This is a genomic window from Tessaracoccus luoxuelianae, assembly GCF_054483915.1.
On the sequence record NZ_CM137013.1, the window covers coordinates 2,620,489 to 2,678,159 of the forward strand.

Below are 57,671 nucleotides of genomic sequence, written 5' to 3' on the forward strand. Positions count from 1 at the left end.
ACGCCGGGCTGCGCAACGACTCGTCGAAGCGCGCCGCCCTGGCCGCCGCAGCGGCCGACGAGGTGGGCGCGTTCGACGCCTTCCACCGCGTGGTCTACGCCAACCATCCTGCCCAGGAGGGCACCGGCTTCACCGATCAGCAGCTGCGGGTGGACTTCCCGGCCTTGGCCGGCATCGAGGGCGAGGACCTCACCCGGTACCAGGAGCTCTACGACACCCGGGCCTTCAACGACTTCACCGACGCCGCCAACCAGAAGTTCAACGACGACCAGATCGGCGCCACGCCCACCTTCCTCGTGAGCGGTCAGGCCCTGGAGTTCTACGACCAGGAGTCCCAGACCGTCCTGATCCAGCCCACCGCGGAGAGCCTGCTCGGGGCCATCACCGAGGCGTTCGAGTCGGGCGGCCAGCAGCTCGAGAGCTGACCGGGCGACGGTTCGGGCGGGCGCGCGCTGCCTATTAAGATCGGGTCCCATGACCCATTCGAACGCGTCTGCGCGCGCCCTCCCCGACAAGCCCGTCCTCGAAGGCCTGGAGGCCAAGTGGGGGCAGGTATGGGCCGAGGAGGGCACCTACGCGTTCGTGAGGCCCTCAAGCCGCGAGGACGTGTTCAGCATCGACACGCCCCCGCCGACGGTGTCGGGCTCGCTGCACGTGGGCCACGTGTTCAGCTACACCCACACGGACACCGTGGCCCGCTACCAGCGGATGCGCGGCAAGCACGTGTTCTACCCGATGGGTTGGGATGACAACGGCCTGCCCACCGAGCGCCGGGTCCAGAACTTCTACGGCGTGCGCTGCGACCCGTCGATCCCCTACGACGCGGGCTTCGAGGCTCCCGCCAAGCCGGACCCCAAGCGGCAGGTGCCGATCAGCCGCGCCAACTTCATCGAGCTGTGCCACGAGCTGACCGCCGTCGACGAGCAGGCGTTCGAGGCCCTCTGGAAGCAGCTCGGCCTCTCGGTGGACTGGTCCACGCTCTACACCACCATCTCCGCGAGCTCGCAGGCCGTGGCCCAGAAGGCCTTCCTGCGCAACCACGCCCGCGGAGAGGCCTACCTCAGCTACGCCCCGACCCTGTGGGACGTCACGTTCCACACCGCCGTGGCGCAGGCCGAGCTTGAGGCGCGCGAATACCCGGGCGCCTACCACCGCGTGGCGTTCCACCGGCCCGACGGCACCCCGGTGCACATCGAGACCACCCGCCCGGAGCTGCTGGCTTCCGTCTGCGCGCTCATCGCGCACCCGGACGACGAGCGGTACCAGCCGCTTTTCGGCAGCACCGTCACCTCTCCCCTCTTCGGCGTGGAGATCCCGGTCCTGGCGCACGAGGCGGCGGAGCCGGACAAGGGCGCCGGCATTGCCATGTGCTGCACCTTCGGCGACCTCACGGACGTCACGTGGTGGCGCGAGCTCAACCTCCCCACCCGCACGGTGATCGGCCGCGACGGCCGCATCCAGGGGGAGACGCCCGAGTGGATCGTCAACGCCGGCGCCTACGAAGCCATCGCCGGCAAGACCGCGTTCTCCGCACGGGAGGCCACCGTCGCGATGCTGCGCGAGACCGGCGACCTCGACGGCGACCCCAAGCCCACCACGCGCATGACCAACTTCTACGAGAAGGGCGACAAGCCGCTCGAGATCGTGGCCACCCGCCAGTGGTACATCAGCAACGGCGGACGCGACGAGGACATCAAGCAGGAGATGCTCGCGCGAGGCCACGAATTGCAGTGGACCCCCGAGCACATGGCACACCGCTACGAGAACTGGGTGGGCGGGCTCAACGGTGACTGGCTGATCTCCCGCCAGCGTTTCTTCGGGGTGCCGTTCCCAGTCTGGTACCGCCTGGATGCCGACGGCGAACCCGACTACGAGTCCCCCATCGTGGCCGACGAGGCCTCGCTGCCGATCGATCCGGTCACCGACTGCCCGCCGGGGTTCACCGACGAGCAGCGCGACCAGCCTGGCGGGTTCATGGCGGACCCGGACGTGATGGACACCTGGGCCACGTCGTCGCTCACCCCCCACCTGGCCACCGGCTGGGAGCGCGATGAGGAACTGTTCGCGCTCACGTTCCCGATGGACGTGGCGCCGCAGGCCCACGACATCATCCGGACCTGGCTGTTCAGTCGGGTGGTGCGGGCCCACTTCGAGAACGGCTCCCTGCCGTGGAAGCGCGCCACCATCTCAGGCTTCGTGGTGGACCCGGACCGCAAGAAGATGAGCAAGTCCAAGGGCAACGTCGTGGTGCCCACAGACATCCTGGACAAGTACGGCTCGGATGCCGTGCGCTGGCGCGCCGCGATGGCGCGCCCCGGGATGGACTCGCCCTTCGACGAGACCCAGATGAAGGTGGGTCGTCGCCTCGCCATGAAGATCCTCAACGCCGGCAAGTTCGTGCTCACGATGGCCGAGAATCCGGGCGGGCTCCAGGCCGTGACTAGCCCCGTCGATCTTGCGATGCTGGCTGGCCTGCGTGGAGTTGTGGCCACCGCGACGAAGGCGTTCGACGACTTCGACTACACCGGGGCGCTCGAGGCCACGGAGTCGTTCTTCTGGTCCTTCTGCGACGACTACCTGGAGCTGGTCAAGGAACGCGCATACGGCGCCCAAGGGCCCGAGGCGCAGGCCTCCGCGCAGGCCGCGCTGGCGCTGGCGCTCGACGTGCAGCTGCGGCTGTTCGCCCCCATCCTCCCGTTCGTCACCGAGGAGGTGTGGCGCTGGACGCACGGCGCCTCGGTGCACCTGGCGGGGTGGCCAACCGTCGACGAGCTTCCCACCGGCGACCCCGCCCTTCTGGCGGACGTGGCCACGGCGCTCATCGCCATCCGGGGCGCCAAGTCGACGGCGAAGGTCTCGATGAAGGCGGAAGTGTCGCGGGCGGCGTTCGCCGGCCCCGCGGGCGTCGTCGCGAGGCTGCGCACCATCGAGGCGGACCTCCGCGCGGTGGGTCGGCTCGTCGGCGAGGTGACGTGGGCCGAGGTCGACGCCCCGCTCGGCGTCGAGGTGGAGCTGGCTCCCACGGCCGACCAGTAACGGCGCGCCGGTCCCGTCCGTCGGTCGTGAGCTACAGGCCGAGCCTGGTCAGGTAGGGGTTGGCGAACCGGCGGGCCGGGTCCATCCGGCCGCGCAGCTCCGCGAAGTCCGACCACCGCGGGTAGCGGGCGGCCACCTCGTCGCCGGGCATCGTGAAGACCTTGCCCCAGTGGGGGCGCGCCGTGCCCGGCAGGGCCGCCTCCAGCTCGGGCAGGAGCGCGCGCACCGCCGCCTCGTCCGGCTTCCAGGTGAAGTGGAGCCCCACCGTGTCCGCCCCGAAGGCCGGGGAGAGCCACAGCTGGTCCGGGGCCATGGTGCGGATCTCGCACACGAACAGCAGCGGCGCGATCCTCGGTGCCAGCCCGGCCACCGCCTCGATCGCCGCGACAGCATCAGTCCGCGGCACTAGGTACTCCGACTGCAGCTCCGCCCCCACCGACGGGGTGGACTCCAGCCTGAAGTGCGGCAACCTGTCGTACCACGGCCCGAACTCGCCCATCTGCGGGGTGCAGGGGGTGGGGTCGATGCCCGCGATCGGGTGCCGCGGCCCGCCTGCCGGGCGCCCGCCCGCGGCGAGAATCCCGCCAACGGACGGCTCACCCGCGGACTTCACCCACACCTGCTCGATGACTGCCGGGTCCTGCCAGGTCGTGAACATGCTGACGCTGTCCCCGGCCCCCGTCACGGCCGACAGATCACCCAGGACGGCGTCGAGGCGCACCCCCTCGAAGACCCTCTGCGCCACCGGGCGCGCCGGCGCCACGTCGAGCTCCACGTGCGTGAGCACTCCCAGGGCACCGAGTCCGACGACGGCGCCGTCGAAGTCCGCGCCGCCGCGCTCCATCCGCACCAGCTCTCCGCGACCGTCGACGACCTCCAGCGCGGAGACCTGCTTGGCGAGCGAGCCGATGCGGTCCCCGGAACCATGCGTGCCGGTCTGGACGGCCCCCGCCACGGAGATGTGGGGCAGGGAGGCCAGGTTGGCCAGGGCCACGCCCTCGTCGCGCAGCGCGGGCACCAGGTCGCCGTAGCGCCACCACGCCGGGACCCTGACCGTGGCCTCGCCCACCCGCACGGGACCCTCATCGCTCAGCTCCCCCAACGAGATCTGGACCCCGGCGGTGTCCGCGATGTCGTTGAAACAGTGCCGCGACCCCACCACCCGGATCTGCTCCTCGGCCGCGACGAGCTCCTGCAGCTCATCGACGGACGTCGGCTCGGCCAGGCGTCGCGCGGAGTAGGTGACGTTGCCCGCCCAGTTGGTCCCTGTCATGCTCAGCTCTCTCTGCGTGCGAATCGAGGTGCCTCGAACGACGGCGGGCTCGCCGCCGGTCGATCGGCCAGCCGGGACAGCGCCTCGTCGATGGCGCGGTCCAGCTGCACGTCGTCCTCGGACTCCCACTCGGCCGGCCCCGTCTCGACCACGATGTCCGGGTCCACGCCGTGGTTCTCCAGGCCGAAGCCGTACTTGTCGAACGCGATCCAGTAGCGCGGCTGCGTGACCTCGGTGCCGTCGACCAGCGAGAACCGGCCGTCGATGCCGACGACGCCTCCCCAGCTCCGCTCCCCCACCACCGGGCCGAGGCCCAGCTCCTGGGCGGCTGCGGTGACGATGTCGCCGTCGGATCCGGCGTAGGCGTTGGTGAGGAACACCACCGGGCCGCGGGCGGCCTGGCTGGGGTAGGTGGTGACGTCGTCGTGATGCCGCGCCCCGTTCCAGCCCACGGCCCGCCGCGACAACCGCTCGATGACCAGCTCGGAGGTGTGACCGCCGGCGTTGAAGCGGACGTCCACCACCACGGCCTCGCACCGCATGGCCGCGTCGATGAGGCGGTGGAACTCCGCCCACCCCCGCGCCACCATGTCCGGCACGTGCACGTACCCGACGCGCCCCTGGGACCGGGCGCGGGTGTGGGCCACGCGGCCGGCCACCCACTCGTGGTAGCGCATGGGCGCCTCACTGGGCGTGGGCACCACGGCGACGCGCCTGCGCTGCCGCCCCTGCACGAGGGTGAGCTCCACCACCTTGTCAGCGGCGCCCTGGAGGAGCGCACCGATGTCTGGCACCTCTGCCGTGGAGCGCCCGTCGACTGCGGCGATGACGTCACCTGGCGCCGCCGCGACCCCTGCGGCCCGAAGCGGGGACCGGGCGGACGGGTCCGAGGTCTCCCCCGGCAGGATCCGCGAGATCACCACCTCGCCCTTGGAGTTGCGGGTGAACTCCGCACCGAGGAACGCCACGTGTGCGCCGTCGTGATGATGCGACGGCGGATCGACGTAGGCGTGGGAGGTGTTGAGCTCCCCCACCGTCTCCCAGAGCACGTCGACGAGGTCGTCGTGGCTGGCGATCCGGTTGAGCAGTGGCCGGTAGCGGGCGACGGCGGCCGCCCAGTCCGTGCCGTCGAAGTCGTCGCGCCAGTAGTGGTCCCGCATGAGCCGGGCGTTCTCCTCGAACATCTGCCGCCACTCCGCCCGCGGGTCCACCTCGCGGCGGAGGCGGCTGAGGTCCACGGGGATCTTGGCGTCGTCGCCGTCGGGCTCGTGGTCTGCCTGCTGAACCCAGATGTCCTCGCCGCTGCGCACGACGAGGCGCTCGCCGTCGCCGCTGATCGCGGCGCCGTCGCAGCCCTCGACCACCACCGTCAGCTTGCGGGTCTTGAACGAGAAGTGCTCGACGTGGTCCTTGACCTCGCCCTCGACCCCGGCCCGGGCAGCGCCCAGCTCACCGGTGGAGCGCAGCGCCACCCACACCAGGCCGTCCTTGGCGGCCTGCAGCGAGGCATACCGCGACGACGCCACCGGCAGCGGCACCATCCGGTCCTCCACGCCGTCCAGGTCGAAGACCACGACGGGGGCCGCCTCCTCCTGCGCCGGCTCACCGTCCTTGGCGCCGTCGGACTTCTTGTCCTCGTCCTTGTCGTCCGGCTCGCTGATGGGCCATCCGTCCGCCGATGGCCCGAACGGGGCCGGCTCGGTGGCGCTGAGCGGCACCAACCAGGGACGGGTGGAGTTGGTGAACGCCAGATCGAACCCGAGCTCGTCGTAGGTGGGATCGATGGTGCGGCTGGAGAGGAAGCACAGGTACTTCCCATCCGCGGTGAAGGTGGGCGAGTAGTCGTTGAACTGCCCGCGGGTGAGCGTGAATCCTGCCTCGGCCGTCATGTCGTGGCCGACGAGCTGGCCCAGCATGCCCTCGTTCGCCACGGCGTTGCGCCACACCAGGTAACGGCCGTCCGGGGACCAGGTCAGGCCGGTCGCCTCACCTACCGGGGATCGGCCCACCTTCCTGGCGGAGCCGCGGGCCACGTCGAGGATGTAGACCGTGCCGTCGTGGCTGCCCACCGCGACCTTGCTGCCCTCCGCGTTGGGCTCCAACGTCATCACGCGACCCAGGCGCCCGGCGCCGAGGCGGCGGGCCGGGCCGTAGCCGTCTAGTTGCCGGATCTCCAGCGCGTCCTCGCCCCCCTCGTCTGTCACCCACACCCCGCGTCCTGTCTGCGCGAGGAAACGCGGCTCGCGGATGCGCACGCCCGGCGACTCGGCGACGGCGCGGGCCGGGCCTCCGCGGTGGGTGAGCAGGTAGGCGGCGCCGCGCCACTCCACGAGTGAGGCGTCCCCACCGCGGTCCGGTGCGATCGACTCGAGCCGGTCCGTGGGCGCGACCGGCACCGGCTGGGGGCGCCCCAGTGGAACGGTGATGTCCAGGGCCTGGGGTTCGGCCTTCAACGTGGCCATGTAGTGCAGGCGCCCACGGGCGTGATAGATGACGGCCTGGCCGTCTGTGGTGGCGTCGCGCACGTAGCCCTGCTCGGCGCTGTGCCGGGTGTGCTGACGCAGGTCCTTGCCTGCGGAGTTCACGGACCAGACCTGCCCCTGCACGTCCGGCCCCTCCCCCAGATCCGAGGTGAACATCAGCCGCTCCCCCACCCAGGAGGGCCAGAAGAGGCCGGCGGTCACGTCCGGCAGGAGCCGCTTCCAGTCGCCCTTGCCCTCCGCAGAGAGGTACAGGCGGGCGGCCATGCCACCCCGGTACCGCTTCCATCCCGAGGGGTCGCGGAAGTTCGCCGACGCGATGGCCACGCGCCCCTTCCTGTGCACGGCCGCCGAGGTGGCCAGCCCCCACGGAAGCCGGGTGAGCCGGCCGTCGAGCGACAACGAATACATGGACGAGTCCACGCGGTGGAAGCCCTCGTGCTGGGAGCAGACCAGGATGTGCTCGGCATCCAGCCACCCGGACACCAGCATGGGCCGCCCACTCAGCCAGGTCAGCCGCCTCGTGCCGCCGTCGAGGTCCACGACGTAGGCGTCCCACCCGCCGTTGGTGGTGGCCGTGAACGCAACCCGGGAGCCGTCAGGCGAGATTCGGGGGTTGCGGGGCGTCTCCTCCCCCAATGTGATCCGCGAGGCGCGTCCGCCTCCGAGCGACCCGAGCCAGAGGTCGTCGTCGGCGACGAAGACGACAGTGTCGCGGTGAAGGTGCGGGAAGCGCAGGTAGCCATCAGTCACCGCCCCACGATACCGCCTAGGCGAGAGCCCGAACCGACTCCAGGGTGTCGGCCTCGGCGGCGGTCTTGTCGTCGCGGTAGCGCAGAACCCGGGCGAATCGGAGGGCCACTGCGCCGGGGTAGCGGCTGGAACGCTGGACCCCGTCGAAGGCAACTTCGACCACCTGCTCGGGGCGCAGGTGAACGACGTGGCCCTCCCGTCGCGCCTCCAACCCGAGGAAGCGCTCGGTCTGCCAGACCAGCATTTCGTCCGTCATGCCCTTGAATGTCTTTCCGAGCATGGTGAAGCCGTCGCCGTCGCGGGCCCCGAGGTGGATGTTCGAGAGCAGGCCCCGACGGCGGCCGCTGCCCCACTCGACCGCCAGCACCACCAGGTCCAGCGTGTGTCGCGGCTTGACCTTCACCCAGCCGGAGCCCCGCCTCCCCGCGTCGTAGGGGGCCGCAAGGTCCTTCACCACCACCCCCTAGTGCCCGAGCGCGAGCATCTGGGCAAAGAACTCGTGCGCGACGGCGGGCTCAGAGGTGATCACGCGGGGGGCCCTCGCGGCCTCCGGGACGACGGCGGCCAGCGCCTCGAATCGCGTCCAGGCCGGCTCGTCGATCAGGTCGCGGCCATCGAGATGCAGAACGTCGAAGAACAGTGGGGTGAGCGGGACCGCCTCGCGGAGGGTGTCGTCCCTGCTCATCGCCCGGGCGCCGGTCTCCTGGAACGGCCGTGGCCGGCCGTGCGGGCCGAGCGCAAGGGCCTCCCCGTCGAGCACCACGGCCTTGACATCCAGCCCCAGCACCATCGCCACCACCTCCGGCAGCCGATCAGTGATGTCGTCCAGCGAGCGGGTGAACACCGCCACGTCCTGGCCCGCCCGGTGGACCTGGATGCGGATCCCGTCGATCTTCCCGTCGACCGCGACCTCGCCGCCGAGGCCCACCAGGGCCGCGTCCACATCGGGGGCGGAAGCGGCAAGCATCGGCCGCACCGGCCGACCCACCGCGAGCCGGAAGTCGGCCAGCGCCTGGCGGCCCCCCGTCAGGGCCGCGGCGGCGACGGGGCCGGTGGGGGCGGAGAACATCGCGGCGCGTCGGACGAGCGCGAGAGGCAGCGCGGCGGCCTCGGCGATGGCCTCGAGGAGCAACGAGTCGAGCGCGCCTTGGCGCAACTCACCGGAGATGAGTCCCCTGATCCACTCCTGCTCGGCCGCGGTGGCCGCGCCGAACAGTGCGCGCACTGCGCGTGTGCGCTCCTCCTGGGACCCCGGCCCGGCCAGGTCAGCGAGCCGGGCCAGCGCGTCGTCCAGGGCGGCGGCGGTCAGCGTGGGTTCAAGGGCGGGCGCCGGCAGGCTGGCGAGGGTGCGCCATCCCACCCCTGTGCGTCGCTGTCTGATGCCGCCGGCGAGGAAGGTGGCCACCACTTCCACGTCTGCAGGGTCCGCCGCGTTCAGCGCCTCGGCGAGGAGGCGTCGCTTCTCCAGGCGTGATCGGGTGGCGGCGACGGCCGCCGACGTGGCGACCAGTCGGTGAAGCTCCATGCCTGCCTCTGTGGCGGGTGAGGGATCAGGCCGAGAGGTCGCGGCGGCGGGCGAGCTTGGCGCGCGGCACCATCGTGGGCGCCGCGACACCGTCGACGGCGTCCTTGGTGACGAGCACCTGGGCCACGTCGTCCTCGGAGGGGACGTCGAACATGACGTCCAGGAGGAGCTCTTCAAGGATGCCGCGTAGCCCGCGCGCACCAGTGCCCCTCAGGAGCGCCAGGTCCGCGATGGCGACGATGGCCTCGTCGGTGAACTCCAACTGCACCCCGTCTAGCTCGAAGAGCTTCTGGAACTGGCGCACGAGCGCGTTGCGCGGCTCGATGAGGATGCGCACCAGGGCGTCTCGGTCAAGCTGGGAGACCGAGGTGATCATGGGCAGCCGGCCGATGAACTCGGGGATGAGGCCGAACTTGTGCAGATCCTCGGAGCGCACCGCCGTGAACGGGTCCACGTCCGGCTTCCGCGCGTCCGCCGAGTTGTTGAACCCGAGCGGGCGCTTGCCGATGCGCTGGTTGATGATGTCCTCCAGGCCGGAGAACGCACCTCCGACGATGAACAGCACCTTGGTGGTGTCGATCTGGAGGAAGTCCTGATGGGGGTGTTTGCGGCCACCCTGCGGGGGGACGGAGGCGACAGTGCCCTCAAGAATCTTCAGCAGGGCCTGCTGCACTCCCTCGCCTGAGACGTCCCGGGTGATGGACGGATTCTCGGACTTGCGCGCCACCTTGTCGATCTCGTCGATGTAGATGATGCCGGTCTCGGCCTTGGCGATGTCGAAATCAGCGGACTGGATGAGCTTGAGCAGGATGTTCTCCACGTCCTCGCCGACATAGCCCGCCTCGGTGAGGGCAGTGGCGTCGGCCATCGCGAACGGAACTTTGAGCATCCTGGCCAGCGTCTGGGCCAGGTAGGTCTTGCCGCAGCCGGTGGGGCCGATGAGGAGGATGTTCGACTTGCCGACCTCGACGTCGTCGTGCTCGGCGCGCCGGCCGTGCGCCTCCTGCTGGGACTGGATGCGCTTGTAGTGGTTGTACACCGCCACGGAGAGGGCTTTCTTGGCGCCGTCCTGGCCGATGACGTAGGTGTCCAGGAAGTCCCGGATCTCGCGCGGCTTCGGCAGCTCAGTGACGAGGCCGGCGTCCACCGGAGCCGGGAACTCCTCCTCGATGATCTCGTTGCACAGCCCGATGCACTCGTCACAGATGTAGACGCCGGGACCGGCGATCAGCTTCTTGACCTGCTTCTGGCTCTTGCCACAGAAGTTGCACTTGAACAGGTCGCTTGACTCGCCGATGCGTGCCACGTCTCCACCTCCTTGGCTCGAGTGCCTTGCGTTGATCTCCGATTTCCCACCCTACCCGGGACACCCGGGCTGGGGACTGCGAAACGCCTTCCCGAGCCCGGAGTGTTCCGGGGTCTTCAGTCGAGTCCCTTGAGCGAGGGGAGGATGTCGTCGACGATGCCGTACTCGACCGCCTGCTGGGCGGTGAGGTACTTGTCGCGCTCGATGTCCTTGCTCACCTTGTCGAGGTCCTGGCCCGTGTCCGCGGCCAGCATGGTCTCCATCAGCGCGCGGATCCGCAGGATCTCCCTGGCCTGGATCTCGAGGTCCGAGGACTGGCCGTAGCCGCCCTCGGTGGCGGGCTGGTGGATGAGGATGCGCGAGTTGGGCAGCGCGAGCCGCTTGCCTTTCGTGCCGGCGGCCAGCAGCACTGCGGCGGCGGAGGCCGCCTGGCCGAGGCAGACGGTCTGGATGTCCGGCTTGATGTAGCGCATCGTGTCGTAGATGGCGGTCAACGCGGTGAAGGAGCCGCCGGGCGAGTTGATGTAGATCGAGATCTGGCGCTCGGGGTCCATCGACTGCAGACAGAGGAGCTGCGCCATGACGGCGTTGGCCACGTCGTCGTTGATGGGGGTGCCGAGGAAGATGATCCGGTCCTCGAACAGCTTGGTGTAGGGGTCCACCCGGCGCATGCCGTAGCTGGTGCGCTCTTCCCACTGGGGGATGTAGTAGCTCATGTCCATTCCGGTGGGTGCGGAGCCCTGGGGCAGGTTGGTGATCACTGGTTCGGGGCCTCCGTCTTGATCTGGGATGCGCGCTCGTAGACGTGGTCGATGAACCCGTACTCGAGCGCCTGCTCGGCGGTGAACCACCGGTCACGGTCTGAGTCGGCCTCGATCTGGTCCACCGTCTGGCCGGTGTGCTTGGCGATGAGGGCGGCCATGGTGCGCTTGATGTGCAGCGACTGCTCCGCCTGGATCCGGATGTCGGAGGCGGTGCCGCCGAGCCCGCCGGAGGGCTGGTGCATCATGATCCGGCTGTGCGGCAGCGCGAAGCGCTTGCCGGGCGTGCCGGCCGAGAGCAGGAACTGCCCCATCGATGCCGCCAGGCCCATGGCGACGGTGGCGACGTCGTTGCTGATCCACTGCATGGTGTCGAAGATGGCCATGCCGGAGTCCACCGAGCCGCCGGGCGAGTTGATGTAGAGGTAGATGTCCTGGTGCGGGTCCTCCGCATTCAGCAGCAGCATCTGTGCACAGATCGCGTTGGCGTTCTCGTCGCGCACCTCCGACCCGAGGAAGATGATCCGGTTGGCCAGGAGGGACGAATACACGTTGTCTGTCATGCCGAGGCCGGCGCCCGAGGGCCCGGCCATCCGGATGTCGTTTCGAGTCTCAGTCACCCCACTAACCTACCGGCATTCGCCAAGGACCCAAGAGCGCGGGGCCGTGTTCGCCCGAGGCGTCACCGGAGACGACAGGATCGCCGCGGGAACGGGTCCCGCGGCGATCCTGTGCTGGGTGTTACTTGGCGTCGACCTCGGCCTCTTCGGCCTCCTCCTCGGCGATGACTTCCTCGGCGGCCTCGATGGCGTCGACCGCCAGCGTGGTCTCGACGGGGTTGCCGTCCTCATCGGTGACCTTCGCGTCTGCGCAGATGGCCGCGAGCGCCTTGCCGCGACGGATCTCCTGCATCCACTCGGGCATGTGGTTGTGCTCCATCATGTGGTTGATCTCGTCCTGCGGGCTGGAGCCGTTCTGCTGCGCCTTGCGGAAGATGAGCTCGGTCAGGTCCTGCTGGGAGACGTCGACGGTGTTGGTGTCGGCGTACACGTCCAGCACCACCTGCGCCTTGAGAGCCTGCTCAGAGCGCTTGTCGATCATGGCCCAGAACTCGTCGGCATCCTTGGCCTCCTCGTCCTCGGAGTTGGCGAGGTAGTCCTCGACCGTCATGCCGCCGCCGGCCAGCTGACGCTGGACCTCAGCCCGGCGAGCCTCAAGCTCACGGGCCAACACGGACTCGGGCAGCTCGAACTCGGTGGCCTCCAGAACGGCCTCCAGCACCTTGTCACGGGCATCTGCCAGCTGATCGGCCTTCACCTGCTGCTCGGCGCCCTTGCGCAGGTCTTCCTTCATCTCCTCGACGGTGTCGAACTCAGAGATGAGCTGCGCGAACTCGTCGTCCACGTCGGGCAGGTCCTGCTGGGAGACCTTGATCACGGCCACCTCGATCTCCGCGTCCTGGCCGCGGAACTGGCCGCCCACCAGGGTGGAGGTGAAGGTCTTCGACTCGCCGGCCTTGAGCCCGGTCACGGCCTCGTCCAGGCCGTCGAGCATGTTGGCTTCCTGGCCCACCTTGTAGGTGAGCCCCTCGGCGGTGGCCTCGGGAAGCGGCTCGCCGTTCTGCGAGGCGACGAGATCCAGGGTGAGCACGTCGCCCTCAGCCGCAGCCCTGTCAACCTCTGTGGTGGTGGCAAAGCGCTCGCGCAGGAGGCCGATGCGCTCCTCGACGAGCGCGTCGATGCTGGCGGCGTTGTCCACGGTGGCCTCGACCTTGGTGAAGTCAGGCAGGGTCACGTCCGGGCGTATGTCCACCTCGGCCGTGAACTCGACGAGTTCCTTGTCCTCCAGCTTGGTGACCTCAACCTCAGGCTGCGCCATGGGCACAACCTTGTGCTCCTCGATGGCTGCGTTGTACGCCGAGGGGATGGCCTCGTTGATGGCCTCCTGCAGCACGACGCCGCGGCCGTAGCGCTGATCGATGACGGTGGCAGGCACCTTCCCCTTGCGGAAGCCGGGAATGTTGATCTGCTCGGCAATCCCCTTGTAGGCGTCATCGAGGTAGGGCTTGAGATCGGCGAAGGGGATCTCGACGGTGAGCTTCACCCGCGTCGGGCTCAGCTTCTGGGAGGTGCTAGGCACGAATGGACTCCTGAAGTTGGAATGATCGGGATCGAGTCTATCGGTCAATGCCCAGCCCACCAATCGGCAGCGCGCCCCTCCGCGCCGCTCTGGCCCGGGACCGCTCTAGAGTGGGTGCCCGTGATGACCAGCACCGTGACCGACACCGCACTCGTCTTCGAGGGCGGCGGCATGCGGGCCGCCTTCTCCTCCGGTGTGCTCGCCGCCCTCCTGGATGCGGGCATCCACCTCGACTGGGTGGGCGGCATCTCGGCCGGGTCCAGCTGCACCGTCAACTACGTCTCCCGGGACCCCGGGCGCGCGGAGCGGTCGTTCGTCGACGTCGCGGCCGAACCCCAGTTCGGCGACTGGCGCACCTGGGTGGCCGGCAAGGGCATGTTCAACGCCGAGTGGATCTACGAGCAGACCTCGCTCCCCCACCAGGTCCTCCCCCTGGATCTCGACACCTTCCGGGTGAACCCCGCCCAGGTCCGCATCGGAGCGGTCCGCTGCGCAGACGGCGAGATGATCTACTGGGGCCGCGAAGACCTGCAGGACGTGATGTCCCTGGCGAAGCGGGTGAGGGCGTCGTCGACGATGCCGCTGCTCATGCCGCTGACCACCATCGACGGCGTGGACTACTGCGACGGGGCGCTCGGCCCCACTGGCGGATTCGCCTTCGATGCGGCGAGGAATGACGGCTACGGGCGGTTCCTCGTCGTGATGACACGCCCGCGTGGCTACCGCAAGGCCCCCGTCCGTTCGACGGCCGCCATGCGGACGCTGTTCCGGCGCTACCCCGCCGTCGCCCAGGGGCTGATCGAGCGGCCCGCCAATTACAACCGCTCCGTCGGCGAGCTGCTCGAGCTGGAGCGGGAGGGCCGCGCCTACCTCGTGTTCCCGGACTCGATGCCGATCCGCAACTCGGAGCGCCGGGTACCCGTGTTGCGGTCGGTGTTCCAGTCAGGACGCGCCCAGGCCGGGCGCGAGCTCGACGCCATGCGCGCCTTCCTGGGGCTCTGACCCCATCAACCAGATCGCGCTGACGACCGGCACAAACGTGCCGATCATCTCCTCGACGCCTTGAGGGAGGGCTGTCGCGGTCAAGATTCGGCACGAACGCACCGAATAGCCTTGACCGCGCCGCGCCGCAGGGGCAGAATGACGGGAACCGGCACGTTCACGCCGATTGGAGCAGCATGGATCTCGCCACCACCGTGGTCAACAGGCGCCGAGCGCTGGGCCTGACGCAACTCGACGCCGCAGACCTCGCCGGGGTGTCTGAGCGTTTCGTCCGCGCCGTCGAGGCGGGCAAGGTCTCCGTGCAGTTCGACAAACTCCGCGCCCTTCTTGACACCCTTGGGTTGGAGCTCACAGTCAGGATCAAGCCGTGAACGTCGCCGACGTCTACAAGGACGGGCTCCTCGCCGCGACACTCGAGGCCGACGGGGTGGACACCACGTTCGCCTACGTGGATCACTACTCAGGCCCCCCCGTAGCCCACTCGCTTCCCCTGGGTTCACGGTTCGTGCGCCCCGGGCGGACGTTGCCGCCCTTCTTCACCAATCTGCTGCCCGAGGGGCGCCGCCTCGCGGCACTCCAGCGGGCGGTCAAGACCTCAGGAGACGACGAGCTCACCCTGCTGCTCGCGACAGGTACCGACACCATCGGGGACGTCCAGGTGTTACCGCAGGGCAGGCCTCCAGTACCCGCCCGCCCGCTGGTGGAACCGGAGGAGCCGCTGGACTTCGCGGCGTTGCTCGCTGACTACGGCATCGATCCCGTCGGCATGCCAGGCGTTCAGGACAAGCTGTCCGCCGGGATGATCACACTCCCCGGTCACTCCGGATCAGGGGCATCAACGATCATCAAACTGTCGCCGCCCGACTACCCTTTCGCCGTCGAGAACGAGGCGTACTTCCTCCGCGTGGCCAGGCGCCTCGGCCTCTCCGTCGTGGAAGCGGCGATCATTACCGACACGAGGGGCAGATCGGGGCTTGTGGTGCACCGCTTCGACCGGGCGGATGGTCGCCGCGCGGTCGAGGACGCATGCCAGCTCCTCGGTCGCTATCCCAGCGACAAGTACCTCCTGTCCGCGGAAGAGGCAGCGACCGCGGTGGCGGACGCATGCGCGGCACGACCCGTCGCGATGCGCAACGTCTTCATCCAGCTCATCTTCGCCTGGCTCATCGGCAACGGCGATGTGCACGCCAAGAACGTGTCCGTGCTGCAGAACCCGGGCGGCGAGTGGCGAGTGGCACCCATGTACGACGTTCTGAGCACCCTCCCCTACGGTGACCACACGCTCGCGCTCAGCGTCGGCGGCCGCACCGACGGCCTCATCCGGCGGCACCTCGTGGACTTCGGGCGGGGGCTCGGCCTGCCGACCGGCGTGGTCGAGCGGGCATTGAACACCGCGCTGCGCGCCACCTCGTCCCTCGACGACGACCTTGCGGGCGGCGCGTTGCCGTTCAACTCCGCGGTCACCAGGGATGTCCGTCGTCAGTTGGCGCGGCGCCGACGCGATGCGATCGGGTGAGTTGGAATCGCGCTCTCCAGCAGTCGGCTGGTAGAGTCATCGACGGTTCTGCGGATGTAGCTCAATGGTAGAGCCCTAGTCTTCCAAACTAACTACGCGGGTTCGATTCCCGTCATCCGCTCGAGTCGTCGAAGCCCCTTGTCAGGCTCCACTGACAGGGGTTTCGACGGCCACCGGGGCGTAGCGTAGTGGCTAGCGCGCCTGCTTTGGGAGCAGGAGACCGCAGGTTCGAGTCCTGTCGCCCCGACCAGCAATGACTATAACCAGAGCAGGTTTCGCCCCCGGGGGGGCTCACGGCGTGCCAGATTCCTACCCGGTGATCATCTCAACGACAAGCGCCCAGTGGTGGAGGCGGCCTATGAATGCAGCAGCGGCCGCTTGATCAGCACACGTCGCCGGAGCAGGCCAGCGAGGTCGCCGGACGACGTAACACAAGTGCTACTGCGGAGGTCATGAAGACCATGGGAGTCAGAGAGCTCCGCAAAGACGCCTCCGAACTGCTCCGCCGCATCCAGACCGGCGAGGAGATCACCATCACCCTGTCTGGCCGACCCACCGCACGACTCGTCCCAACCCACCCCGACCTGGAACGGGACCGGCAACTCCTCGACGAGGGTTTGCGCACCCCGTGGGCGACCGCCCACGCTCACGACGCACGCCTCTGCACCCGCAACATCGACGACTTCGCAGGCCAGGCCTGGAGGATCTGATCGACATCGCGTCCGTCTGATCACCCACCCTCACACACGACGACACAAGAGCGTGCAGCGCATGGGCTTCTCCTGGCCATTTCCCATCGGCACTTAAGGAAGGGCCTGAGCGGCGGTGTCGGCGGGCAATGGCGTGCCCATGGACCGGCTACTTCGAGACAGTCGTCCGATGCGCCCATTGCAAGCCTAGCCACGCTCCTAATGCCGCACCCGCCACCATTGAGACTCCCCACTCAAAACCACCCAAGAACCCACCGAAGAGGATGCCGATCGCAGCGCCGAGGATGGGCCCCATGATCAGTCCGCCCATCATGATCCCCACGAACACCGGAACGAGAACGCGAGGCACTCTTACTCTCCTTGCGTGTATGTCGCATTGCCTGCCCCGGTCACCTTGAGCTTCACCCATGGGTATGTGTGGCCGACTATTCCTCCGACAACGGGAATAATGTGGTTCACGCGACCCTGTCGGAAGACGTACGCCGTGGGCGTTCCCACACCGGACTTCCAACTGTTGTGATTCGTTGTCACAATGTCCACGCTGAAGTCCACGTTCGTGAAGTAGGCCGAGGTCGTCGCGGCCGACGTGACCGCTCCTCCCAACCAGCAGAATTGAACCTTGTGGGTGTACTTGTACAGGACAACCGCCCCGGTAATCGAGCGCTTCGTCCGGGTGCCCCAGACCTCCTTGCAGCTCGCTCGGCTCAACTCGTCCTGCGTCAGAGCCAGTTCCGTGATGTCGTCCTCGACGTCAGGTGCAGGCGTTCGATCAGCCACCGTCGGATGCTTCGCTATGAGCCAAGCGATCTGCGCCTTTGTTGCGTTCCCTGCCATAGCGGCAACAACTACGTGCTCGAGATCGAACTCGACTGGATCGCTCCTGTCACCGGATGCCCGGGCTGGGGTGCTCGCGAGCAGGAGTACGGCCGCAACGAGCACGGAGAGCGCTACCCGGAGAAGCTGACCGACGCGCCGTTCTGCGGATTGACGATCATTCATCATCCCCTCTTTTCTGACTGACCGATTGAGAGCCTATGGTATGCGGTGGTTCATACTGCCCCTTGGGGAGGGTTAACTTTCGGCCAGCGTGCGGATACAGGTACTTTCGTACCCGCATCGACATGGCCCGAGGAACGATCGTGCCGAGGAGCTCCAACCCCATCCCGGTTTGATGCCGGTTCTTTTCCAGATTGAAAAGAAGAGGGACCGTACGATCTCCGGTGTAAATTCCGACGAAGAGAATTGCCCCACCGATGCTCCAAGTTGACCTGCGAAGTCTCATACCTTCGTAGACGGTGCTGTCTCAGTGCTTCGTTGACAGATGTGTCTCAACCTTCGTGGACGGTGGGTGTTGACGGTTCTGTCTCACGCCTTCGTGGACGATCGCCCTGGCGCGGTGGTCGGCGGCGAGGGTCATCGGCATGGCTGCCCGTATCGACGTTCGTGTTCGTCACCTGATCATCAATTTCCCTGACCAGCCTCGTCGGGGTGAGGTCACTCGGTTCTGTCGTGAGCACGGGATTTCGAGGGCCGAGTTCTACAAGGTGAGGTCGCGGGCGCAGACCGAGGGCAAGCTTGCCGCGGTCACTGCCCGGCAGCCGGTGGCCAGGTCGGTGACGCGACGCACCAGCGACGAGCTGGAAGTGCTGGCTTTGCAGGTCCGGGCCGATCTGAAGCGGGCTGGCTGGGATCATGGACCGTTGTCGGTGGCGGCAGTGATGCGCCGGCAAGGTGTGACGCCGCCGTCACGGGCCACGCTGGCGAGGATCTTCACCCGTCACGGGGTGGTCACGCCCGAGCCGGCGAAACGCCCCAGGGCGTCCTACCGCCGGTTCCGGTACCCCGATCCCAATGGCTGCTGGCAACTCGACGGGTTCGAGTACCGCCTCGATGACGAGGCCGGGTCGAAGCGGTGCGTGCTGCAGGTCGAGGACGACCACTCGCGGTTCATCCTGGCCTCCCTCGTGGCGCGGTCGGAGACCAGCGAGGCGGCGATCACCGTGGTCGCCGCCGCCATCGGCCGTCATGGCGCACCCGCGAGGTTCCTGACCGACAACGGCACGGCGTTCAACCAGGCCCGACGCGGCGGAACCTCACAGCTGGAGGTCTACCTGCGCCATCAAGGCGTCGCACCGATCACCGGCCGTCCCGGCAAACCCACCACCCAGGGCAAGAATGAGCGGCTGCACCGAACCATCCAGAAGTTCCTCGACGCCCACCGCCCGATCCGCACCGCGCAGCGGCTCGCTGAGCTCGTTGACGAGTTCGACGAGTACTACAACACCCAGCGGGCGCATCAGGCACTCGACCCGGATCAGACCCCAGCCGAGGCCTACCAGGCCAAAGCGAAAGCCGTGCCCGGCCCACCCACGCCGGAGGTGGCGCCGCCGGTCGTGGCCCCGACCCGCGACCCCGGCCGGAGAACTGTCCGTTCCGGTGCCGCTCGCCGCATGATGGGCGAACGCACCCCCACCGACCCCTCCGACACGGCCCGATGGGCCGACCGGCGCGTCGCAACCGACGGCCGTATCCACATCTGTCGCGCCAAGATCTACGTCAGCAAACGGCTCGCCGGCCAAACCCTGCACGTCATGTTCGACGCCACCACCATCGAGATCTTCGACCCCGACGGCGTGTTCCTCGGTCACGTGTCCCACCCCGGCACCGTCCCCCCCGGCACCGTTAAACTGCTCACAATCCGACCCTGGCGACCCGACACCAGTGAGACATAACCGTCAACGACCCGGTGAGACAGGACTGTCTACGAAGGCCTGAGACATGACATGCTCCAAGTTGACCAATTCAAGACTGCAAAAATGTAACACACCTTGCAAAAACCTAGTGGCGTGTCAGTGAGACATGTTTACGTTTCCGGTCGATTCGGTCGAGAATCTGGTCGGGGGTTTTGGTCCACATGAATGGGTGTTTGCGCCGGTTCCATCCGTTGATGAAGGCGCGGATCTTGCCCGTCAGATCGCGGACCGAGGTGAAGGTCCCGCGCCGGATGGCTTGTCTTTCGATGATCCCGAACCAGACCTCGACCAGGTTCAGCCACGAGCCGGAGGTCGGGGTGAAGTGCACCGTGATCCGAGGGTTCGCGTCGAGCCAGTCACGGACCTCGGCCTACTTGTGGGTGGCGCAGTTGTCCATCACCAAATGCAGCTCCTGGGTCGGGTAGGCGCCCGCCACATGCTTGAGGAACCCAGGAACTCCTGATGCCGATGCCGGTCCTTACACAGGCCGGTGACCTTCCCTGTGGCGATCTCCAACGCCGCGAACAGGGTGGTGGTGCCGTGGCGGACGTAGTCGTGGGTGCGCTGTTCGGCATGGCCGGGTGCCATCGGCAGCACCTTCTGGGTCCGATTCAACGCCTGGATCTGCGACTTCTCATCCACACACAACACGATCTCGTTGTCCGGCGGTGCCAGGTACAGGTCAACCACGTCGGTGACCTTGGCCACCAGCTCCGGATCGGTGGAGAACTTGAACGTCTCCGCCTTCCCCGGGCGGACCCCGAACTCCTTCCACACCGCGGCGACGGTGGCATGGTCGACCCCCAGCCGAGGCGCCAGCAACCGCGAGGACCAATGCGTCACCGCCAGGCTGGCCGGCCGCGGGTCCAAAGTGGCGGCGAGGATCGCCCACGGCACCTACATCGCCAAGCCCGACACCGGCGCCCCCAGCGAACCCTGGAAACCGCCGTTCGAAGAAGCCGCCATGGCCTACGCCACCGCCTCCTACAGCGACCGCATCCCCGTGCTCGCCGGCATCGGCGCCGCCCGCCACTGGCACGCCATCCCCCGCGCCATCGGCGCCACCGTGATCGCCCAACCCGAGCACCACCGACCCGTCAACCTCACAACCGGAGGCCGGATCGTGTTCACCCTCCGCGACACCACAACCATCGACGCGCTCCCCGTCGACACCACCCTCGGCACCATGCGCGTCACACGCCTCGCACACCTCACCGCAGCCCTCTCCAAAGCCCCCGCCGCCAAGGTGCTGAGGTGGGCGGCCGCGAGGCCAAAGATGCCTGACCCGACCACGGCCGCCACTACCCCAACTGGCCCCCCCACAGCACTCCACCATCGAGCGGCGCTACCGAGGCATCCCGAGGTCACCCTGCGGACCGCTCCGCGGAGCGCCGTCACCGCCCGCCGTGACCTCACAGAGCGAAGAGCAACCTCGCCGATGCCGCCCCAAGATACCTCCCCACGGCGGAGGAGCGGTGAGGCGTGGACGACCGTGGCCTCGTCGGTCGGTCCCAGCACCTGGCCGGTGAACGGTGCCTACGCAGCAGGGTTCGACTTCGTGCTACGCCTCCCCATCTGCAAGGGCGTAGACCGGGGTGCCGTAGCAGAGCTTGTCCTCGGCGCCCGATGACGTCGGCTTCAATCGTGTGGGTGCGGCCCTCAGGGCCGCAGCCAGGTCATCATCTTCGTTGCGCGGCTCCTCGGAAACCACCCAGTGCCATCACGTGTCGGCCGGTCTTCAGGATCGCGTCCGAAAAAACCTGGCCCCAGGTGCATCCAAGGGCGGCACTTCATGCGAATCCATCTGTGAGAGCGAGTTGCACACGGCAGCTTCATCCCACCCCAAGGAGACACCATGAACATCAAGATCGCAGCTGCCGGAAGCGTCGCAGCACTTCTGTTCCTGTCCGGATGCGCGGGAGCCAGTGACGAGATGACCCCGGAGGCCACCACCGCTGAGACGACCAGCGCCGCGGCCTCGCCGTCGGAGTCCATGAGCGAGTCGATGTCTGAGGCCCCCATGGAGGAGGCCGGCACCATTGTGGACGTGGCTGCTGGCAACCCCGACTTCGAGACCCTCGTCGCGGCGGTGACCGCGGCCGACCTGGTCGAGACACTGTCCGGCGATGGGCCCTTCACAGTCTTCGCGCCCACCGATGACGCATTCGACGCGCTCCCCGAGGGCCTGCTCGACGCCCTCCTGCTCCCGGAGAACAAGGACGCCCTCACCAGCATCCTGACCTACCACGTCGTGTCCGGCGAGGTGATGGCCGCTGACGTCACGGCCGGCGATGTCGAGACCGTCGAGGGCTCCACCATCGCGATCACCACCGACGGCGGCGTCATGGTCAACGACGCCAATGTCGTGACCACTGACGTCGATGCCTCCAACGGCGTCATCCACGTCATCGACAAGGTCATCGTGCCGCCGACGGTCGACGCCGCCGCGCTGCTCGGCTGACATCTGGCACACGCCACGGCAATCAGAGGGACCCGCACGCCGTGCGGGTCCCTCTGCCGCGTCCTGCGTCGCCCGGCTCCCTTGACATGAGTGGAAGCCCGTGATTCGATCGTTTCAATTCGGTCGCATCCCAGGAGGACGCCCCATGACCACCCGTCGCCGCTACTGCTTCGAACTCCACGTCCGCCCCGACCGGTTGGATGAGTACAAGGCCCGCCACGCCGCCGTCTGGCCGGACATGCTGCAGGCGCTCAAGGCGTCGGGCTGGCACAACTACTCGCTGTTCATGCGCGCAGACGGGCTGCTGATCGGCTACGTGGAATCCGACGACCTGGCGGCTGCCCAGGAGGCGATGGGCAACACCGAGGTCAACGCCCGCTGGCAGGCCGAGATGGGCGAGTTCTTCGCCGACCTCGCCGTGGCCCCCGACGAGGGCATGGTGCTGCTGGAGGAGGTCTTCAACCTCGAGGACCAACTCGGCCGCATCAGCTGACCCGGGCCAGAGGAAGTCTCGGTTACCTCAGGGAGCCTCCTATAGAGGGACGGCCAAACTCGGGCCCTGAGGGTCCCCGCTTGAGTCCCGAAGGGTCGAAAACCCGCACCCGACAGTAAAGGTGGGGGACGGCAGGGCGGCACTGCGCAGCGGTGCCCAACCCGACCACAACCCAGCTGGCATCCCGCCCCAGCAGGCCCGACCCCAACGCCGCCCTGTCGGCCCACACCCGGACCAGACCACGCCACAAGCAGGACGAGTGCGGGGAGATCGCGTGAAGGTGGCAGTCACAACCCTTCGAGACGGCACCCGCGCCTTCGGCGGCGCGCCTCCTCAGGGAACGAAAATGGACCCACGGCGTTACGCGGGCGACCCTCCTCAGAGCGGGGAGGCCGCTAGATCGACAACCAGGCCACGTCGGAGACCGACGGTTGAGTGGAGAGTTGACACAGGAGTCGGTTCTCCGCCGCCTGCGCGTAGGCGGCGAGCCGGATTCCTCGTTCGGTCTCCCCGAGCCCGGCCGCGTAGAGCTTCGCCAACGCCACATCGGCCCCGCGGAGCGGCCTCGGATCCGTGCTGATCCGCCCGAACCCGATGGCCGCGAACGCCTGCGCCCCCAGCACGTCGAAGTCCCCCACCGGCCATGTCCCGGACCCCAGCTCGATGGGAACCAGCCCGTGCAGTGCTAGCAGCACCCCGTCGCGGCGCGACGCCCGCGCCAGCACCTCGGTGGCCGACGCCGCAGCCTCGCTCGCCACGGGAAGCCCGAGCTGCCCCGCCAGAGCGGCCGCACACGCGATCCAGGCCGTGGGTCTGTCCTGGTGCTCGCCGATCACCCTGTCGACGGCGTCGAGCAGGTCATCGGAGGCCCACGCGTCCAGCATGTGCCGCACCGCGACGTAGGCCCAGGCGTCGCTCCTCGGGCCGGAGGCCATCAGCTCGCCTCGCAGCACCGCAAGGTCCCGGAAGGCGCCCACCTCCACCGAGGTCCGCCCCCCGGGCCCCCACACCCCCACCTGCACCAGACCGGGCGGGGTGACGAGCGAGAACTCGCCCTCACTCTCCTCCATCTGGACCCCGTCAGGGACGGTGACCGTGCCGTCGGGCGCGCTGAACTCGACCGGCTGCCCGAGGGGGACGTGCCGTGCCCACGGCAACCATGACGGCTCGGCAGGGACCTCGAGTTCGTCCCCATGGTGCGCTTCGTAGGTCCATGCTGCCGACACCATCTGCCGGGGACGCACGAGCACAGATTCTTCGAGCGGGTAGGACACCCCTACCTCGTCCGACGGGGCGGACAACCCGCGCCGCTGGGTGAGCAGCCCGGGCCCGGCCGCGGAGCGCAGTGCGATCTCCCCTGACGCGCCCGCCAACCAGGAGATTGGCTCGAGGAGTCCCTCGACGCGCAGGAGGGGGCCGGGCACCGTCACCACGTCCTGGGACTGGGACTCCAGCGAGACCTCGAGGCGCATCCGCTGCCCGGAACGCACCCGCACAGTGGCGGCCACGCCGGCCTCATGCTCGACGTCGACTCCCACCGCGTCCGCGGCGGGGCGCGGGTGGCCCCAACCATCCTGGAATTCGACGGCGAGGCGGGTCAGCCTGCCCTCGCCGAGCAGTTCGAATCCGCGGGCGGTGGTGCGCGACTCGAACGCCTCGCGCACAGCGCCGGTCACTTCAGCAGTCATCAGTCAGAACTCGTCACTTCCTGGGGATGCGACTCGGGCACAATCGCGCGGACCACAGACCCGTCCTCGCGGTTCTCTCCGAGGACGAGGGGGCTGCCCTCCATAGAGGGTAGCCGCGTACCCTGATCCTCCAGCACGACGGTGACCGGCGAACCGGGCTGCACCGTCACGGCCGCCCCGCGGACGGTGAGATCGACCGCGCCGCCCTCCTCCACCTCGAATGAGATCGCCTGCGCACTCAAGCGGACCCGGAGCCGGGAGCCGCGGATCCTCAGTGGGAACGTGAGGGCCGCCCACCCCGCCGGGAGCCGTGGGTCGAACGAGATCCGGCCGTGGTGGTCACGCAGCCCCCCGAACCCGTAGACCAGCGCGTTCCACACCCCGCCGGTGGAGGCGATGTGCGCCCCGTCCCGGGCGTTGGAGTGAAGGTCCGCCAGGTCCACGTACAGGCCCGAGAGGAAGTACTGCATGGCCATGTCCTGGTATCCCACCTCGGCCGCCATCACGGACTGCACCACCCCCGAGAGTGTGGAGTCTCCCGTGGTGATGGGGTCGTAGTACTCGAAGTCCGCACGCTTCTCCTCCGAGGTGAACTCGTCGCCCTGAAGGAAGAGCGCGAGCACCACGTCGGCCTGCTTGAGGACCTGGAAGCGGTAGATGACCAGCGGGTGGTAGTTGAGCAGCAGCGGTCGCTTGTCCTCGGGTGTGTTCGGCAGGTCCCACAGCTCTGAGGAGAGGAACTTGTCGTCCTGGGGGTGGATGCCGAAGGTCTCGTCGAACGGCACGACCATCCCGTCGGCGCAGGCCTCCCACTCGTCGATCTCGGCTGGGTCCAGCCGAAGGGCGGCCGCGACGCGGCGGTACGCGTGGTCGTCGGTCGCGCGCATCTCCCGCATCAGGGCGGCGGCCGAGCGGAGATTCGCCCGGGCCATGACGTTGGTGAACATGTTGTTGTTGACCACCGCCGTGTACTCGTCGGGCCCGGTCACGCCGTGGATGTGGAACCGCTGAGTGCCGTCGGACTCCGCCCTCCAGAAGCCGAGGTCCGCCCAGAGCCGGGCCGTCTCCACCATCACGGCGGCGCCGTCGCGGTACATGAACTCGGTGTCGCCGGTGAGGTCGCGGTACTTCGAGAAGGCGAAGGCCACATCCGCATCGATGTGGTACTGCGCCGTGCCTGCCGCGTAGTAGGCGGAGGCCTCCTCGCCGTTGATCGTGCGCCAGGGGTAGAGGGCGCCACGTTGTGACATCACCGCGGCCCGCTCCCTGGCCTGGGGCAGCAGATTGACCCGGAACCTCAGCGCGTTGCGCGCCACGCCGGGCGCGGTGTAGATGAGGAAGGGGACCAGGTAGATCTCCGTGTCCCAGAAGTAGTGCCCCTCGTACCCGGAGCCGGTGACTCCCTTCGCCGCGATCCCCTGCTGGTCGCTGCGCGCCGTGGCCTGGGCCAGCTGGAACAGGCACCACCGCACGGCCTGCTGGATGTGCGGCTGGCCCTCCACCTCGACGTCGGCATCGAGCCAGAACTTGTCGAGCCACTGCCGTTGCCTGTCGTAGTAGTGCTCGAAACCGTTGTCGCGCACCCGGTCCAGCGTCCGCCGGCAGCGGTCGGAGAGCTCGGCACAGGGCACCCCCCGCGATGTCTGGTACGCCACCGCCTTGCGCACCCGCACCGGGACCCCCTCGGCGGCCTCCACGCGGAACACCTGCTTGCCGACGTCGTCCTCCGTCGACGACAAGATCTCCACCGGGTTCTCCGTGTCGACGTAATGATCGGCCCCCACCGCGATGGTCATCCCGGAGCGGCTGGTCTGGTAGGCCAACAACATGCGCTGCCCCCGGTACCAGTGCAGTTCGGGCTGCAGCACGCGCCCGTTGATCGACGAGGAGCGCCGCGGATCCCAGGATTCGCCGCCCGCGTCCGGACGGCGGTAGTCGGTGTAGCCGTCCTGCCTGTTGACAATGAGCGAGGTGACCACGACGGGGGCGCCGCCACCCGACAGCACGGTCACCTCGATCTCCATGAGGGCCAGATGCCGGTCCGTGAACGAGACCATGCGCGAGCTGCGGACCCGCACGCGCTTACCGGCGGGGGTGCGCCAGATGAGCGTCCGGGTGAGCCGTCCGCTGCGGAAGTCCAGGGAACGCTCGTAGTCGTCGAGGTCCGCCACGGACAGCACTAGCGGTTCGTCGTCGACGTAGATCTTCATCAGCTTCGCGTCCGGCACGTTGATGATGGTCTGGCCGGTGTGCGCGAACCCGAACGCCTCCTCGGCGTGCTTGATCGGCCACGTCTCGTGGAACCCGTTGATGAAGGTCCCGTGGGCGTAGCTGGGGCGGCCCTCCTCGGGGTTGCCGCGCATCCCCAGGTAGCCATTGCCGACGGCGAACAGTGTCTCGGTGACGCCGACGTCGGCGGTGTCCGGCTCCACCTCAACCAGCCGCCACTCGTCGATCGGGAACCGCATCCGGTTGAGCGGGTCGGCCGCGATCTCGCGGATCATCGCGACACCAGGCTTCCGAGGTCGGTCACGACGAGGTGCGCCCCGGCAGCCAGCAGGGCTTCTTCGCCCACACCGCGATCGACCCCGATCACCAGCCCGAAGTGGCCGGCCGCGCCCGCCGCGACACCCGAGATCGCGTCCTCGATCACCACAGATTCGCTGGCCAGGGCGCCGAGTAGTGCGGCGGCGCGGATGAAGGTGTCCGGCGCCGGCTTCCCCGGCAGCGATTCGTCGTGGGCGAGGTTGCCGTCGACGATGACCGGGAAGTACTTCAGCAGGCCTGAGGCGGTGAGTACCAGGTGAGCGTTCTTCGACGACGAGACGACCGCCAGCCTGTGGTGGCTGGCTGCCAGCTCCTCGATCAGCCGGACCGCGCCGGGGTAGGCGGCCACGCCGTCGCGTTCGATGACCGCGGTCACCGTGTCGTTCTTGCGGTTTCCGAGTCCGCACACCGTGGTCAGGGCGGGATCGTCGACGGGGCTGCCTTCCGGGATGGTGAGGCCGCGCGAGGCGAGGAGGTCGCGGACGCCGTCGTAGCGCGGCTTCCCGTCGACGTAGTTGAAGTAGTCCAACTCGGTGTAGGGGGCCTGCCCGGGGATCTCCGCGAGGAAGCCGTTGAACATCTCATCCCAAGCCTGCATGTGGACCTGTGCGGTGGGGGTGATGACCCCGTCGAGGTCGAACAGCACGGCAGCGTATGCGCTCCAGTCCATCGTCTGAGACTAGTGCGCAGCGGCAGCCCTGCGTCGGCGTTGACAGCGAGAGCACCAGTAGAGATTTCGGCCCTCGAGCACGGTGGTGCGGATCTCGGTACCGCACACCAGGCAGGGCTGACCGGCGCGGCGGTACACATAGACTTCGCCGCCGTGCCTGTCGACGCGTGGGTCGCGGCCCTGCGCCTGCGGCCCGTGCTCGTCGCGCACCGTGTCGATGCGCCCCTGCTGCACGGCGTAGCCCATCAACCCCACGAGGTCGTCCCAGAGCGCGCTCCAGGTGCGCTCGTCGATGCGGTTTCCGGGCACGGTGGGATTCAGCCGGTGCCGGTACAGCACCTCGGCGCGGAAGATGTTGCCCACGCCGGCCGCCACCCGCTGGTCCATCAGCAGCGCGGCGATGGACTTGCCCGAGCGCCGCAGCCGCTCGTAGCCCTTGGCCGGATCCGCGTCCACGCGCAGCGGGTCCGGCCCGCTGGCCTCGACCACCGCGTCCCGCTCGGCCGGGGTGAGGGTCCGGCACCATTGGGGGCCGCGGAGATCGGCCGCGGTGACGCCGTCGTCGATCCGGAGCCGGACCTGGCCGCGCGGGGGCGCAAGCGGCTCGAGGGTCAGCTTGCCGATCAGGCCCAGGTGGATGTGGACGACGTCGCCTGTGGCGAAGTCGATGAACAGGTGCTTGCCCACCGCCTCGCCTCGCTCGATCTCCGCGCCGTCGAGCGGGGCAGCCTCGAATCGTCCCTGGGGCGAGGTGACGTTGACCGGCCGGCCGCCGAAGGTGTCGGTCAGCGCGTGGGCGAGGCGGTGGATGACGTGTCCCTCGGGCATCGGCCCAGCCTAGCCGGGCGTAGCATGTGCCCATGAGCGAGGAACAGCGCCGCGAGTTCGGCCGCGACGGCATCTCGGGCCTGGTGGATCACCACCGCGCCCTGCGTGCCCGTCTGCTCCCGCCGCCGAAGCGCCCGCGCGGCGAGACCCCATCCCGGAGCGCCCCGCACCCCAAGTGAGCCTACGGTGCGATCGGCCTGCCAGCGCGGCGCGCCCGATCGAACACCATCTGGGCAGCGAACAGACTCTCGTCCGCTCCGCCATAGCCGATGTCGGCCTCTGAGAACAGCCTGTCGTGAATCCTTGCCGCCTGTTCCGGGCTAGTGATCCCGGAGAGACGGAAGAGCACGTCCAGGTCCTCCATGTCCCTGCTGCGCATGGCCCGGAGCTTCATGGCGATGAGGTGCTCGGGTGAGGCATGCTCGCCGTGACCCCTTGGGCCTGCAGGCGGGCGCCGACCTGACGCAGCAGGTCCAGCACGGCCTCACGATCCAGGGTGCTCATGCGCTCGTCAGGTCTCGCTCGTCGATGAAGATCCCCAGGCGGCGGAACTCGGCGGGTGTGTGGGCCATGGCGTTGTACTGCTGAGACGCGCTGATCCGGGTCGGCCACCAGAAGACGTTGAGGGGTTCCTTGACGGTCCATTCGGGGGCCTGCCGCCCCAGCCCATGGAGGCGGTAACGGACGGCGGCTGCGAGAAGCGCGTCCCACCGCTGGTCGCCAGTCGACGGTGGCGGCTCCAGCACGTGACTCAACAGCCCCGCCTCGGCCGCGGCCGGGAGGCGGTTGACACCGTCCATGACGAGTCGGTGGGCCATGTCGATGTCCCCCACGGCAAGCTCGCGGGAAACCGCGTCGGCGACCTCCGCCATGGTGGGCCAGGCGCGTGACATGAAACACCTCCTCCAGCCAGTAGAGCGCGTCAGCGTGCCTCGAACGCCGACAGCTGATCGATCCGACGCTGGTGGCGCTCATCGCCGCTGAACGGCGTGGCCAGGAACGTGGCGACGATCTCGTAGCCCGCCTCCAGGCTCTGCATCCGTCCGCCCAGGGCGATGATGTTGGCGTCGTTGTGCTCGCGGGTCAGGCGTGCCAGCTCGACGTTGTTGGCAAGCGCCGCCCGGATCCCCTTCACCTTGTTCGCGGCCATCTGCTCCCCGTTGCCGGATCCGCCCAGCACGATGCCCAACGAGCCCGGCTCGGCCGCCACCGCCTCGGCACAGGGGATGATCAGCGGCGGGTAGTCGTCGAGCGCTTCATAGGTGTGCGCGCCGTGGTCGACGACGTCGTGGCCGTCCTCCCGCAGCCGTTCGACGAGGTAGTTCTTCAGCTCGAACGCTGCATGGTCAGTGGCAATGTGGACTCGCATGGGGCAACTATTCCACCCCGGCCGGGCCCTCGGCCAAGAGGGTGACGAACCCGGACTCGTCGAGGATCCGCAGCCCCAACTGCTCGGCCTTGGTGGCCTTGGAGCCGGCGTTCTCCCCCACCACCACGAAGTCGGTGTTCTTGCTGACGGAGCCAGACGCCTTGCCGCCCCTCGCCAGAATTGCTTCCTTGGCGCCGTCGCGGGTGAAGCCCTCCAGTCCACCGGTCACCACCACCGTGAGCCCCTCGAGCGTGCGCGGCGCTGAGTCGTCCACCTCGTCGGCCATCCGGACCCCGGCCGCGGCCCACGCTTCGACGATGTCGCGGTGCCAGTCCACCTCGAACCAGTCGACGATGGCCTCGGCGATCACCTGGCCCACGCCGTCGGCGGAGGCCAGCTCCTCGACGCTGGCGGCGCGAATGGCCTCCATCGAGCCGAAGCGCCCGGCCAGCGACCGGGCGGCGGTCGGGCCGACGTGGCGGATGGACAGCGCGACGAGCACCCGCCACAGCGGCTGGGTCTTGACCGCCTCGAGGTTGGCCAGCAGCTTCTCTCCCTGGGCGGACAGCACGCGGGAGTCGCGGACGCCGGTGGCCGGAGGGTCCGTCAGCTCCGCAGCCTTGGCCTGTCGCGTGTACAGGTCCGTGCGGAGCAGGTCCTCGGCGGTGAGCGTGAACAGCGCCCCCTCGTCGGCGATCAGCCCACTGGCCAGCAGCGCTCCGGCGCCCTCCCAGCCGAGGGCCTCGATGTCGAACGCGCCCCGCCCGGCAAGGGCGAAGAGCCGCTCTCGGAGCTGGCTGGGGCAGCTGCGGGCGTTGGGGCACCTGATGTCCTTGTCGCCCTCCTTCTCGGGCCGCAGCTCGGCGCCGCAGGACGGGCAGCGCGTGGGCATCACGAACGGGCGCTCGGTGCCGTCGCGCAGCGCTACCACGGGCGCCACGATCTCGGGGATGACGTCGCCGGCCTTGCGGAGGACCACGGTGTCGCCGATCAGCACTCCCTTGCGGGCCACCTCGTGGGCGTTGTGCAGGGTGGCCATCTCGACGGTGGAGCCGCTGACGAACACGGGCTCCATCACGCCGTAGGGCGTGACCCGGCCGGTGCGGCCCACGTTGACCCGGACGTCCAGCAGCTTCGTGTTGACCTCCTCCGGCGGGTACTTGTAGGCGATGGCCCACCGTGGGGCTCGCGACGTGGACCCCAACCGGTCCTGCTCGGCCAGGTCGTCGACCTTGACGACGATGCCGTCGATCTCGTGACTGAGGTCGTGGCGGTGCTCGCCGTGGTGCTTCACGAACCCGGCCACCTCGTCGGGCGAGGAGACCACCACGAACGTGTCCGGCACGGGCAGGCCCCACTCCCGCATTCGCGCATAGGCCTCACTCTGCCGGCTGAACTCGGCCCCCTCGACGGCGCCGATGCCGTGGACCAGCATCCGCAGCGGCCGCGACCCCGTGACGGCCGGGTTCTTCTGCCGTAGCGACCCGGCGGCGGCGTTGCGGGGGTTCGCGAACGGGGCCTTGCCCGCCTCGACGAGGCTCTCGTTGAGCGCCTCGAAGCCGGCCACCGGGAAGAACACCTCGCCGCGTACCTCGAGCACGGCCGGGGCATCCCCCGACAGTCGGTGCGGGACGCCGTCGAGTGTGAGGACGTTGGGCGTCACGTCCTCCCCCACCCGCCCGTCGCCGCGGGTGGCCGCGACACTCAGCCGCCCGTCGAGGTACAGCAGGTTGACTGCCAGTCCGTCGATCTTCAGCTCGCACAGGTAACGCTCGGCGGGGGTCCTGGCCAGCCAGGCCGCGAGCTCCTCGTCCGAGAACACGTTGTCCAGGCTCATGAGCCGGCGCCGGTGCTCCACTGGCTTGAAGTCCGTGACCCGGGCTGCCCCGACCCGCTGCGTGACGGAATCGGGCGTCACCAGCGATGGGTGCTCCCGCTCCAAAGCCTCAAGCGTGCGCATGGCCGCGTCGTAGTCCGCGTCGGACAGGGTGGGCGCCGCAGCACCGTAGTAGGCCTCCTGCGCCTCCGTGAGCACCTGGTTCAGCTCTGTCCAGCGCCTACGGAGATCGGGGGAGGTCACCCCCGACTCCGCCTCGATGTGCTCGCTCATGGGGCCATGGTTCCACCATCACGGGCGATTCGACCACCCAAATCCCACGCCACAGGGCGAATGACCATCAGAATGGGGTCCAGTGAGAGGCGTCCCGCCACGGCTGGGCGTCGTAACCATGAACGAGGAGGCCCAGATGGGTACGGCGAACATCACCCGCGACGAGGCGTCGGAGCGGTCGCGCATCATCTCGACGGAGGCCTACCGGGTCACGGTGGACCTCACCGGGCGCGACGTCGCCGACCCCGAGCGTCAATTCGTCTCGACGACGTCGCTGGCCCTCACCGGGCACGGCGGACAGACCCACCTGGACCTGATCGCCGACGAGGTGCGTGAGGCCACGGTCGACGGCGAGCCGCTCGACACCTCCGGCTACGACGGCTACCGCCTCCCGCTGCCGCACCTCGACGAGGGGCCCCACGAGGTGGTCGTCCTCGCGGTGTGCCGCTACTCCAATTCTGGCGAGGGCCTCCACCGCTTCATCGACCCGGCCGACGGTCGCACCTACCTCTACACGCAGTTCGAGGCAGCGGATGCGCGGCGCATGTACGCCACCGCCGAGCAGCCGGATCAGAAGGCAACCTTCCAGCTCACCGTGCTCGCCCCCGTCGAGTGGCTGGTGTTCACCAACGCCCCGAGCGTGGCGCCCTCGGACATCGGCGACGGCTTCGGCCGCTTCGAGCACGACGCGACCCCGCGGATCTCCACCTACATCACCGCCCTCGTGGCCGGAGACTTCCACGTCCAGCGCGGCGTGATCGCCTCCGCCGCCGGCGAGGTGCCGGCCTCGGTGGCCTGCCGTCAGTCCCTGGCCCAGTACCTGGACTTCGACAGGATCCTCACCACCACGCAGCGCGGGTTCGAAGTGTTCGAGACCGCCTTCGGCGTGGCATACCCGTTCGGCACCTACGACCAGATCTTCGTGCCGGAGTTCAACGCCGGCGCCATGGAGAACGCGGGCTGCGTCACGTTCCGAGACGAGTACCTGTTCCGCTCCCGCGTGACCAGCCGCGAGCTCGACGCCCGCGACAACACCATCCTCCACGAGCTGGCCCACATGTGGTTCGGCGATCTGGTCACCATGCGGTGGTGGGACGACCTGTGGCTCAACGAGTCGTTCGCCGAGTGGGCCTCCCACTTCGCCAACGCGGAGATCGCCGAAGCCTTCGGCACCGGCGCCGACCCGTGGGCCTCCTTCAGCAACGAGCGCAAGGCGTGGGCCTACCTGCAGGACCAGCTGTCCACCACGCACCCGATCGCGGCGGACATGTCGGACCTGGAGAAGGTGGAGCAGAACTTCGACGGCATCACCTACGCCAAGGGCGCCTCCGTGCTCAAGCTGCTGGTCTCGCTGGTGGGCAGCGACGCGTTCCTCGCTGGCGTCACGCAGTACTTCCGCAAGCACGCCTACGGCAACACCGAGCTCTCGGACCTGCTCGACGAGCTGGAGGAGGCCTCCGGCCGCGACCTGTCCTGGTTCTCGGCGCAGTGGCTGGAGACCTCAGGCGTCAACACCCTCTCCGCGGACTTCGACGTCGACGACGAGGGCCGCTTCACGCGCTTCGCGGTGACGCAGAGCGCGCACCCCGGGTGGCCCACGCTCCGCACGCACCGGCTGGGCGTCGGGCTGTATTCCCTGGCCGACGGCGCCCTCACCAGGAGCCACTACGCCGAGGTGGACATCTCCGGGGAGCGCACCGAGCTGCCTGAGCTCGTCGGCGTGGAGAGGGGCGACGTCGTCCTCCTCAACGACGGAGACCTCACCTACGCCAAGGTGCGCCTGGACGCGGCGTCGGCGGCCACGCTGGTGGAGCACATTGGCGGGCTCTCGGATCCGCTGGCCCGCGCCGTCGCGTTCACCTCCTTCTGGGAGATGACGCGCGACGCCGACCTGCGCGCCCAGGACTACGTGGCGCTGGTGCTCGCCGGGCTGCCGAGCGAGCACGACATGGCCGCGGTCTCCACCCTGCTCGGGCAGGCGGTCACCGCGTCGCTGTCGTTCACGGCGCCCGAGCTGCGCGAGGAGGCCAACGTCAAGCTCGTGGCGGGCCTGGCCAGGCTGCTCAAGGGTGCGCCGGCCGGTTCCGACGAGCAGGTGCTCATCGCCAAGGCGCTCATCGCCAGCATCCGGGCCGACGCCGGGGTGACGCTGCTCAAGGGCTGGCTCGTCGACGAGGAGGTCCCGGAGGGGCTGGCCATCGACACGGCCATGCGGTGGGCCATCACCTCGGCGCTGGCCAAGCTGGGCGCCATCGGCGAGGACGAGATCGCGGCCGAGCTCGAGCGGGACAAGACCTCCGCGGGCGCCGAACAGGCAGCCGGGGCGGGCGCGTCGCTGCCCACCGTCGAGGCGAAGATGGAGGCGTGGACGCGCGCCACCGACGACCCCTCGATCCCGAACGAGACCCACCGCGCGCTGTGCATGGGCTTCTGGCGGTACGGCCAGGACGACGTGCTTGAGCCCTACCCGGCCGCGTACCTGGACCTGTTGGGGAAGATCTCGCGCCGCGAGGGCACCTGGGCGGATCGCGGGTACGCCACCATCGGCACCGCACTGCGCTGGTTGTTCCCGACGCCCCTGGTGGATGAAGGGCTGGTGGCCACCGTCGACGCGTGGCTGGTGGACAACGAGCCGAGCGAACAGGTGAAGCGCGCCGTCACCGAGCGGCTGGACGAGGCCAAGCGTGCGCTGCGCGCGCAGGCCAGGAGCCGCGCCGAGGGGTGACAAGACGAAACGACGACGGAGGGGCGGACCATCAGCGGTCCGCCCCTCCGTCGTCGTACGAGGGTGCTCAGAGCTTGCGCACGGGCTCCAGCTCGGCGGCGCGCGCATGCTCCTCGCGCTGCTTGCGGGCGAGCTTCGGACCGAAGGCCAGCAGGGTGACGATGGCACCGAAGGCCAAGGGGAGGATGACGGTCAGCATGAGCAGCGTCAGATCAGACGCCGGCTCCGGCTGGGGCCAGCCTGGGAGGACCTCAAGGGGGAGCAGAATCATGGGGGCACTCTAGCCGAAGAGCGCCCACCGGGACAGACTCCCGGCTCGGGCGGAGGGCCGGGTGCGATAGATTTCCCTCGACTAGGAGGTGCGATGGAACAGGCCCCGCGAACGGTGATGACCGCCGACGACATGTCCTACGCGATGACCCGGATGACCCACGAGATCCTGGAGCGCAACCACGGCGCCGACGGGGTGATCCTGCTCGGGATTCTCACCCGCGGCGCCCCGCTGGCCGAGCGGCTGGCCGCGATCGCGGCGTCCCAGGGGCACCGGCTTCCGGTGGGCCGGCTGGACATCACCATGTACCGCGATGATCTCCGCGCGCAGCCCACCCGGCCCGTCGGCCGCACGGTGCTGCCAGAGAGCGTCGACGGGAAGGTGGTGGTGCTCGTCGACGACGTGCTCTACTCCGGCCGCACCGTCCAGGCTGCGCTGCACGCGCTGGCCGACCTCGGACGCCCACGCGCCATCCAACTCGTCACGCTCGTGGACCGCGGCCTGCGCGAGCTCCCCATCCAGGCCGACGTGGTGGGCAAGCACCTGCCCACGGCCCGCGCGGAGCGTGTCCGCGTGACGCTGCGCGAGATCGACGGCGAGGACCTCGTGACCATCGAACGGACGGCCCAGTGAAGCACCTTCTCAGCATCGCGGACCTCAGCGCCGAGGAGATCACCTCCATCCTGGATCTGGCCGTGGAGATGCACGACGTGCAGTCCCGGCCCATCAAGAAGCTCCCCGCGCTGCGAGGCCGCACCGTCGTCAATCTGTTCTTCGAGGACTCCACCCGCACCCGCTCGTCGTTCGAGCTGGCCGCCAAGTGGCTGTCGGCGGATGCGATCAATGTCGCGGCCAAGGGCTCCTCGGTGTCCAAGGGTGAGTCGATGCGCGACACGCTGCTCACCCTCGACGCGATGGGCGTGGACGCCATCGTCATGCGGCACTCCGGTTCCGGCGCGGTGCGCCAGGCTGCTGGGTGGGTGCGCGCGTCGATGATCAACGCCGGCGACGGCACGCACGAGCACCCCACACAGGCGCTGCTGGACGCGCACGCGGTGCGCCGGCACTTCGCCCGGCACGGGCTGGGTGAGGTCGCGGGGAAGCGGGTGGCCATCACCGGTGATCTGCTCCACTCGCGGGTGGTCCGCTCGAACGTGCTGTTGTGGGCGAAGCTGGGCGCCTCCGTCGTGCTGGTGGCGCCGCCGACGCTGCTGCCGCCGGGCGTGGAGAACTGGGGCGTCGAGGTGAGCCACGAGCTCGACCCGGTGCTTCCCGGGGCGGACGTGGTGATGATGCTGCGCGTGCAACGCGAGCGGATGAGCGGCGGCTTCTTCCCCTCCGAACGCGAGTACATCGACGGCTACGGGCTCACGCCCCGCCGCCTGGCGATGCTCAAGGACGGCGCCTGCATCGCACACCCAGGGCCGATGAACCGCGGTCTTGAAATCTCGTCGGCGGCAGCCGACTCGGCACGCTCCATCATCCTGGACCAGGTTTCGTCCGGGGTCGCGGTGCGGATGAGCGTGCTCTACCACCTGCTCGCTGGAGAGGAACAGTCATGACGGCAACAGTGCTCCGCGGGGTGCAGCTCCCCGATGGCACCCGCACGGATCTGGTGATCGAGGACGGCGTGTTCGTCGATTCTCCCTCCGGGGAGGCCACCGTCGTCGACTGCGACGGCCTGATCGCCCTGCCCGGTCTGGTGGACGTGCACACGCACCTGCGTGAGCCCGGCCGGGAGGACGCGGAAACCGTGGCCAGCGGTGCTCGGGCCGCGGCCCGCGGAGGATTCACCGCGGTCCTGGCGATGGCCAACACGCAACCGGTGACGGACACGGCGGAGAAGGCCGAGCACGTGCACGACCTCGGTGTCGCGGCGGGCCTCGTCGACATAGCTGTCATCGGCGCGATCTCGAAGGGCCTGCGCGGCGAGGAGCTCGCCGAATTGGGGCTGATGAACCGCTCCAGGGCCAAGGTCACGGTGTTCTCCGACGACGGCATGTGCATCCAGAACGCGGCGCTGATGCGGCGGGCGCTGGAGTGGGTCAAGCCGTTCGGCGGCGTGATCGCCCAGCACTCACAGGAGTCCAACCTGGCAGGGCCGGGCGCCTGCTGCCATGAGGGCGAGATCTCCGGCCGGCTCGGGCTGGGCGGGTGGCCGCCGGTGGCCGAGGCCACCATCATCGCGCGCGACGCGATGCTGGCGGAGACGACAGGGTCGCGGCTGCACGTATGCCACATCACCTCGGCCGAGGGCGTCGAGGTGGTGCGCTGGGCCAAGGCCCGCGGCATCGACGTGACCGCCGAGGTGACCCCGCACCACCTGCTGCTGGGCACCGAGGAGCTCGAGGGCTACGACACCGTCTACAAGGTCAACCCCCCGCTGCGGACGCCCGAGCACATCGAGTCGCTCCGCGCCGCGCTGGCGGACGGCACCATCGACGTGGTGGGCACGGACCACGCCCCGCACGCCCCTCAGGACAAGGATCACGCCTTCGTCGACGCGAAGCCGGGGATGATCGGGCTGGAGCAGGCGCTCTCGGTGGTGATCGAGACGATGGTGCTCCCGGGCCGCCTGGACTGGGCGGGGGTCGCGGAGCGGATGAGCCACACGCCCGCGAGCGTCGCGCGCCTCGACGGGCAGGGCAGGCCCCTTGCCGTGGGCGAGCCGGCCAACGTCGTGCTCGTGCACCCCACCCGCCGCGCGCCGGTGGACCGCGACGCTTCGGCGTCGCTCAGCCGCAACAACCCGTATCACGGCCGCGACCTTCCGGACCCCGTCGAGGCCACCTATCTGCGCGGCCGCGAAATCTATCGGAGGGCCCAGGACTGAGGGTCCGCCACTGCTAGCCCGAGAGCGTCAGTCGGTCTCGTCGTCGGAGACCGTCCGCAGGAAGTTCTCGAACTCGGCGCCGAGCTGATCGGCCGAAGGGATCTGCGAGCCCTCGGCCCACAGGTTCGGCAGGTGCTGCCCCTGGACGAACGCGTCGTACTGCTGCTCCAGTGCGGCCACGATTGCGCTGATCTCGTCATTGCCTTCCACCTCGGCGGCGATGGCGCGACGGGTGGCTTCGGCCTTCGCGACGAGGGCGTCATTGGGCAGGTTGAGCCCCGTCAGGTCGACGATCGCGTTGAGCGCCGCCAGGGCCCCCTCGGCGAACTCCGAGGCAGCGAGGTAGTGCGGGACGTGAACGGCGAAGCCGGCGGCGCGGTGCCCGGCCTGGCCCAGACGCAGCTCGAGGAGGGCGCCGATCGAGGCGGGCACCTGCACGCGGCCGAACGGCGACTTCACCTCACCGATGAGGGTGGCGTCCGTGGCGTGCGCAGTGATCCCCACGGGCCTGGTGTGCGGCACCCCCATGGGGATCCCGTTGACGGTGACCACCAGCGTGACCCCCAGCGCGGCGACGATCTCGCGGATGGCCTCGACCATCCGGCCCCACTGGAAGTCCGGCTCCGGTCCGGTGAGGAGGTGGTACCCGTGCCCGTCGCGGTCCGTCAGCCGGTGCAGCACGATGGCGGGGGCCTCGTACTCCGCCCACCTGTTGGTGTCGAAGATCATCACCGGGCGGCGGCCCCGGTAGTCGAAGAGCTGGTCGACGTCGAAGGAGGCGACCACCTCGGCGTTGCCGGTCCCGATGAGGTGCTCGCTGAGCATGCCCTGGACCTGGCCTGCGTCGATGAAGGCCCCCAGCGCCACCAGAAGCACGCCTGAACCCGGATCGTTGCGGCCCGCCTCGGTGGTGAAGCGGTAAAGGTCAGATGGGTTCTGCACGGCACAAGCCTTTCACGACGGTTGAATCATTCACGGCTAACCTCCGGATGCCCCCACGGATTCCCACCCACTCTACGCGGTGCCCACGACCCTCCGTCGACGGCGCAGCGCCGGTCCCTGGTACTGACAGAGCCTCCCACCATCGCGCCCAGCGACATACCGTGGCCTGGGTGGATCACGAAGGACGTACCCCCTCGGCAGCAGCCACCCCGCATTCACACGCACCACAAGGAGAAACATGCTGCAACGTACCCTCGGCCAAGGACTGGTCGTCAGCGAGATCGGCCTGGGCTGCATGAGCCTCACCGGCGCCTACGGCGCCACCGCGAACGTTCCCCGCGAGGAGGCGATCGCCCTGATCCGGCGCGCCGTCGACCTCGGGGTCACCCTCTTCGACACCGCCGAGGTCTACGGCCCCTTCACCAACGAGGACCTGGTGGGGAAGGCCCTGGAACCGGTGCGCGACCAGGTGAAGATCGCCACCAAGTTCGGGTTCGCCTTCGAGGAGAACGGGGTCCCCGCGGGAGGCGTCTGCAGCCGCCCGGACAGCATCCGACGCGCGGTGGAGCACTCCCTGCGCCGGCTGCGCACGGACCACATCGACCTGTACTACCAGCACCGTGTAGACACCAGCGTCCCCATCGAGGAGGTGGCAGGCACCGTCAAGGAGCTGATCGACGCCGGCAAGGTGCTTCACTTCGGGCTGTCCGAGGCGTCCGCCGCGACGATCCGGCGGGCACACGCCGTCCAGCCGGTGGCGGCGGTACAGAGCGAATACTCCATGTGGTGGCGCGACCGCGAGCAGGATGTCATCCCCGTGCTCGAGGAGCTGGGCATCGGGATGGTCCCGTTCAGCCCGCTCGGCAAGGGCTTCCTCACCGGCACCATCGACGCGTCGACCACGTTCACCGAGACCGACTTCCGCGGCCGGACACCCCGCTTCCAGGGCGAGGCCCTGCAGGCCAACCTTGCGCTGGTCGAGAAGCTGAACCAGGTGGCGGCCGAGGTTGGCTGCACGCCCGCGCAGCTCGCGTTGCAGTGGGTCCTCCATCAGAGGCCGTGGATGGTTCCCATCCCGGGCACCAAGCGCATTCAGCGCCTCGAGGAGAACGTCGGCGCCGCGGCCGTCCAGCTCAGCGACTCGCAGCTGGCCGAGATTCGGGATGCCGCCGATCGGATCGTCATCACGGGCGCCCGGTACCCCGAGGAGTTGGACCGGATGACCAACCTGTAGAGAACGCATCAGCCAAGACAGAGGCAGCCTCCGCGACCGTTCCCGACGGGGGGTTCGGGAGGGTCGCGGAGGCTGCCGGGCAAGCCCAGCCGAGGATCAGGACAGCAACGAAAAGCCGCCTTTGTCTAGGGTTTGTTCAATGTTGGTGAAGGTGACTTTTTGCCACCCGGACCGGCCGGTTCGCCCTAGGCTCGCGGCATGAGGCTGCACTACCGCTCCCCCCACGGCTGGCTCAACGACCCCCACGGCGTCATCCACCGCCCGGACGGCTACCACCTGTTCCACCAGCACTCACCCTCCACCGCCGAATGGGACAAGGCCATCCACTGGGGCCACGCCGTCGGCGAGGACCTGTTCAGCCTGCGCTACGTGGGCTCCGCGTTGGAGCCGGGCGACGGCGACGAGGGGATCTGGACCGGCTGCATCGTCGAGGACGAGCGCGGACTGATCGCCTACTACACCTCGGCCCGTGAGCCCGTCCTCGGGCTGGCTTCCATCAGGACCGCCCGCCCCGTCGACGAAGGCCTGCGCACCTGGGTGAAGGGGCCCGTCGTCGCGACGCCGCCGGAGGGACTGGGGATCAGGGACTACCGCGACCCCTTCGTCCTCCGCGACGGAGACCTCTGGCGGATGATGGTGGGCTCCGACTCGGGCTCGGGCCACGCGATGATGCACGGCTATGTCTCCCGGGACGGCGAGACGTGGACCTACGACGGTGTCGCGCTCAGCCGTCACAAGGATGAGAACGAGGGCGCCTGGATGGGTGCGCTGTGGGAGTGCCCCCAGGTGTTCGAGGTGGACGGTTCGTGGGTGATGCTCACCTCGGTCTGGGAGGCCGGCACTCTGCACTACGCGGCGTATGCCGTCGGGGGTTTCACCGGCGGCCGATTCGCCGCCCGCAGGTGGGGGCGGTTGACCTACGGCACCTACTACGCGCCCACGGTCTTCCGTGACGCCGACGGCCGCCCATGCGTGATGGCGTGGACCCGCGAGGTGCGCGGCGACGGCTGGACAGGCTGCCTCTCGCTTCCGTACGTGATGAGCATCGTCGACGACACGCTGACCCTCACGCCCCACCCGGACCTGGACCGCCACGCCCCTCAGGGATCGAGCGAGCGCTTCACGTGGCTTCCCGAGGGGCTGCTGGAGCCGGCCGACGGTGTGCGCCTGGAGGTGGTCGATCAGGAACTACGCCTGACCACGCCCGCGCTGACCGCGAGCATGCCGCACGACGGCCGCGCCGTCGAGGTGGTGCTGGATGATGAGGTCATCGAGGTGATCGGCGGGCTGGGACTGCTCGGGGGCCCGACGCGCTGAGCCCTACTCGACGTGGCCGGCGGCCAGCAGCCTGCGCAGCTCGATGCGACGCATCGTGAGGAGCTCCTTCATCACATGCGGGCCCCAGTCCGGGTCCGCCATCAGCGTGGGCAGTTCCGCGGGCAGGATCTGCCACGAGATGCCGAACTGGTCACGAAGCCATCCGCAGGCCTGCTGCTCCCCCGCCTCGCCGATGAGCGCGTCGGAGAAGGTGTCGATCTGCTCCTGGGTGTCGCAGGGCACCTGGAACGAGATCGCCTCGCTGGGCGCGACCCGGGCGCCGTTCATGGCCGTGAAGTGGCAGCCTAGAACCGTGAACTCCACCACGAGGGCGGACCCGTCCGGCCCACGGTGGATCTGCGGGGCAGCGCCGCCGAAGACCTCGACGTAGCGGGCGGCCGCCTGCTCCGCCTCGGTGGCGAACCAGAGTGTGGTCGTGAGGCGCATGGCGGATCCAATCGCTGGTGGGCCGGGACGTCCTCCGATCCTGCCAGATAGGCTCGTCGGGAACCTGACTTCCTGACGAAGGGATCGATATGACTGAGGCGCAGCCGGCCAACATCGGCGTGATCGGGATGGCGGTGATGGGCTCGAATCTCGCGCGGAACCTGGCCCGCAACGGCCACCGCGTGGCGGTGTACAACCGCACCACCTCCAAGACCGATGCCGTGATCGCCGAGCACGGTCACGAGGGCGACTTCCGCCCGTCCGCCGAACTGGAGGACTTCGTCGCCTCCCTGGAGCGGCCCCGCCGGATCATCATCATGGTCAAGGCGGGCGCGGGCACGGACGCCACGATCGACTCCCTCCTCCCGCTTCTGGAGGACGGCGACATCGTCGTCGACGGCGGCAACGCGTTCTTCGAGGACACGAGGCGCCGCGAGGAAAAACTACGCGGGCTGGGTCTGCACTTCGTGGGCGCGGGCATCTCCGGCGGCGAGGTGGGGGCGCTCGAGGGTCCCTCGATCATGCCGGGCGGCTCCCCGGAGTCCTATGCGGCGCTGGGGCCCATCCTGGAGTCGATCTCGGCGAAGGTCGACGGCGAGCCCTGCTGCACCTACATCGGCAGCGACGGCGCGGGCCATTTCGTCAAGATGGTGCACAACGGCATCGAGTACGCCGACATGCAGTTCATCGGCGAGGCCTACGAGCTGCTCAAGGCGCTCGGCCTCAGCCACCAGGAGATGGCGGACACGTTCGCCACCTGGAACGACGGGGACCTGGACTCCTACCTGATCGAGATCACCTCGGAGGTGCTGCGCAAGGTTGATGACTCCACGGGCCGTCCCCTGGTGGAGGTCATCGTCGACGCCGCCGGCATGAAGGGCACTGGCACCTGGACGGTGCAGTCGGCGCTCACCCTCGGCACGCCGGTCAACACCATCGCCGAGTCGGTGTTCGCCCGGGCCATCTCGTCGTCGCCCGAGCTGCGACGGGCGGCGCAGGCCGCGCTGCACGGCCCGGCCGGCACCATCGGGGTCGATGACCGCGCCGCGTTCGTCGAGCAGATCCGCCAGGCGCTGTGGGCGAGCAAGGTGGTCGCCTACGCCCAGGGGCTCGACGAGATCCGCATGGCCGCCGAGGAGTACGGCTGGGAGATCAACGTGGGCGAGGTGGCCAAGATCTGGCGTGGCGGCTGCATCATCCGCGCCAAGCTGCTGGAGCGGATCCGCTCAGAGTACGCGGCCGGCCAGCTGGCGACGCTGCTGGAGGCGCCCTCGGTCGCGGCGGGGCTGGCGGAGGCGCAGGACGCGTGGCGCTCCGTGGTCGCGGAGGCGGTCCGGGCGGGTGTCCCCGTGCCCGGGTTCTCGTCGGCGCTGGCCCACTACGACCAGGCCCGGGCGCCGCGCCTCAACGCCGCCCTCACGCAGGGCCTGCGCGACTACTTCGGCGCCCACACCTATCGACGGGTGGATCGCGAGGGATCGTTCCACGTCAACTGGTCCACCGACGGTGCGGAGGTGGAGGCCACCGACGCCCACTGAGCTGCCAGTGTGAGTCCTGTGGGGGTAGTCACCCGCAGGACTCACACCCGGTCGCAGGGGTGTTGTCCGTTGTGCCCGAAGTGTTGTCCGTGACCTGAGATTCGCTTCCCTCCGAAGCCCTCCGGTTCAACACTGACGGGATGCGACCCCGCCAGAGCATCCCGCCCTCGATCATCCAGCTCGCTGCGCACCAGGCCGGCGTCCTTTCGGCTGCTCAACTCACGGCCGCAGGAGTCAGCGACGACGTCCGGCGGCGCCTCCGGCGAGAATGGACAACCATCGCCCCCAAGCTCTACCTCATCCACTCACCCACCTGGGAATCGGCCGCCTGGGCTGGCCTCCTTCGAGGAGGCGCATCAGCCGTCATCAGCGGAGCCGGCGCCGCTTACCTGCACAAGTTCCTGAGGGATCCTCCGGCCTCACTCACGGTGTGGACGGACAGGCAGCGGGGCGCACTGCAGGTGGCGAAGTGGCGCGTCGACTTCCGACGCGGCCCACGGGCCGGCAGGGGCACCCCGCCTCGGACTGCCGCAGAGGCGGCCCTGTGGGATCTCGCCGACGAGAGCGACGAGACCACCACCGTCGCCGCCTTCGCATCCGCCCTCGCCAACCGACGCACCACTGCCGAACGCCTGCAGACCTCCCTGAGGCAGCGGCGTTCGACGGGGCACCTCCCCGTTCTCACCCAACTCCTCACCCATGCGAACACCGGCATCGAGAGCGCCCTCGAGTGGAGATTTCACGCCCGAGTGCTGGAGCCTCACCGCCTCGCCACACCCCGACGGCAGGCGAGCACACACGTGGGACGGGTGGATGGCATCTACGACGATGAGGGGATCATCGTCGAGCTTGACGGGATGCGCGATCACACCGACTGGTCGAAGGACATGTGGCGCGACAACGAGCACGCGCTGCAACTCGGCGCGGTTACCCTCCGCTACGGCTGGTGGGCCGTGGAACTGACCCCCTGCGCGGTGGCCACCCAACTCGCCTCCGCACTGTCCGCGCACGGATGGAAGGGCGCCATGACGCGGTGCCCCGGGTGTCCGGAGGAGGCCAGTGTGAGTCCTGAGGGTGAGTTCCCCCCGGAGACCCTCACTCAGCCGTCGGAGGGCGGTGGCAGACTCTACGCATGAGCGAATCAGCCGTCTTCTCCGCGCCCACGCGCGGCTGGTTCGACGGCGTCTTCGAGGCACCGACGGCGGTGCAGGCGGAAGCCTGGGCCACGATCGCGCGCGGGGATCACGCCCTGGTCGTCGCCCCGACGGGGTCCGGCAAGACGCTCGCGGCGTTCCTGTGGGCGCTGGACCGGCTCGCCGCGCATCCCCGCACTCCGGGCACCACCGTCGTTTACGTGTCGCCGCTCAAGGCGCTGGGCGTGGACATCGAGCGCAACCTCCGCGCACCGCTCACCGGCATCCGGCTCACGGCCGAACGGCTCGGCGTCCCGCTGGCGGACGTCACGGTGGGGGTGCGCAGCGGAGACACGACGGCACGGGAGCGAGCCGCCCTGGTGCGCCGCCCCCCGGACATCCTCATCACCACGCCCGAATCGCTGTACCTCATGCTCACCAGTTCGGCGCGCGCCACCCTGACCGGGGTGGAGACGGTCATCGTCGACGAGATCCACGCCGTGGCCGGCACCAAGCGCGGCAGCCACCTGGCGCTCAGCCTGGAGCGGTTGGACGCCCTGGTGGGCCACGACGTGCAGCGGGTGGCGCTGTCCGCGACGGTCCGCCCCATCGAGCGGGTGGCCGCCTTCCTGGGCGGCGACCGCCAGGTCACCGTCGTGGCTCCCCCCTCCCACAAGGAGTGGGACGTCTCCGTCCGGCTCCCCGTGCCAGACATCACGGACCCCGGCCCGCCCCCCGGTGCGGAGGCGCCGGTGGACCCCCTGCTGCGCGGCGCGGGCACAGACACTCTCACCGTCGACGGACCGGCGGGCGCCTCGCTGTGGCCCCACATCGAGCAACAGGTGTACAGCAGCATCATGCAGGGCCGCTCCACGCTCGTGTTCACCAACTCCCGACGCGTGGCCGAACGCCTCACCGGCCGTCTCAACGAGCTGTGGGCCGCCGAGCACGCACCCGACACGCTCCCCCCGCCGCCGGACCGCCCGCCCGCGCAGGTGATGGCACCGGTGGACACCGTCCGCGGCGCGCCGGCCGTCATCGCGCGGGCCCACCACGGGTCCGTGAGCAAGGAGGCCCGCGCGGAGATCGAGGCGGCACTCAAGTCGGGGGAGCTGCGCTGCGTGGTGGCCACCAGCTCCCTGGAGCTCGGCATCGACATGGGCGCGGTGGACCGCGTCATCCAGGTGGGCGCCCCGCCGTCGGTGGCCAGCGCGCTGCAGCGCATCGGGCGCGCCGGGCACGTCGTGGGGGCGGTCTCGACGGGGGACGTCTATCCCCTGCACCGCGGCGACCTCGCCCCAGCAGTGGTCACCACCGAGCGGATGCTGGCCGGCGAGATCGAGGAGCTCCGCGTGCCGAGGCACCCTCTGGACGTGCTGGCCCAGCAGACGGTCGCGGCGGCCGCGGCCGCCGGCGATGCGGGACTCGAGGTGGACGCCTGGTTCGCGATGATCACCCGCGCCCACCCCTACGCGGGCCTGGACCGCGCGCTGCTGGACTCGGTCGTCGAACTCCTGACCGGCGCCTACCCGTCGGCAGACTTCGGGGAGCTGCGGGCCAGGCTCATCCTCGGCGACGACGGGCGCCTCTACCCACGCCCGGGCGCGCTACGCCTGGCCGCCACCTCCGGCGGCACCATCCCGGACCGCGGCATGTTCGGCGTCTTCCTCGCCACCGACGAGCAGGGGTCGCGGCGCGTCGGCGAGCTGGACGAGGAGATGGTCTACGAGTCGCGGGTGGGCGACGTGTTCACCCTCGGCGCCTCGGCCTGGCAGATCCAGGAGATCACCCGGGATCAGGTGCGAGTCATCCCGGCGCCCGGCCGCACAGGCCGGCTCCCGTTCTGGCGCGGCGATGACGAGGGGCGCCCGGCCGAGTTGGGGCGCCAGATCGGCCGCCTGACCAGGGAGATCTCCCGCAACCCCGCCCGCCTTGACTCTCCGCAGCTGGACGCCAACGTCCGGTCCAACCTCGCCACCTATGTCGCGGAGCAGCGGGCCGCCACCGGCACACTCCCGGACGACGCGACCGTCGTGATCGAACGCTTCCGCGACGAGCTGGGCGATTGGCGCGTGGTGGTGCACTCCCCCCTCGGCCGGCGGCTTTTGGGCGCGTGGGCCCTGGTGATGGCCGAGTCGCTGTCGCGGGCGGCGGGGGTGGAGGTGCAGCCCGTGGTCTCGGACGACGGCGTGGTGCTGCGGCTACCGGATTGCGATGCGGTGGACCGGCTGCCCGAGCTGCTGGTGGTGGATCCCGACGAGGTGACCGGGATCGTCACGTCCCAGGTGGGCGGCACCGCGCTGTTCGCCGGGCGGTTCCGGGAGTGCGCGGCCCGGGCCCTGTTGCTGCCCCGGCGCACACCCGGGCGGCGGGCGCCGCTGTGGCAGCAGCGCCAACGGGCCGCACACCTGCTGGAGGTGGCCCGCCACCATCCCCGGTTTCCCATCATCATCGAGACCGTCCGTGAGGTCACCCAGGACGTCTACGACCTGCCCGGCCTCGTGGACCTCATGCGTGGCCTCCGCTCCGGGGGCGTCCGGCTGGTGGAGGTGGCCACGGAGCAGCCCAGCCCCTTCGCCGCGACACTCCTGTTCCGCTACACCGGCGCCTTCATGTACGACGGCGACGCCCCGCTGGCCGAGCGGCGCGCCGCGATGCTCTCGATGGATCCGGAGTTGTTGGCGGCGGCACTCGGCACGTTGGATCTGCGGGAGCTGCTGGATCCGGACATCGTGGAGCAGGTGGTGGCCGAGCTCCAGCACACCGCGCCGCAGCGCCGGGCCGCGACGCCGGACGACCTGGCAGAACTCCCCCGCCTCCTCGGGCCCATCCCGCTGACCGATCTGGCGTGCCGCACCACGGTCCCGGATCTCGACGACGCGCTGGCCTCGCTGGGCGGCCGCGTGGCCGTCGTCCGGCTCGCCGGCGCGCCGCACCTGGTGGCCCCCTCGGATCTGGGGCTGCTGCGCGACGCGCTGGGCATCCCCGTGCCGCACGGCCACAGCGTGCCGCCCACCGAGGGCCGCGACCCCCTCACCCAGCTCGTGGCCCGCTTCGCCCGGACCCACGGCCCGTTCACCGCCCACGACGCCGCGGCCGCGTTCGGTCTCGGACCTTCGACGGTGGCGCTGGTGCTGGATCGCGAGGCCGCGGCCCGCCGCCTCACCACCGGCCGCTTCACGCCGGGCGTCCTCGAGCCGGAGTACGTGGACACCGAGGTCCTTCGCCGCCTGCGCGGCCGCAGCCTCGCCGCAGCCAGGCGCGAGCTGCAGCCCGTGTCGCAGAGCGCCTACGCGCGCTTCCTGGCAGGTAGCCATCAGCTGACGGACCGCCCCCCGTCGAGCCCGGACGAGGTGCTCCTGGCGCTGCAACGCCTGGCAGGCGCGGTCCTCCCGGCCAGCGCCTGGGAGACCCAGGTGCTCCCCGCACGGGTCGCGAGATACTCCCCCGCGCACCTCGACGCGCTGCTGGCCGAGTCCGAGGTGGTGGTCCGGGTGCGCGGCTCGGCCGGCCCCCAGGACCCGCTCGTCGCGCTCGTGCCGGCCACGGATCTGGACCTGCTCGGTCCCTTCGAGGGCGCCCCGTCGGCGGAGTCGCTGGCTGTCGCGGCCGCCCTGGCCGACGGTGACGGCACCTTCCCCGCCCTCCACCTCGCGCTCGGGGGGTCGACCGCGGAGCTGGCCGACGCGCTCTGGCGCGCCGCGGAGGAGGGAGCCATCGCCCCGGCATCCATGTCTCCGGTCCGCGCCCGGATCGGCGGGAGCTCCAGGGCGGCCCATCGTGCGGCACGCCCCTCCCCCCGCCGTCGGGCCAGGCTGCCGCGTCCGTCGCGCGCCCTGCTCATGGGTGGCGGCACGCTCACCCCGCCGTCGGCCGCCGGCCGCTGGTACCGCGTCCGGGATCCCCTCCTGGCGGCCCCCGAGGCGGCCATCGCTGTGGCGTCGGCCTGGTTGGAGCGGCACGGCGTGGTGACCCGGGGCGGGGTCACCGCCGATGGCACCCCCGGTGGCTTCGCGGCGGCCTACCGCCTCCTCTCCGAGCTGGAGACGGCCGGCACAGTGATGCGCGGCTACGTGGTGGAGGGGCTGGGCGGCGCCCAGTTCTCCACCCGCGAGGTCATCGAGCAGGTGCGCAGTTTCGCTGATTCGCCCGACGCCGGCCAGTGGCCGTCGGGAGCCGGGCACCCGGCGCCGGTGGTACTGGCCGCACTCGATCCGGCCAATCCCTACGGCAGCATCCTCCCGTGGCCCGAGCATCCCAGCGCACGAGTGGCCCGCGCGGCGGGCGCGCTCGTGGTGCTGGCCGACGGCCTGTGCCTGGCGCACCTCACCCGCGGCGGGCGGACGCTCACGCTCTTCGGCGACCCCGCCGCGCGCGAGGAGCGGGCGGCCCTGGTCACCCGCGCGCTCCTGCAGGCCATCGCGGAGGGGCGCATGGAGCGTCTCCGGATCGAGGAGATCGACGGCGAGCGCGTGGGCGCCTCGGGGCTGGAGCCCGCCATGCGCGCCGCCGGCGGGCGGATCTCCCCGAAAGGCCTCACGCTGGAGGCCGGGCGTGCCTGAGGGCGATTCCGTCTGGAGGCTCTCCGAGCGGCTCCAGCCCCTCGTCGGACGCACCATCGAGGACAGCCAGTTCAGGGTCCCACCGCTGGCCACCGCCACCCTCACCGGATCGACGATCACCCGGGTGTGGCCGCACGGCAAACACCTCTTCTGGCGCTGCGACGAACGCATCCTGCACACCCACCTGCGCATGGACGGCACCTGGCGCATCCACCCGGCGGGCACCCGATGGGGGTTGCCCGCGCACACCGCCCGGGTGGTGCTGCGGGTGAGCGGCGGCATCGAGCTGGTCGGACATTCGCTCGGCCTGGTGGAGCTGTGGCCCGCGGGCGAGTTCCAGGCGCGGATGGGGCATCTCGGCCCGGATCCGCTGGCAGAGGACTGGCTGACCACCGGCCGCTGGGCACCCACCGGCCGCGACGAGGCCGTGCGCCGCTTGGCGGCCCACCCGGAGCGCACCGTGGGCGAGGCGCTCCTGGATCAGCGGGTCCTGGCCGGGGTGGGCAACGAGTACCGCGCTGAGCTGTGCTTCCTCCTGGGCGTGCACCCCGCCACGCCGGTGGGCGCGACGGACGCCTCGGCCGTCGTGAACCTGGCGGGACGCGTCATGCACGGCAACCTCACCAGCCCCGTGCGGACCTTCACCGGCGACCACCGGCCGGGGCAGACAAGCTTCGTCTTCGGACGGAAGGGCCGGCCCTGCCGACGGTGTGGCGCGGCCATCCTGGGCGGAGCCCTCGGCGGGGCCACCACCGTGGCGGATCCGAGGGCCGGTCAGGAGCGGGTCATCTGGTGGTGCCCCGCCTGTCAGCCGTTGCTCGGGGCCGCCGGGATGTGACCACCCCACCTGCCATTTCAACGATGAATGTGGGAGGATCGACACAGAGGATTTCACCGAGAGGAGTCACGGGTGGCAGCCACCATGCAGGACGTCGCCAAACTGGCGGGCGTCTCCGCCAAGACGGTGTCCAACGTGGTCAATCACCACCCGCACGTGGCGGCCGCAACAAAGGCCCGCGTACAGGCCGCCATCGACAAGCTTGGCTACGAGCTCAACATCACCGCGCGCAACCTGCGCAAGGGCAGCACGGGGCTCGTCGGGCTGGCACTTCCCGAGTTGAAGCTGCCCTACTTCGCGGAGCTGGCCGATTCGGTCATCGTCGAGGCGGAGAAGGTGGGCCTGCGGGTGCTCATCGAGCAGACCAACAGCGACCGCGACCGCGAGATCGACGTCCTGCACGGCCAACGCAGGTTCATGACCGACGGCCTGATCTTCTCCCCCCTGGCGCTCGGCCAGGACGACATCCACCTGTTCCAGGTGGACTTTCCGATGGTCCTGCTGGGCGAGCGGGTGTTCGGGTCCACCAACGACCACATCACGATGAGCAACGTGGAGGCCGCCAAGGCCGCCACTCAGCACCTGCTCCAGAGCGGGCGGCGGCGGATCGCCGTCGTGGGCACCCACCCGGGCGAGAAGGTGGGCTCAGGCCCCCTCCGCGAGCAGGGTTTCCGGGCGGCGATGGCGGAGGCGGGCGTCCCCGTCGACGAGAGGCTCCTGTGCCCCGCGGAGCTGTGGCATCGCAACACTGGCGCACAGGCTATGGAGGCCCTCATCGCCTCCGGTGAACCGTTCGACGCCGTGTTCGCCCTCAACGACGCGATGGCCATGGGTGTGCTGCACAGCTTGAGCTCGCATCGGATCGACGTGCCGGGAGACGTGGCCGTGATCGGCTTCGATGACATCGAAGACGCCGCCTACACTCGCCCCACCCTCAGCTCGGTGGCCCCCGGGCGGACCCAGATCGCCCGGACGGCCGTGGAACTGCTGCAGAAGCGCATCACCGAAGCGCATGCCCCGCTGGACCAACGCAGTCCGATTCAGCGGATCTACGCAGACTACGAGCTCGTCCTGCGCGACTCGTCGCGCTGACCACCCACCCTGCACGGCGTCGTCGTTCATCGATGGCGACGGTGGGGGCAGCCATGCCTCTTGACCTCGCCGCCGGGCCGTGACATGATCGGTTACATCGATGAAATCTCGACCGGCGAAGGAGCCCGTCCAGCCATGTCAATTGCCCGACTCGTCATCAACCCCGCCTTCACCGTGGGGCCTGTCCGCCGCCGGACCTTCGGCTCCTTCGTGGAGCACCTGGGCCGCTGCGTCTACACCGGCATCTACGAACCCGGCCACCCCTCCGCTGACGAGGACGGCTTCCGCACCGACGTACTCGACGTGGTGAAGGAACTCGGCGTCTCCAGCGTCCGCTATCCCGGTGGGAACTTCGTCTCCGGGTACCGCTGGGAGGACGGCGTCGGCCCCGTCGACGAGCGCCCCGCACGCCTGGACCTGGCCTGGCACTCCACGGACCCCAACACCTTCGGCACCGACGAGTTCATGACCTGGGCCGCGAAGGCCGGCATCGAGCCGATGATGGCGGTCAACCTCGGCACCCGCGGCGTGCAGGAGGCGCTGGACCTCCTGGAGTACTGCAACGTGCCCGGCGGTTCGCACTTCGCCGACCAGCGCCGGGCCAACGGCGCCGAGGATCCCTACCGCGTGAAGATGTGGTGCCTCGGCAACGAGATGGACGGCCCCTGGCAGATCGGCCACAAGACCGCCGAGGAGTACGGGCGCCTCGCCACTGAGACGGCCCGCGCCATGCGCATGATCGACCCGGGCCTCGAACTGGTGGCCTGTGGCTCGTCCGGCCGCTCGATGCCCACGTTCGGCGAATGGGAACGCACCGTGCTGACCGAGGCCTACGACTACGTCGACATGGTCTCCGCCCACGCCTACTACTGGGAGCAGGGCAACCTTCAGGAGTTCCTCGTCAGCGCCGAGGACATGGACCGGTTCATCGCCTCCGTCGCGGCGACCGCGGACGCCGTCGCCACCGCCCGCAAGAGCGAGAAGGTGATCGGCATCTCCTTCGACGAATGGAACGTCTGGTACCAGGACCGCACTCCGTCGAAGCCCCCCACCGGCGACGACTGGCCGGTGGCCCCTCGGCTGCTCGAGGACAACTACAGCGTCGCCGACGCCGTCGTGGTGGGCAACCTGCTGATCTCACTCCTGCGTCACACGGACCGTGTGTGGTCCGCCAGCCAGGCCCAGCTCGTCAACGTCATCGCCCCGATCATGGCCGAGCCGGAGGGACCGGTCTGGAAGCAGACCATCTTCCACCCCTTCGCGCTCACCTCGAAGTTCGCCCAGGGCGACGTGTTGCGCGTCATCATCGACGGCCCCACCATCCACAGCGAGCAGTTCGGCGACGTGCAGGCCGTCGACGCCGTCGCGACCTGGACCGACACAGACGGCGCGCTGTTCCTCGTCAACCGACACGAGACCGACACCATCGCCATCTCCTGCGAGGTGCCCGAGGGGCTCACGCTCACCGAGGCGGTGGCGCTGCACCACAGCGACCCGCTCTGGCAGGCCAGCCCCGAGGACGACACCACCGTCGCCCCGCGCGCCCTCGAGACCGCCGCCCTCACCGGCACCACCCTCACCCTCGACCTGCCCCCCACCTCGTGGGCCATGGTCCGCCTGGCCCGCTGAGAGGAGCCACCCGTGACGAAAACGCCCATCACCGCTGTCGTCAATCTCGACGTGCCGGGCCCCACCATCTCCCGGCACGTCTACGGCCACTTCGCCGAGCACCTCGGGGCCTGCATCTACGGCGGCCTGTTCGTCGGCGAGGACTCCACCATCCCGAACGTGCGCGGGATGCGCACCGACGTGGTGGAAGCATTGAAGGCCATCAACATCCCCAACCTTCGCTGGCCCGGCGGCTGCTTCGCCGACGAATACCACTGGCACGACGGCGTCGGCCCCCGTGAGGACCGACCCTCGGTGGTCAACACCCACTGGGGCAACGTCGTCGAAGACAACTCCTTCGGCACCCACGAATTCATGGACCTGGTGGACCAGCTCGGCACCGAGCCCTACATCTGCGGCAACGTCGGCTCCGGCACCGTCCGCGAAATGGCCGACTGGATCGAATACCTCACCCGCTCCGGCGCCGCCCCCATGTCCGAACTACGCCGCGCCAACGGCCGCGACGAACCCTGGAAGGTCAAGTTCTTCGGGATCGGCAACGAGTCCTGGGGCTGTGGCGGCAACATGCGCGCCGAGTACTACGCCGACCTCGCCCGCCAGTACTCGACCTACTGCCGCGAGCACGACGGCAACCAGCTGTACAAGATCGCCGGCGGCGCCAACGTCGACGACTACCACTGGACCGAGACGCTGATGAAGACCCTCGGGGACCTGGGCTGCGGCTGCAACCCCCGCCACTTCTTCGACGCCATCTCCCTGCACTACTACACGATGCCCTCCACGTTCGAGGACAAGAAGTCAGCCACCGACTTCGACGACGCCACCTACTACCAGACGATGGCCGCCGCCTGGCGGATCGACGAGCTGCTGACCCGGCACGGCAACGTGATGGACGTCTACGACCCCTCCAAGCGCATCGGCCTGGTCCTCGACGAATGGGGCACCTGGTTCGCCGTTGAGCCCGACACCAACCCCGGCTTCCTGTACCAGCAGAACACCATGCGCGACGCCCTCGTCGCCTCCGTCCACTTCGACTCCTTCCACCGCCACGCCGACCGGTTGGCGATGGCCAACATCGCCCAAACCGTCAACGTCCTCCAAGCCGTCCTCCTCACCGACGGCGACACCCTCATCACCACCCCCACCTACCACGTCTTCGACATGAACAAAGGCCACCACGACGCCGACAGCCTGGCAGTGGCGTGGATCGGGGAGCCGGTGCCCACGCGGCAGGTCGGCGACACCACCCTTCCCCTGATCAGCGGCTCGGCCAGCGTGAAGGACGGACAAGCACTCATCTCCCTGTCCAACCTCGACCTCGACCAGCCCCGCACAGTGCACCTCGACCTCCGCGGCCGCACCGTCACCAACATCACAGGACGCATCCTCACCGCCCCAACCATCACCGACCACAACACCGCGAACCAACCCGACGCCGTCGCCCCCACCAACCTCCCCACCACCACCCCCACCGACGGCCACCTCGACATCGAACTACCCCCACACAGCTTCATCACCCTGACCCTGGCGCTGGGCTGACGTGCGGACCCGTCTCGCGGCGCTCGCGTTCGCCGTCGCCCTCGGCCTGACGGGATGTCAGGCGGAGGGTGCCGCACCCGAGTTCGCCGACGCCACCGTGCATGACCCGGACCACATCGAGGTCGACGGCACCCACTACCTCATCGGATCCCACCTGCAGGCGGCCTCCAGCCCGGACCTGATGGACTGGACGCAGATCGCCGAGGGCGTCAACGCGGACAACCCCCTGTTCGAGGACGTCACGCAGGAGCTGTCGGAGGCCCTCGAATGGGCCGAGACCGACACGCTCTGGGCGCCGGACATCATCCAGCTGGCAGACGGCCGCTTCTACCTCTACTACGACGCCTGCCGCGGCGACTCCCCGCTGTCGGCCATGGGGATCGCGGTGGCCGACGAGGTCACCGGGCCCTACGAGGACCTCGGCCTCATCCTCAAGTCCGGCATGAGCGGCGAGAGCGAGGACGGCACCCCGTTCGACGCCCGGGTCCACCCCAACGTCATCGACCCGGACGTGTTCTACGACGCCGAGGGCAGGCTCTGGATGGTCTACGGCAGCTTCTCCGGCGGCCTGTTCATCCTGGAGCTGGACCCGGCCACCGGCTTCCCGCTGCCCGATCAGGGTTACGGGAAGCACCTCTGGGGCGGCAACCACTCCCGGATCGAGGGGCCGGCCGTCAGCTACGACGAGGAGACCGGGTACTACTACCTCTTCGTCACCTACGGCGGCCTGGACGCCGCCGGCGGTTACAACATCCGCGTGGCCCGCTCCACCAGCCCCGACGGGCCCTACCTGGACGCCGAGGGTGTGGACATGGCAGAGGTGAAGTCGGATCCCACCCTCCCGCTGTTCGACGACGTGACCATCGCGGAGTCCGCGGTCAAGCTGATGGGGAACCACGTGCTGGCACCGGCCACCGACACGCTGCCCGCCCTCGGATACGTCTCCCCCGGTGGCAGCTCGCCGTTCGTCGACGAGGAGAGCGGACGCTCACTCATCGCGTTCCACGCGCGCTTCCCGGGCCGCGGGGAGGCTCATCAGGTGCGCGTGCACGAGGTGGCCATCGACGAGGACGGCTGGCCGGTCATCTCGCCGCTGCGCTGGGCGGGGGCCCCGGACCGGGAGACTACCGCCGAGGACATCCCCGGCACCTATGCACTGGTGGACCACGGCCCGCGCACCATCGACCGTTCCATGGGCGAGGCGGGTTCCATCACGCTGCTGGACGACGGCAGCATCAATGGCGACCGCCCGGGCACGTGGACGGCTGACGGGGACCGCGTGCTCCTCACCCTCGACGGGGAGGAGGTCTCGGCCGAGACCTTCCGTCAGTGGGATGAGACTGCCCAGACATGGGTGACCACGCTCAGTGGCGTCAGCCCCGGGTCCACCGCGCTCTGGGCTGTGCCGCAGGGCTAGGGAGTCATCGAACGCTCCGGCGTTCACGCAGCTGGGGAGCCAACTGCGTGAGCGCCGGGGCGTCGCCCGTGATGGCGGCCACGAGGACCTCCAGGCATGCGCCGCCCAGCTCTGTGAACGGCTGCGCGACGGTGGTCAGCGGCGGGGCGAAGAACGCGGCGCCGATCGAGTCGTCGTAGCCCACCACGCTGACCTGCCCGGGCACCTCGACGCCGGCGTCTCGGAGGCCGGCCATCAGGCCGAGGGCGGTGGCGTCGTTGCCGCAGAACACCGCGTCGGGAAGGTCTGCCTCCGCCAGCATCTGCCGCGCCGCGGCGTACCCGGACTCGGCGGACCAGTCCCCCACGATCACCTCGGGCACGGGCAACCCGGCCTCGACGAGGGCGTCGCGCCAGCCCGCGACCCGGGCGCGCGCGTCGAACCAGTCGAGGGGGCCGGAGATGTGTGCGATCCGCCGGCATCCGCGCTCGATGAGATGCGCCGTCGCCAGATGGCCGCCCAGCCGCTGATCGACGGTGACGACCTGACAGCCGTCGGTGGGGTCGGTATCGGCGACCAGCACGGTGGGAATCCCGATGCTGCACTCGCGGGCCAGCCTGGCCATCCGGTCGTGCGGGGCCACGATGGCAATCCCCTCCACACCGCGATCCCGAAAGCCCTTGAAGACCTGAGCCACCTCGTCGTCGTCAGGGTTCTCGAGGGCGGCCACCAGCGTCGCGTAGCCGGCGGCCCTGGCCGCGACCTCGATGCCTGCCACCGTGCTCGACGGGCCGACGTAGCCCGAGCCCGTCCAGACGACTCCGAGCAGCGCGGTCTGCTGCGTGATCAGCGAGCGGGCGGCCAGATTGCGGACGTATCCGAGCTCCCGGATGGCCTCCTCGACGCGCTCGCGCGTCTCGGGGCGCACGGTGTCCGGCGAGTTGATGACCCGCGACACCGTCTGGTGGGACACGCCCGCCAGACGGGCCACGGCCATCATCCCGGGGGGCCGGCCGGCGGCGCGACCCCCGCGGGCGGGCTCAGATGCCCTGGGTGAGCCGGTGGTAGACCTGCTCAAGGCGGCGCTCCTGCGCGAAGCCGCGGGCGGTGGTGTGCTCGTCGATGATCGCCAGCTCCATGCCTGCGATCTCGGCGAAGTCCTCCCACATCTCACGGGTGGTGGCGGTGGACATGGCCGTGTGGTGCGCGGCGCCGGAGATCAGCCAGCACTCGGCCGACGTGGCGAAGTCCGGGGCGGGCTCCCAGACGGCGCGCGCCACGGGCAGGTTCGGCAGCGGGGCGTCGGGCGCCACGTTGGTGACCACGTTCATGGTCAGGCGGAAGCGCTCGCGCATGTCCGCCATGGCCACGACGAGGGCCGGGCCCTGGTCCGCGTCGAAGACGAGGCGCACGGGGTCTTCGCGGCCGCCGATGCCCAGCGGGTGGATCTCCAGCTTGGGCTTGGCCGTGGTCAGCGACGGGCAGACCTCGAGCATGTGGGCGCCGAGGATCTTCTCCTTGCCGGGAGTCATCTCGTAGCAGTAGTCCTCCATCAGCGACGCGCCGCCGGGGAGGCCGTAGCCCATCACCTTCGCCAGCCGCACGAGGATGGCGGTCTTCCAATCGCCCTCTGCGCCGAAGCCGTAGCCGGCGGCCATCAGGCGCTGCACGGCGAGCCCGGGGAGCTGCTTGAGCCCGCCGAGGTCCTCGAAGTTGGTGGTGAAGGCGCCGAACTTGCCCTCCTCCAGGAAGCTGAGCATCCCCAGCTCCTGGCGGGCGCCGTAGCGCAGCGCCTCGTGCCGCTCGCCGCCCTTGCGAAGCTCGGGCACGACGTCGTAGAGCTCTTCGTATTCGGCCACGAGGGCGTCGATGTCCTCATCGGAGACGGCGTTGACGGCCGCGACGAGGTCGTTGACGCCCCAGGTGTTGACGGAGACACCGAGCCGCAGCTCGGCCTCGGTCTTGTCGCCCTCGGTGACGGCCACGTTGCGCATGTTGTCGCCGAACCGGGCCAGCTTGGTGTTGTGGAGCGAGGCCCAGCCTGCGGCCGCGCGCGCCCAGGTGCCGATCTTCGCCTGCACCGGTTCGGTGGAGGCGTGCCCGACGACGGTGCGGCGGGCCTTGCCGAGCCTGGAGGCGATGTAGGCGAACTCGCGGTCGCCGTGAGCGGACTGGTTGAGGTTCATGTAGTCCATGTCGATGGTGTCCCAGGGCAGGCCCATGGACGCCTGCGTGTGCAGGTGCAGCATCGGCTTGTCGAGGGCGGCCAGGCCGAGGATCCACATCTTGGCCGGGGAGAAGGTGTGCATCCAGGTGATGACACCGATGCAGGACGGATCAGCGTTGGCGGCCAGCATCTCGGCGCGGATGGCGTCGCGGTCCTTCAAGGTGGGGCGGTGGACGATGGACACCGGGATGATCTCGGCGGCGTCGAGCAGGGCCACGACATCCTGCGACTGGGCCGTGACCTGCTCCAGGGTCTCGGGGCCGTAGAGGTCCTGGGAGCCGGTGAGGAACCAGATTTCCTTGCCGGCGAAGGGGCTTTCCATGGGTTCTCCTTGAGGGATCTTCGCTTCCGGCCGTTGTCACCGTCGATGGCACAACCTGCCGATGTGAACGTTCACAATCTACGCCCGTCCGGCCGCCGTGTCCAGCCGGTCGGCTCAGGTGACGAGGTGCCTGCCGAGGCGCTCTCTCGTGGTCTCGTCGAGGGGGGTCTTGCGACCGTCGAGGTCCGCGCAGACCAGGATGGTGC

Annotated in this window: 49 protein-coding genes, 2 tRNA genes and 1 pseudogene (2 of these 52 only partly in view); 28 read left to right on the plus strand and 24 right to left on the minus strand. The window is 69.5% G+C overall.

The genetic code is table 11. The annotated features are described in order from the left end of the window. Together ACX1D1_RS12005 and valS are read left to right on the plus strand one after the other, a co-directional pair. Positions 1 to 425, plus strand: the 3' portion of a protein-coding gene (locus tag ACX1D1_RS12005; RefSeq protein WP_182783691.1) for a DsbA family protein. Its footprint begins 391 nt before the window's first position; the window shows 425 of its 816 coding nt (coding positions 392–816); the start codon falls outside the window, past its left edge; the stop codon is at positions 423 to 425. A gap of 49 nt (positions 426 to 474) precedes the next feature. Beyond that, positions 475 to 3,036: a valine--tRNA ligase gene (gene valS, locus ACX1D1_RS12010; RefSeq protein ID WP_459054697.1), complete on the plus strand. Its 2,562-nt coding sequence runs from the start codon at positions 475 to 477 to the stop codon at positions 3,034 to 3,036. Between the two features lie 31 nt (positions 3,037 to 3,067). Here the strand turns inward: valS and ACX1D1_RS12015 are convergent, their stop codons facing one another. From ACX1D1_RS12015 to tig, 8 genes are all read right to left on the minus strand, one after another. Then, a complete protein-coding gene (locus tag ACX1D1_RS12015; RefSeq protein ID WP_459054698.1) occupies positions 3,068 to 4,309 on the minus strand; it encodes a D-arabinono-1,4-lactone oxidase in 1,242 nt (413 codons plus the stop codon). A 2-nt stretch (positions 4,310 to 4,311) separates the two neighbouring features. Then, positions 4,312 to 7,542 carry a S41 family peptidase gene (locus tag ACX1D1_RS12020; RefSeq protein ID WP_459054699.1) on the minus strand — a complete coding sequence of 1,077 codons (3,231 nt, stop codon included), beginning with the start codon at positions 7,540 to 7,542 and terminating at the stop codon, positions 4,312 to 4,314. 16 nt (positions 7,543 to 7,558) lie between these two features. Then, positions 7,559 to 7,996: an ATP dependent DNA ligase gene (locus ACX1D1_RS12025; protein ID WP_459054700.1), complete on the minus strand. Its 438-nt coding sequence runs from the start codon at positions 7,994 to 7,996 to the stop codon at positions 7,559 to 7,561. A gap of 9 nt (positions 7,997 to 8,005) precedes the next feature. Then, positions 8,006 to 9,067, minus strand: a complete 1,062-nt coding sequence (locus ACX1D1_RS12030; RefSeq protein WP_459054701.1) for an ATP-dependent DNA ligase — start codon at positions 9,065 to 9,067, stop codon at positions 8,006 to 8,008. A gap of 25 nt (positions 9,068 to 9,092) precedes the next feature. Then, positions 9,093 to 10,373: an ATP-dependent Clp protease ATP-binding subunit ClpX gene (clpX, locus tag ACX1D1_RS12035; RefSeq protein WP_182783682.1), complete on the minus strand. Its 1,281-nt coding sequence runs from the start codon at positions 10,371 to 10,373 to the stop codon at positions 9,093 to 9,095. A 116-nt stretch (positions 10,374 to 10,489) separates the two neighbouring features. Continuing rightward, entirely contained in the window at positions 10,490 to 11,089 is a 600-nt protein-coding gene (locus ACX1D1_RS12040; RefSeq protein ID WP_182784011.1) for an ATP-dependent Clp protease proteolytic subunit, read from the minus strand. A gap of 41 nt (positions 11,090 to 11,130) precedes the next feature. After that, entirely contained in the window at positions 11,131 to 11,727 is a 597-nt protein-coding gene (locus tag ACX1D1_RS12045; RefSeq protein WP_182784009.1) for an ATP-dependent Clp protease proteolytic subunit, read from the minus strand. A gap of 148 nt (positions 11,728 to 11,875) precedes the next feature. Further along, complete coding sequence (gene tig / locus ACX1D1_RS12050; RefSeq protein ID WP_459054702.1) at positions 11,876 to 13,273, minus strand: trigger factor; 1,398 nt, start codon at positions 13,271 to 13,273, stop codon at positions 11,876 to 11,878. Positions 13,274 to 13,396: 123 nt separating this feature from the next. On the opposite strand from tig, the gene ACX1D1_RS12055 reads away from it, so the two are divergent. From ACX1D1_RS12055 to ACX1D1_RS12080, 6 genes are all read left to right on the plus strand, one after another. Next, on the plus strand, positions 13,397 to 14,275 hold the full coding sequence (locus tag ACX1D1_RS12055) for a patatin-like phospholipase family protein (protein ID WP_459054703.1): 879 nt from the start codon (positions 13,397 to 13,399) through the stop codon (positions 14,273 to 14,275). A gap of 176 nt (positions 14,276 to 14,451) precedes the next feature. Then, on the plus strand, positions 14,452 to 14,646 hold the full coding sequence (gene relB, locus ACX1D1_RS12060; protein WP_459054704.1) for a type II toxin-antitoxin system RelB family anti-toxin: 195 nt from the start codon (positions 14,452 to 14,454) through the stop codon (positions 14,644 to 14,646). Continuing rightward, complete coding sequence (locus ACX1D1_RS12065) at positions 14,643 to 15,791, plus strand: type II toxin-antitoxin system HipA family toxin (RefSeq protein ID WP_459054705.1); 1,149 nt, start codon at positions 14,643 to 14,645, stop codon at positions 15,789 to 15,791. Before relB ends, ACX1D1_RS12065 begins: the two co-directional genes overlap by 4 nt. A 50-nt stretch (positions 15,792 to 15,841) precedes the next feature. Continuing rightward, positions 15,842 to 15,912, plus strand: a tRNA-Gly gene (locus tag ACX1D1_RS12070). A gap of 53 nt (positions 15,913 to 15,965) precedes the next feature. Continuing rightward, positions 15,966 to 16,041 (plus strand) — tRNA-Pro (locus ACX1D1_RS12075). 202 nt (positions 16,042 to 16,243) lie between these two features. Continuing rightward, positions 16,244 to 16,501 carry a type II toxin-antitoxin system Phd/YefM family antitoxin gene (locus tag ACX1D1_RS12080; protein ID WP_459054706.1) on the plus strand — a complete coding sequence of 86 codons (258 nt, stop codon included), beginning with the start codon at positions 16,244 to 16,246 and terminating at the stop codon, positions 16,499 to 16,501. Positions 16,502 to 16,852: 351 nt separating this feature from the next. Here ACX1D1_RS12080 and ACX1D1_RS12085 read toward each other — a convergent pair whose 3' ends face one another. After that, on the minus strand, positions 16,853 to 17,278 hold the full coding sequence (locus ACX1D1_RS12085; RefSeq protein WP_459054707.1) for a hypothetical protein: 426 nt from the start codon (positions 17,276 to 17,278) through the stop codon (positions 16,853 to 16,855). Positions 17,279 to 17,284: 6 nt separating this feature from the next. Here ACX1D1_RS12085 and ACX1D1_RS12090 point away from each other — a divergent pair, with 6 nt between their 5' ends. Together ACX1D1_RS12090 and ACX1D1_RS12095 are read left to right on the plus strand one after the other, a co-directional pair. Next, positions 17,285 to 17,521, plus strand: a complete 237-nt coding sequence (locus tag ACX1D1_RS12090) for a hypothetical protein (RefSeq protein ID WP_459054708.1) — start codon at positions 17,285 to 17,287, stop codon at positions 17,519 to 17,521. 401 nt (positions 17,522 to 17,922) lie between these two features. Beyond that, the gene (locus ACX1D1_RS12095) at positions 17,923 to 19,233 is read left to right on the plus strand and encodes a DDE-type integrase/transposase/recombinase (RefSeq protein WP_459054709.1); all 1,311 of its coding nucleotides are present in this window, start codon (positions 17,923 to 17,925) and stop codon (positions 19,231 to 19,233) included. A gap of 106 nt (positions 19,234 to 19,339) precedes the next feature. Here ACX1D1_RS12095 and ACX1D1_RS12100 read toward each other — a convergent pair. Then, positions 19,340 to 20,139: pseudogene (locus ACX1D1_RS12100) on the minus strand (IS630 family transposase); the annotation flags it as partial. Between ACX1D1_RS12100 and ACX1D1_RS12105 the strand changes: the two are divergent. The 3 genes from ACX1D1_RS12105 to ACX1D1_RS12115 all read left to right on the plus strand — a co-directional run bounded on the left by ACX1D1_RS12105 (position 20,126) and on the right by ACX1D1_RS12115 (position 22,208). Continuing rightward, entirely contained in the window at positions 20,126 to 20,884 is a 759-nt protein-coding gene (locus ACX1D1_RS12105; RefSeq protein ID WP_459056612.1) for a hypothetical protein, read from the plus strand. The pseudogene ACX1D1_RS12100 and the gene ACX1D1_RS12105 sit on opposite strands and share 14 nt — an antisense overlap. 225 nt (positions 20,885 to 21,109) lie before the next feature. Further along, positions 21,110 to 21,715: a fasciclin domain-containing protein gene (locus ACX1D1_RS12110; protein WP_459054710.1), complete on the plus strand. Its 606-nt coding sequence runs from the start codon at positions 21,110 to 21,112 to the stop codon at positions 21,713 to 21,715. A 145-nt stretch (positions 21,716 to 21,860) separates the two neighbouring features. Then, a complete protein-coding gene (locus ACX1D1_RS12115) occupies positions 21,861 to 22,208 on the plus strand; it encodes an L-rhamnose mutarotase (protein WP_459054711.1) in 348 nt (115 codons plus the stop codon). Between the two features lie 395 nt (positions 22,209 to 22,603). Here the strand turns inward: ACX1D1_RS12115 and ACX1D1_RS12120 are convergent, their stop codons facing one another. From ACX1D1_RS12120 to ACX1D1_RS12135, 4 genes are read right to left on the minus strand one after another with little or no spacing between them, the layout of a single operon-like run. Then, entirely contained in the window at positions 22,604 to 23,896 is a 1,293-nt protein-coding gene (locus tag ACX1D1_RS12120; RefSeq protein ID WP_459054712.1) for a hypothetical protein, read from the minus strand. Next, positions 23,896 to 26,397, minus strand: a complete 2,502-nt coding sequence (locus ACX1D1_RS12125; protein ID WP_370586085.1) for a glycoside hydrolase family 65 protein — start codon at positions 26,395 to 26,397, stop codon at positions 23,896 to 23,898. The genes ACX1D1_RS12120 and ACX1D1_RS12125 overlap by 1 nt, the downstream gene beginning before the upstream one ends. Then, positions 26,397 to 27,113: an HAD family hydrolase gene (locus ACX1D1_RS12130; protein WP_459054713.1), complete on the minus strand. Its 717-nt coding sequence runs from the start codon at positions 27,111 to 27,113 to the stop codon at positions 26,397 to 26,399. The genes ACX1D1_RS12125 and ACX1D1_RS12130 overlap by 1 nt, the downstream gene beginning before the upstream one ends. 9 nt (positions 27,114 to 27,122) lie before the next feature. Then, positions 27,123 to 27,941 carry an Fpg/Nei family DNA glycosylase gene (locus ACX1D1_RS12135; protein WP_459054714.1) on the minus strand — a complete coding sequence of 273 codons (819 nt, stop codon included), beginning with the start codon at positions 27,939 to 27,941 and terminating at the stop codon, positions 27,123 to 27,125. Between the two features lie 32 nt (positions 27,942 to 27,973). Between ACX1D1_RS12135 and ACX1D1_RS12140 the strand changes: the two genes are divergently transcribed. Continuing rightward, complete coding sequence (locus ACX1D1_RS12140) at positions 27,974 to 28,120, plus strand: hypothetical protein (RefSeq protein WP_459054715.1); 147 nt, start codon at positions 27,974 to 27,976, stop codon at positions 28,118 to 28,120. 2 nt (positions 28,121 to 28,122) lie between these two features. On the opposite strand, the gene ACX1D1_RS12145 is transcribed toward ACX1D1_RS12140, so the two are convergent. From ACX1D1_RS12145 to ligA, 4 genes are all read right to left on the minus strand, one after another. Continuing rightward, complete coding sequence (locus ACX1D1_RS12145) at positions 28,123 to 28,320, minus strand: hypothetical protein (RefSeq protein WP_459054716.1); 198 nt, start codon at positions 28,318 to 28,320, stop codon at positions 28,123 to 28,125. A gap of 121 nt (positions 28,321 to 28,441) precedes the next feature. Then, a complete protein-coding gene (locus tag ACX1D1_RS12150) occupies positions 28,442 to 28,834 on the minus strand; it encodes a hypothetical protein (RefSeq protein ID WP_459054717.1) in 393 nt (130 codons plus the stop codon). Positions 28,835 to 28,863: 29 nt separating this feature from the next. Further along, positions 28,864 to 29,310, minus strand: coding sequence for a ribose-5-phosphate isomerase (locus tag ACX1D1_RS12155; protein ID WP_459054718.1), 447 nt, complete (start codon positions 29,308 to 29,310; stop codon positions 28,864 to 28,866). Positions 29,311 to 29,317: 7 nt separating this feature from the next. Beyond that, complete coding sequence (ligA, locus tag ACX1D1_RS12160) at positions 29,318 to 31,420, minus strand: NAD-dependent DNA ligase LigA (RefSeq protein ID WP_459054719.1); 2,103 nt, start codon at positions 31,418 to 31,420, stop codon at positions 29,318 to 29,320. Between the two features lie 118 nt (positions 31,421 to 31,538). Here ligA and pepN point away from each other — a divergent pair, with 118 nt between their 5' ends. After that, entirely contained in the window at positions 31,539 to 34,145 is a 2,607-nt protein-coding gene (gene pepN, locus ACX1D1_RS12165; RefSeq protein ID WP_459054720.1) for an aminopeptidase N, read from the plus strand. Between the two features lie 67 nt (positions 34,146 to 34,212). Here pepN and ACX1D1_RS12170 read toward each other — a convergent pair whose 3' ends face one another. Next, the gene (locus ACX1D1_RS12170) at positions 34,213 to 34,416 is read right to left on the minus strand and encodes a hypothetical protein (RefSeq protein ID WP_182799393.1); all 204 of its coding nucleotides are present in this window, start codon (positions 34,414 to 34,416) and stop codon (positions 34,213 to 34,215) included. Between the two features lie 93 nt (positions 34,417 to 34,509). On the opposite strand from ACX1D1_RS12170, the gene pyrR reads away from it, so the two are divergent. Genes pyrR through ACX1D1_RS12185 form a run of 3 tightly spaced genes read left to right on the plus strand, consistent with a single transcriptional unit; the run spans position 34,510 to position 37,249 of the window. After that, complete coding sequence (pyrR, locus tag ACX1D1_RS12175; RefSeq protein ID WP_182799392.1) at positions 34,510 to 35,049, plus strand: bifunctional pyr operon transcriptional regulator/uracil phosphoribosyltransferase PyrR; 540 nt, start codon at positions 34,510 to 34,512, stop codon at positions 35,047 to 35,049. Beyond that, positions 35,046 to 35,978: an aspartate carbamoyltransferase catalytic subunit gene (locus ACX1D1_RS12180; protein WP_459054721.1), complete on the plus strand. Its 933-nt coding sequence runs from the start codon at positions 35,046 to 35,048 to the stop codon at positions 35,976 to 35,978. The genes pyrR and ACX1D1_RS12180 overlap by 4 nt, the downstream gene beginning before the upstream one ends. Continuing rightward, positions 35,975 to 37,249 (plus strand): dihydroorotase, encoded by a 1,275-nt coding sequence (locus ACX1D1_RS12185; protein WP_459054722.1) that lies wholly within the window; start codon positions 35,975 to 35,977, stop codon positions 37,247 to 37,249. Before ACX1D1_RS12180 ends, ACX1D1_RS12185 begins: the two co-directional genes overlap by 4 nt. 27 nt (positions 37,250 to 37,276) lie before the next feature. On the opposite strand, the gene ACX1D1_RS12190 is transcribed toward ACX1D1_RS12185, so the two are convergent. Beyond that, positions 37,277 to 38,191: a proteasome assembly chaperone family protein gene (locus ACX1D1_RS12190; RefSeq protein WP_459054723.1), complete on the minus strand. Its 915-nt coding sequence runs from the start codon at positions 38,189 to 38,191 to the stop codon at positions 37,277 to 37,279. Positions 38,192 to 38,429: 238 nt separating this feature from the next. Between ACX1D1_RS12190 and ACX1D1_RS12195 the strand changes: the two genes are divergently transcribed. Both ACX1D1_RS12195 and ACX1D1_RS12200 read left to right on the plus strand, forming a co-directional pair. Then, positions 38,430 to 39,425 (plus strand): aldo/keto reductase, encoded by a 996-nt coding sequence (locus ACX1D1_RS12195; RefSeq protein ID WP_459054724.1) that lies wholly within the window; start codon positions 38,430 to 38,432, stop codon positions 39,423 to 39,425. 198 nt (positions 39,426 to 39,623) lie between these two features. Further along, positions 39,624 to 40,742 (plus strand): glycoside hydrolase family 32 protein, encoded by a 1,119-nt coding sequence (locus ACX1D1_RS12200; RefSeq protein ID WP_459054725.1) that lies wholly within the window; start codon positions 39,624 to 39,626, stop codon positions 40,740 to 40,742. Positions 40,743 to 40,745: 3 nt separating this feature from the next. Here the strand turns inward: ACX1D1_RS12200 and ACX1D1_RS12205 are convergent, their stop codons facing one another. Then, a complete protein-coding gene (locus tag ACX1D1_RS12205; protein WP_182783636.1) occupies positions 40,746 to 41,189 on the minus strand; it encodes a VOC family protein in 444 nt (147 codons plus the stop codon). 83 nt (positions 41,190 to 41,272) lie between these two features. On the opposite strand from ACX1D1_RS12205, the gene gnd reads away from it, so the two are divergent. The 8 genes from gnd to ACX1D1_RS12245 all read left to right on the plus strand — a co-directional run bounded on the left by gnd (position 41,273) and on the right by ACX1D1_RS12245 (position 54,937). Then, the gene (gene gnd, locus ACX1D1_RS12210) at positions 41,273 to 42,727 is read left to right on the plus strand and encodes an NADP-dependent phosphogluconate dehydrogenase (protein WP_459056584.1); all 1,455 of its coding nucleotides are present in this window, start codon (positions 41,273 to 41,275) and stop codon (positions 42,725 to 42,727) included. Positions 42,728 to 42,867: 140 nt separating this feature from the next. Next, on the plus strand, positions 42,868 to 43,863 hold the full coding sequence (locus ACX1D1_RS12215) for a putative endonuclease domain-containing protein (RefSeq protein WP_459054726.1): 996 nt from the start codon (positions 42,868 to 42,870) through the stop codon (positions 43,861 to 43,863). Beyond that, a complete protein-coding gene (locus ACX1D1_RS12220) occupies positions 43,860 to 48,422 on the plus strand; it encodes an ATP-dependent helicase (RefSeq protein ID WP_459054727.1) in 4,563 nt (1,520 codons plus the stop codon). Before ACX1D1_RS12215 ends, ACX1D1_RS12220 begins: the two co-directional genes overlap by 4 nt. Further along, positions 48,415 to 49,260, plus strand: a complete 846-nt coding sequence (locus tag ACX1D1_RS12225; protein WP_459054728.1) for a DNA-formamidopyrimidine glycosylase family protein — start codon at positions 48,415 to 48,417, stop codon at positions 49,258 to 49,260. The genes ACX1D1_RS12220 and ACX1D1_RS12225 overlap by 8 nt, the downstream gene beginning before the upstream one ends. A 72-nt stretch (positions 49,261 to 49,332) precedes the next feature. After that, complete coding sequence (locus tag ACX1D1_RS12230; RefSeq protein ID WP_220489179.1) at positions 49,333 to 50,352, plus strand: LacI family DNA-binding transcriptional regulator; 1,020 nt, start codon at positions 49,333 to 49,335, stop codon at positions 50,350 to 50,352. 135 nt (positions 50,353 to 50,487) lie between these two features. Then, complete coding sequence (gene arfA / locus ACX1D1_RS12235) at positions 50,488 to 51,981, plus strand: arabinosylfuranosidase ArfA (protein WP_182783627.1); 1,494 nt, start codon at positions 50,488 to 50,490, stop codon at positions 51,979 to 51,981. Positions 51,982 to 51,993: 12 nt separating this feature from the next. Next, complete coding sequence (locus tag ACX1D1_RS12240) at positions 51,994 to 53,520, plus strand: alpha-N-arabinofuranosidase (RefSeq protein ID WP_459054729.1); 1,527 nt, start codon at positions 51,994 to 51,996, stop codon at positions 53,518 to 53,520. 1 nt (position 53,521) lies between these two features. Beyond that, positions 53,522 to 54,937, plus strand: coding sequence for a glycoside hydrolase family 43 protein (locus ACX1D1_RS12245; protein ID WP_459054730.1), 1,416 nt, complete (start codon positions 53,522 to 53,524; stop codon positions 54,935 to 54,937). A 4-nt stretch (positions 54,938 to 54,941) separates the two neighbouring features. On the opposite strand, the gene ACX1D1_RS12250 is transcribed toward ACX1D1_RS12245, so the two are convergent. From ACX1D1_RS12250 to ACX1D1_RS12260, 3 genes are all read right to left on the minus strand, one after another. After that, positions 54,942 to 55,994, minus strand: a complete 1,053-nt coding sequence (locus tag ACX1D1_RS12250; RefSeq protein ID WP_459054731.1) for a LacI family DNA-binding transcriptional regulator — start codon at positions 55,992 to 55,994, stop codon at positions 54,942 to 54,944. After that, positions 55,957 to 57,465 carry an L-arabinose isomerase gene (gene araA / locus ACX1D1_RS12255; RefSeq protein WP_459054732.1) on the minus strand — a complete coding sequence of 503 codons (1,509 nt, stop codon included), beginning with the start codon at positions 57,463 to 57,465 and terminating at the stop codon, positions 55,957 to 55,959. Before araA ends, ACX1D1_RS12250 begins: the two co-directional genes overlap by 38 nt. Positions 57,466 to 57,579: 114 nt before the next feature. After that, a protein-coding gene (locus ACX1D1_RS12260) for an acyl-CoA thioesterase (RefSeq protein WP_459054733.1) crosses the window boundary here: on the minus strand, positions 57,580 to 57,671 show its final stretch. The gene runs 757 nt beyond the window's last position; only the last 92 of its 849 coding nucleotides appear in the window; its start codon lies beyond the right edge, outside the window; the stop codon is at positions 57,580 to 57,582.

Coding starts and splice junctions, on each gene's coding strand:
- valS (WP_459054697.1), top strand. CDS start 475: ATGACCCATTCGAACGCGTCTGCGCGCGCCCTCCCCGACAAGCCCGTC.
- ACX1D1_RS12015 (WP_459054698.1), bottom strand. CDS start 4,309: ATGACAGGGACCAACTGGGCGGGCAACGTCACCTACTCCGCGCGACGC.
- ACX1D1_RS12030 (WP_459054701.1), bottom strand. CDS start 9,067: ATGGAGCTTCACCGACTGGTCGCCACGTCGGCGGCCGTCGCCGCCACC.
- ACX1D1_RS12040 (WP_182784011.1), bottom strand. CDS start 11,089: ATGAGCTACTACATCCCCCAGTGGGAAGAGCGCACCAGCTACGGCATG.
- ACX1D1_RS12045 (WP_182784009.1), bottom strand. CDS start 11,727: ATGGCCGGGCCCTCGGGCGCCGGCCTCGGCATGACAGACAACGTGTAT.
- ACX1D1_RS12055 (WP_459054703.1), top strand. CDS start 13,397: ATGACCAGCACCGTGACCGACACCGCACTCGTCTTCGAGGGCGGCGGC.
- relB (WP_459054704.1), top strand. CDS start 14,452: ATGGATCTCGCCACCACCGTGGTCAACAGGCGCCGAGCGCTGGGCCTG.
- ACX1D1_RS12080 (WP_459054706.1), top strand. CDS start 16,244: ATGAAGACCATGGGAGTCAGAGAGCTCCGCAAAGACGCCTCCGAACTG.
- ACX1D1_RS12090 (WP_459054708.1), top strand. CDS start 17,285: ATGCTTCGCTATGAGCCAAGCGATCTGCGCCTTTGTTGCGTTCCCTGC.
- ACX1D1_RS12095 (WP_459054709.1), top strand. CDS start 17,923: ATGGCTGCCCGTATCGACGTTCGTGTTCGTCACCTGATCATCAATTTC.
- ACX1D1_RS12110 (WP_459054710.1), top strand. CDS start 21,110: ATGAACATCAAGATCGCAGCTGCCGGAAGCGTCGCAGCACTTCTGTTC.
- ACX1D1_RS12115 (WP_459054711.1), top strand. CDS start 21,861: ATGACCACCCGTCGCCGCTACTGCTTCGAACTCCACGTCCGCCCCGAC.
- ACX1D1_RS12120 (WP_459054712.1), bottom strand. CDS start 23,896: ATGACTGCTGAAGTGACCGGCGCTGTGCGCGAGGCGTTCGAGTCGCGC.
- ACX1D1_RS12130 (WP_459054713.1), bottom strand. CDS start 27,113: ATGGACTGGAGCGCATACGCTGCCGTGCTGTTCGACCTCGACGGGGTC.
- ACX1D1_RS12135 (WP_459054714.1), bottom strand. CDS start 27,941: ATGCCCGAGGGACACGTCATCCACCGCCTCGCCCACGCGCTGACCGAC.
- ACX1D1_RS12140 (WP_459054715.1), top strand. CDS start 27,974: ATGAGCGAGGAACAGCGCCGCGAGTTCGGCCGCGACGGCATCTCGGGC.
- ACX1D1_RS12145 (WP_459054716.1), bottom strand. CDS start 28,320: ATGCGCAGCAGGGACATGGAGGACCTGGACGTGCTCTTCCGTCTCTCC.
- ACX1D1_RS12150 (WP_459054717.1), bottom strand. CDS start 28,834: ATGTCACGCGCCTGGCCCACCATGGCGGAGGTCGCCGACGCGGTTTCC.
- ACX1D1_RS12155 (WP_459054718.1), bottom strand. CDS start 29,310: ATGCGAGTCCACATTGCCACTGACCATGCAGCGTTCGAGCTGAAGAAC.
- ligA (WP_459054719.1), bottom strand. CDS start 31,420: ATGAGCGAGCACATCGAGGCGGAGTCGGGGGTGACCTCCCCCGATCTC.
- pepN (WP_459054720.1), top strand. CDS start 31,539: ATGAACGAGGAGGCCCAGATGGGTACGGCGAACATCACCCGCGACGAG.
- ACX1D1_RS12170 (WP_182799393.1), bottom strand. CDS start 34,416: ATGATTCTGCTCCCCCTTGAGGTCCTCCCAGGCTGGCCCCAGCCGGAG.
- pyrR (WP_182799392.1), top strand. CDS start 34,510: ATGGAACAGGCCCCGCGAACGGTGATGACCGCCGACGACATGTCCTAC.
- ACX1D1_RS12185 (WP_459054722.1), top strand. CDS start 35,975: ATGACGGCAACAGTGCTCCGCGGGGTGCAGCTCCCCGATGGCACCCGC.
- ACX1D1_RS12195 (WP_459054724.1), top strand. CDS start 38,430: ATGCTGCAACGTACCCTCGGCCAAGGACTGGTCGTCAGCGAGATCGGC.
- ACX1D1_RS12200 (WP_459054725.1), top strand. CDS start 39,624: ATGAGGCTGCACTACCGCTCCCCCCACGGCTGGCTCAACGACCCCCAC.
- ACX1D1_RS12205 (WP_182783636.1), bottom strand. CDS start 41,189: ATGCGCCTCACGACCACACTCTGGTTCGCCACCGAGGCGGAGCAGGCG.
- ACX1D1_RS12215 (WP_459054726.1), top strand. CDS start 42,868: ATGCGACCCCGCCAGAGCATCCCGCCCTCGATCATCCAGCTCGCTGCG.
- ACX1D1_RS12220 (WP_459054727.1), top strand. CDS start 43,860: ATGAGCGAATCAGCCGTCTTCTCCGCGCCCACGCGCGGCTGGTTCGAC.
- arfA (WP_182783627.1), top strand. CDS start 50,488: ATGTCAATTGCCCGACTCGTCATCAACCCCGCCTTCACCGTGGGGCCT.
- araA (WP_459054732.1), bottom strand. CDS start 57,465: ATGGAAAGCCCCTTCGCCGGCAAGGAAATCTGGTTCCTCACCGGCTCC.